The following is a 47,769-nucleotide window of genomic DNA, read 5'->3' as shown; positions in this document are numbered from 1 at the left end:
GCGCGTCCTCGCGTCCCTGCATAAGACCAGTCTTAATCACCAGGCCCACGAGTCCAGCCGACGCGCCCAACCCACGATTAATTCAGCAGCCTCCTAGGGCGTGTCTCCTAATAGGGTGCTCCAGATGATGACGGCGTGCAGAACGGCCGCTGAGCGGTACGTGAGGGCCAGCTTGTCGTAGCGGGTGGCCAGGGATCGCCATTGCTTGAGGGTGTTGAAGCTGCGCTCGACGACGTTGCGCCGCTTGCAGGCGTCCTTGTCGTAGGTGACGGGACGTCCGCCCGCGGAGCCTTTGCGTTTGCGGTTGGCCTTCTGGTCGTCCTTTTCGGGGATGACGCATTCAATGCCACGCCCGCGCAGGTAGCTCCGGATCGCTTTGGATGAGTAGGCTTTGTCGGCCATGGCCCGGTCCGGGCGGGTGCGGGGCCGTCCAGGACCAGCCCGTTCGACCTTCAGGGCGTCCATGACGTTTTCAAACATGGGCGAGTCCCCGCCCTGGCCGGGTCCCAGGAGCAGGACCAGGGGGCGCTGTTGCCGTCAACCAGGGCATGGATCTTGGTGGTCAGCCCGCCGCGCGAGCGGCCGATGGCCTGGTCATCAGGCTTATCGAGCAGATTCATGTAATTCGAGAGGTCCCCCTGTGTGGCGGGGAAGGTTGGTGCCGTGCTGGTGGGCACGGTTCACCGTGGAGTCCACCGACACCTCCCAGTTGATCAGCCCTTGCGCGTCGGCACGGGTCAATAATGCAGCCAGTACCTTGTCCCAGGTCCCGCTGGCGCTGTTGCGGCGGTGGTGCTTCCACACGGTCTTCCACGACCCGAAATGGGAAGGGAGGTCACGCCACGGAATGCCGGCCCGGTAGCGGTAGATGATGCCCTCGGTCATCAACCGGTGGTCATTGAACGGCCGGCCCGGCTTCCCCGACGAATCAGGCATCAACGGGGCAATGAACTTCCACTGGACATCGGACAACAAGGCGTAACGCGAACTCATCCCTAAATCTTGCCTAATGGCCTACCCAGCCATTAGGAGACACGCCCTAACAGAACGATGGCGTCGATAACGTCGAGCCGGGCTCGAGCGTCTGGGTCCCCACACGTCAGGTGTTGGCTGTGTCTACGTCAAAGACCTGGCCAGCATCGATCTCGGCATCCTCGAAGCGATGATCTCCAACTCGTTCTACACCGTAACTGAAGGTACATTCGGTTTACGTGCTCGCGAAGGAAGTGTATGTACCGCTTCGGAGTGCTATGGCATCCTCACGCAAGAAGAGTAGTCTCAACTACAGAAACGGCCGCGAGGGTGGCAGTATGATCTCGCCAGAATGCGCTGGCGCTGGTTCTTGAAGGAGCCGGGATGGCTGGTTGGAATGCCGACACGGCGGCGGGCCCCCTGGGGGCCGGGACGGTCACTTTGGTCGAGGGGTCGTCCTTCTGCATTTCCATGCCGAACGGGGACATCCACCCCGAACACCCACATGGCCTTTTCGTCCAGGACACCCGCATCCTCTCAGGGTGGAGCCTGTTGGTTAACGGCCAGTCCCTTGAACCACTTGCGGTGGAAACAAAGGAGCCCTACCGAGCGCTGATTGTTGGAAGGATTCCGCGCTCGGATGGATATGCGGACAGTCCGCTGATCGTGGAGCGGTTGCGTGAGGTGGGGGCCGGCATCCAGGAGCAGCTCTCGCTTCGCAATTACTCCTTGGAGCGGGCCGAATGCGTGATCTCCTTGGGGGTTCACGCCGATTTCGCCAGCATCTTTGAGGTAAAAGAGGCAAGGATCCAGCGTCGCTGGGAAGAAACCCGGCAGGCGGACGCCGGAGCGCTGACCATCCGGGCTGGCTGGCAGGATGTCCGGAAGGGCGTTGTTATCGAGGCCCCCGGGGCAGAGATCGGGCCCGAGGCCCTGACATACCGGGTATCCATCCCGGCACGAGGTGAGTGGAGCACGGTCCTAACCGTGGTGCCCGGAACTGAGGGAGCCGATACCGCGTCGTTCGTCCATGCTGACGGGGGCGGATTGTCCCCCCGGGACCGGCGCCGGCAGGAGTGGGTGGCCAAGATTCCGGTGCTGCAGATGGGAAACCGGTCCATCGAACGGACTCTGCGGCGCAGCTATGATGACCTGGGTGCCCTCCGCATCGAGGACCCGAACCATCCGGACCGGGTGGTGGTGGCCGCCGGGGCGCCCTGGTTCATGACCCTGTTTGGCCGGGACTCACTGTTGGCGTCCCAGATGGCACTGCCGGTGGATCCTTCCCTGGCCTTGGGCACGCTGCAGACGCTGGCGGACCGCCAGGGGAACGTGGTGGATCCAATGAGCGAGGAGGAGCCGGGCAAGATCCTGCATGAGGTCAGGCTCGATGTCTCCAGCGGGCTGGCGCTTGGCGGCAAGTCCACGTACTACGGCAGCGTCGACGCCACCCCGCTGTTTGTGGTGATGCTCGGGGCTGTGAGCCGCTGGGGATTCGCAGCGGAGACCATCGCCGCCCTGCTGCCTCACGCGGACCGCGCGCTGAACTGGATCCGGGATTACGGGGATAAGGACGGCGACGGGTTCGTCGAGTATGAGCGCCTCAACGACCAGGGGCTGATCAACCAGGGCTGGAAGGACTCCTGGGACGGCATCAACTTTGCCGACGGAACCCTGGCCGAACCGCCGATCGCGCTCTGCGAGGTCCAGGCCTATGTCTACGCCGCATACAATGCGCGCGCCTGGATGGCATACGACGCCGGCGATCCGGCTTTAGCGGTCGAGCTCACCGATCGGGCGGCGCAGCTGAAAAAACGGTTCAACGAGCAGTTCTGGATGCCTGAGCGCGGATACTATGCCATCGCCTTGGACGGCAAGAAGCGGCAGGTCGATGCGTGCGCGTCCAACATGGGTCAGTGCCTGTTGTTTGGCATCGTGGATGAGGACAAGGCGCCGCAGGTCGCGGAATGCTTGATGTCCGCGGAGATGTTCAGCGGCTGGGGCGTTCGGACCCTGGCCTGCGACATGGGTGCCTACAACCCCGCGAGCTACCACAACGGTTCGGTGTGGCCGCACGATAATGCGGTCATCGTGGCCGGCCTGATGCGCTACGGTTTCGTGGCGGAGGCACAACGGATCTCCACGGCCCTGCTGGAGGCGGCCGAGTACTCGGGCGGCCGGCTGCCGGAGCTGTTCTGCGGCTTCAGCCGGGACCAGCTTGCCGAGCCGGTACCCTATCCGACAGCCTGCTCGCCGCAGGCCTGGGCGGCCACCACGCCGATCCTGCTGGTGACGAGCCTGATGCGGTATGACACCCACGTGTCCCGCGGAGGGTTCTGGATGGATCCCGTGCTCCCGGAGTCCTACGGCAACCTGCACATCACCAACGCACCCATGGCCGGCGGCAGGATCACCATCGACATTGCCAATTCCGTCCCGTCCGTCCAGGGACTCCCTCAGGGGATCGTGTTCCACCGCGGGCACAGGCCATGGATGACGGAACTGGTGGAAGAAGCCAGCCGCCACCGAAAGACATAGCGGGACGGAGGACGAGCCAGTCACTCCGCGGGAGGGGGTCTACGGCGTCGGATCGATGCCCCCTGCACAGGGACCCGGATCCTGCTGGACGTCACCGAGTTTGTGATCACGCGCAGTTTTTCCCCGGCTCGCGGAGAGGAAGCGAGGGCGCCTGGTACAGGGCCTGACGCGGCCGGCGCAATGCCAACAAGAAATCCCCCCGCATCCGAATAGAACTCCTGATGCTTTGCGTGCCCACGAAACCTAGGTTCCCCCCGCCCACAACAGGGAAGGCAATGGGAACGGGCGCGTAGCGGCTGTCCCGTCTCATCTGACTTGACCACCGAGGGCCTAAATTACGCGGTTGGGTCAACTGTAGTGAGACAACTCGATTTATCTCACTACAGTTGACCCGAACCGTCGAATCCTGCCGTCGTAGCTGAGTGTGCTCATGTGGGTTAGGAAGCCTTCCGCGCAGTGGCGAGGGCGCCCTCAACGTCTCCGAGCAGTTCCTTCCAGCGTATGTCGACGCCGAGCCAGGCCAGGAGTGAACGCCGGTAAGTAACGTGGCCTATTCGCGTCTCTGAGCGAATCGGCGTACTGGCACTCGGGGGCCCAAGGGACCGACGTGCTGCACATGCGGCTGAGGCTGAAAGCATTTGCCTGTCAGCGCCAGCCACCACGAAGCGTTGGTTCCCGCAACTCTCGCAGTACAGCCGCCGGTTCTTTGGTGGGGACTCCGCTAAGGGGCAGGTCCAGAAAGTATCTGGCTTTAACTGGCTTCACTTTGCTGCCGACGACACGGCACCCAGCCAACTGTAGAACGCCAGGAAACTCATTCTCACCAGGGGACCTGCGCGACGCACGACCAAAGTGGGTCGACGGAGGGTCCGCCCGCCGTTGTCCGTTCTCAATGAAGTTGTCAGTCGCGACGTGGGAACTGACAGTTTGGATGAGACAAACCTGGCGGATTCTTTCTCACTGATGTTGTCAGTTCCGTATAGGCGGCAGGTCGACGAGAGCGCCTTGGGCCGTCCCTCCATCAGTTCGCGCCTCGGCCGCTGGACAGAGCCCGCGGATGACAGTGCTTGTTGCCTAACGCCAAACTATACTGACAGATCAACTGAGAATCGCGCGAAATCCGTAGGCTGACACTTTGAATGCGAAATCTGACATCTGAAATGAGAACGGACAGCCGTGGCGTCTCACCCGCGTTTCCGCGGATCTTGAACGCCGATAACGGACCTTTCGTCAGCTTGCCGATAGCTGGAGTTGTCTGAAGAGGCTTGTTGAGGGGTGCTCTACTCTTCACGCCACTTGAGTTTGAGGATTTCGAATGCTTCCTTGATCGCCGCAGCGTCGTGGTGGATGTCAACCACTTGGGTCCGGCCAAGTTTGGGGCTGGTTGGGGGATCCCCGGGCCTCTCGAAGATTGCCCACAGCCGGAGCTCGTCGCCGTGGCGGGAGTTGAAGGTGACACCATCGACAGTGGTTGTTTCGTATAGCAAGGCGGCGACGCCTTGAGTCAGTTGCCTCGGGCGGGCGTCTTTCAACGCCGCCGCGTCGAAATCGGCCAGTCCGAGACTCAAGGCAATAGCAATGAAGTTCGGATAGAGGGCGGCGATGGTTTGGGAGGCGGTGACGGCGCAGTAGTGCCCGGAGAGTTCGGCGCGCGTCGCTGCGCGTGGCTCCAGCCATTCACGTGGAACTTCTCCTGGCGGGATGGTCGGGTACAGCACTTGGTCTTCATCGTCTTCGACGATTTCGTCCAGTTCCGCGGCGAGCCTGGCGTCGCGGCGGAAGCCGGCCAGGACTTCCAGGAGGCATGCCTTCAGGCTTGAGCCGGCGTAGACGGTGCGGAAGTTGCCGTGCAGGTCATCCCAGCGTCCCGGGAAACGGCCATCCGTTGCCCATTCCCAGCCGCTCCAGGCCCAGGGCTCGGGGCGGAACCCGATGCGCCACACAGTGCCGGCCGATGGGATGATGGCTAGTTCGTTCTGCTCCATCCGTCAGCCGGCGGCCGCGAAGGCCCGGGCAGCGGCAAGGACCGCTTGTGCGGCCTCGTCGACATGGCCTTCGCGTAAGAGCCTGGCCGGGGGGACATCGTCCAGCTGCGGGTTCATGCCCTGGAACCACGCCTGGACCACGGCCCTGGAATCGCGCTCCGCCAGCAAGGCCGCCACATGGTAGGCGTGCCGCAGCCGGGTCATGACCTCTGCGGAGGGTTTCCGTTCACCGTCCGCCCATTGGCGTACCGCGCGGGTTTCCTTGACCGAGCCGATGTAGGCGACAAGTTTTGCGCCCAGGATGTCCCTGAGGTCGCGGACCAGCTCGGCCTCGGGCAGCCGGATGGAATCCTGATGGGCCTTCAGCCCTCCCCGGGCTCCTGCAACTGCTGTCATGTATCTATGCTGTCACGAATGACACTTTGTTTCAACGGTTAGAACACGCCGTTGATCACACCCGAAATCACATGTATGGAAAGCCGATAACCGGCGTTACGTAAAGTAAGTAGGCTGATAGTTGCAGGCAACTCCTATTTCAGCTTAGCTGATACCCCCGGGTCGACCCCCAACCGCTCTGGGTCAAACGAAGCCACGTACCCAACGTCCAGGGCGCCGGCTCGCGCACCCTGCCGCCCCCGCGAGAGTGACCACCAGGACCAAACCTCACTAACGCGGGACTTCTTGAGTCAATCTTGAGCCGAACCCGGGGTGCTATTGAGAAACGTTTGCAAATGTGGAATAACACGGATGTAATACACCATGTTGTGGTCAAACATTGAAGCTGATACTACATGTAGTATCAGCTTCAATGTCGGTCCTACATGACAGGCTCGATAGCATCCAATCGCTCCTACCGAGATCGGAGGGCCTCCTCGTGGCTCACCTCATACAGCAGTTCAAGGATGCCCTGAGTTCAATCGAGCCCGGCGACGATAAGGCAAACGCGCCAGAAGCCCACCAACTCGTACGCCAGGCTCTGGGGGCGGATGCCAAGCTGGCCGAGTATGGAGTCGACCCGGTCCTCATTGGTTCGTACAAGCGCAGCGTGTCCATCAAACGTGTCAAAGACGTCGACGTGTTTGTCCGGCTGCCAGACCTTCCGAGTGACGTGACGTCCAAGGACATCCTCGACCGGTTCTTCAAAGTGCTCCACGCTGAATTTGGCGTGGATTCCAGTGCTCGCCGTCGCACAGTGCGCCAGGACCGGAGCCTGAAAATTGCGTTCCCTGAATACGACCTTGACGTGGACGCTGTGCCGGCACGTCCACACTGGGACGGGACGACATGGGAAATCCCGCAAAAAGGCCACGAAGACAAGTGGGTGCAAACCAACCCTGAGGTTTTGACCAGCCTCTCCAGCGAAATGAACGCTGCCCACGGCGGCTACTACGTCCCTACCGTCAAACTTCTGCGCCAAACCCGCCGCGCTCTGCTTCGCAGGGGTGCGAAGCCCGGAGGCTTCTTCATCGAAGTGGCGACCTACCAGGCCTTCAAATCGGGCCTTGTTTCAGGAAACGACCACGCAGAGTACTACGTGTCAGCACTTGAAGAGGTCGCCAAGATCATCAACAACTTCGTCGTTTACGGTATCGGCGTGACCGACCCAACTCTTTGGGGAAAAACCATCAGCATCCGCGCAACCGAGGACGAGCTTGAGACCGCGAGGGTCCGGTTTGGCGACGCGGCCGCCTCAGCCCGCTCAGCTCTCAAGGAAGAGGACGCGGGTAAGTCTGCCCTGGCATTCCAAAAGCTGCTCGGCAAAAACGGCGACGATGACACCGTGTTCAAAATGCCGCCCGGGTTCAACGAAGACGGCACCAAACGCGCAACCGCGATTTCGGCAGGGGCACGAACCGTCCCCGCCGGAATGAGGACATTTGGGTGAACCTTGACGCATACACCGACGCTATAGCCCACGCCCGCCAGCACTTCGAGGAAGGCCTCATCCGAGCTGGCTTTACGGAGACAGACAACGGGTGGACAGGGGTCACCGGAAACCCTGAGAACCCGACCGAGGTCCTGATTTCCCTCCCGGAACGCTTTCCCTTTAAACCCCCAAGGGTAGCCCCGGTTGCAGAAAATGCTGTGCCCTGGTCGTGGCACCGCGAGTTGGACGGCGCCCTCTGTTTGATCGCCGAGGACGATCACGAGGGGCTCTGGTGGATTGAAGCCCCGGCGTTCCTTGAACATGTCTCGGAATGGTTGGCGCAAGCAGCAGCTGGCTGGCCGGATGATCGCCCTGATCTGGACCTGGACCGGTATTTTCACCGTTCAGAGGAGGACGCCCGGATCTACCTCTACGAGGATCTTGGGTCGTTGGATGAGGGCTTAATTCGATTCCGACCAGCCAGGAACAACACCATGCGGGCAAGCAAAGGCGTAATCCCGAGGAAACTGGTGAAAGCCGGCAACGACCGTTCGGCATATGTGGCCGACGCCGGTGAAATCGACGTACCACCCCGGACTTGGGCAGACATCAACGCCCGAATCCGTCCCGAGAACAAGCTTGATGCCAGAATCCGGCGCCACGAGGTCTCTGTGGTACTGCTGAAGTACCGTCGCGGTAATCACGATGGCGTCATCGCGCTGGAAGTTTGGCCAACAGTCGGCGGCGACATCGCTGTATGGAGGCTGACATCGGCGGCCGATACGACGGCGGCCCGAACTGCCCGCGCCGGTGTCCAAAAGGCAGAACTCGGGAACAGTAGCGTGGCTATCATCGGGCTGGGCGCGCTCGGTTCCTTCGTCGCTGATATGCTGGCGCGCGCAGGAATTGGCCGGATGACGCTAGTGGACGGAGACCTGGTCCTTCCCGGCAACATCGTCCGGCATCTCGTGGGACCCGACACAATCGGGTTGCCAAAGATTGAAGCTGTAAAACGTCACATCGTCGCCAGGAACGAACTCACGCATGAGGACATCCAGCTGAGTTCGCAGCCCCTCACGTCCGCCGCGGAAGCAGCCCTTATCATCAGCAATCATGACCTGGTCGTGAACGCCACCGCCGACTTCACCACGACAGCCCTTCTCCACGTTGTGGCCGAGTCCTTGGGCACGCGGATTCTCTCGGCTTCACTACATGATGACGGAACCGCCTATCGTGTCGACATCCTCCCCCCGGCTAACGGCGCCTCCCCCATGCCGCCCCTGGCGACGTCACCGGATACCGGTGTCCAAGCCCCAGAGTTGTTCGACGCCGGATGCGGAAGCCCAATCTCCCCAACTCCGCCGCACGCCGTGATCGAAGCAGCAGCCGCCGCCGTACGGCACAGTATCGGGCTACTTACCGAGCGTATCCTCCATCCAGCGGGAGAATCACGAGACCTCACTGCTGTTCCTGAAAGGCATCACTCGTGACCCGGCTACCTGCACGCATCGAACTACGACACCAGGCACATGAAGTGATCGCTGCCGAAACAGCGAAAAGCCTGCCGACGGAAACCGGAGGTATCCTGCTCGGCTACCACGAATCCAATACCATCGTGGTCACAAATGCACTGACCATCGGCAGCGACCGGGCAACAACGAACCAGTACGTCCGCGACGACGTCAAAGCCAACAAGCTGCTCAAAGACTTCCTCGCGGATCGGGCCATCGATGATCCGACAGGATACGTCGGGGAATGGCACAGTCACCCGGCCCCAGCAGGACCGAGCCACATAGACGTCAGCGCACTTCGTGCAATTGCGAAGACCAGCGACGGTCCGATCGCCCTGGTCGTCCGGTCAACGTCGCACTCGACACCCTTCCACGGAGTCACCGCACAGCGTCAACGGTTTGGCCGCGTCACCAGCGAAAAAGTCCAAGTCATATCGCCCGAGCCCAAATTCCAGCCCCTAGGCCCACTGCCCCCAACCGCTGTACGAGGCGACGGGCCTGTCTTCATCTCGTACCGCCAAACAGACGGAACCGATCATGCCGCACGGCTGGAACACCTGCTCAGAGCAACCGGGCTCGTGGTCTGGCGTGACTACCGCGATCTGCGCGCCGGCACAACGACAGACCGACTCGAGCAAGCCCTGACCCAAGGACTCTCGGCGGCAGTGCTCGTCGTAACTCCCGACATCGTATACAGCGAAATCGTCCGGGAGCGTGAACTCCCACGCCTACTCCAACTCGACGAAGACCCTGACTTCAGCCTCAGCATCGCGAACACTGTCCCTAGGCGCGGGAGCTCCTCCAAATGTGATTACGAGGCCCCGGACCGGTTCCTCCGCCTTTCGCCTAAGCGCACACTTGCAGATAAGAAGCAGAGCAACATGCTCGACAGCATGGGAGACCTTGACATAGCACGTGACCTACTCATGCACCGCATCGAACAACGCAAGCCCAGGTTCCGGACAGAAAATCGAGCTTTCACCATTCGCGTGCAGAGCCGGCCGACATCATTCGCCATCGACGCGGACGACGAGGACCTGCACATCCGGGTCAACGCCGCAGAGCACAGACGCCTCCCGTCACCCGAAGGACTCCATCTCCTTCAAAAGACACTCCCCCTCATCAGCGACGCCATCTACGCAGCCCGGGCACCGCGCGTACAGATCCTCGGCGGAGCCCACCTTTCAATCGCTATGGCACTGGGCGCAGCGCTACCCGAGACCAAATTCGGAACAGTCGAAGCAATGGACACGCGCAACGTGGCCTGGGCCTCGGAGGCGTGCAAAGATGACCCGGTCGATAACGTCATCAGCGTGGAAGAACTCGCCGTCCCAGCCCAACAAGCGGCCGTTACCCAGAACAGGATCGCAATTTTCGTCAGTCTCACGCCTGGAGCAGATCGAACGGCCTTCGAGACTCTTATCAGCTCGTCCCGACACCAATTCGCCAAAGCGGCAGTGCTTACAGCAACTACAACCCAGATTGATGCTCGTGAGGCCGGACGCCTCAGTTCATCGATCGGACAGACGATCAAACAACTCGCGGCCAAGAGTGGACGCGCCGAGATACATCTTGCCTTCCACGGCCCGTACACAATGGCCGTATTGATTGGACGCCATTTGAATACGCTCCGAACAGTGGCCTATGAATGGGAAGATGACGCCGACAACGGCCCCAAGTACCGTCCGACCCTCGTTCTCGACCCCGGCCGCGCCGGAGGACCCATAGCCGAAGTGCTGCTTGGAATTGACGATTCAAAAGTTGCCTAGAACCTAGGCGGCTCTGTGCCCGGCGAGGAACGAAGGCGAAGATGGGGGCAATCCTCATCGGTCGAACGGGTGGACTACTTCGGCGGCACGACCGGAGTACATCCAGCTTCGACACGGCCCGCCGCATGCCTACGGACAAATAGAGTTATCCCACCTGCCCAGCAGGTCCCATTGGCCCATCCCGATAGAACCCAGGAGATAGCTGCACATGAGCACCTCGTTTGACTTGAGAGAGGCATTTGCGGCCAAGCAAAAACATATGCTGTCCGGGCTCGGTCTCATGCCCAATTTCACCAATCATCCAACAGCCAAGGGCGATGCCACAGAGGAACGCTGGATACGCATGCTCAGTGATTTCCTCCCCCGGCGCTACGGAGTAGGCAGCGTCTTCGCAATCGATTCGTACGGAAAGCAGAGCCAACAGATAGATGTGGCTATCTACGACCGCCAGTACTCACCCCTGTTCTTCGAGCAAGGCGACCTGACGTTTGTCCCCGTCGAGAGCATCTACGCGATATTCGAAGCCAAACCGGAGTTGAGCAAGGACTACGTTGAGTATGCACGGGAGAAGATCGCCAGCGTCCGCAGCCTTCGTAGGACCTCCGTAGGCATTCGGCACGCCGGGGGAACGTATCCACCTCAAGAGCCAACGAACAAACCCATTCTGGGAGGACTCCTTGCCACCGAGACATCCTGGACGGACATCCAGGGAAAAGCCGCTCGCAAGGCCCTACTGACAGGAAGTCAATCCGACCGGCTAGACTTCGCGATAGCCGTCAGAGACGGTGCGGTCGAAAGAGTCGGGGAAGAACTTGTCTTCGCACCATCGGACCAGCAGCTCATTTGGTTTGCAATGCGGCTTTACAAGAGGCTGTCCATGCTGGGCACGGTACTTGCGCTCGATTTGGACGCATATGGGCACTACATCGAGGACGTCCTAGAAAGCTGAAGCTACCAGGCTAGGCGTAGGCGTTGCTGTGACAGGTTTGGGGGGGGCCAGCTGGACGGGTATATCTGGCCCCCATATTCTTGACTTTCTTGTGGGACGGGCCTAGAACTCAACCTGACAGGATGAGGTTTGGAGGCCCCGGTGAATGGACAGCGGATAGGGTACGTGCGCGTCAGCACGCTGGACCAGAACGAGAAACGCCAGCTCGAAAGCCAGGTCCTGGACCGGGTCTTCACGGACAAAGCCTCCGGCAGGGACACGGCCAGGCCACAGCTCACGGAACTGCTGCGGTTCGCCCGCGACGGTGACACCGTCGTCGTGCACAGCATGGACCGGCTCGCCCGAAACCTCGATGGCTTGCGCGCCCTAGTTCAGGGCCTCACTCGCAAAGGAGTCCGGGTGGAGTTCGTCAAAGAGAGCCTGGTCTTCACCGGTGAGGACTCCCCCATGGCCAACCTGATGCTCTCCGTCATGGGGGCCTTCGCCGAATTTGAACGCTCCCTCATCAGGGAACGCCAACGGGAAGGCATCGCTTTGGCTCAGCAGCGCGGTGCCTACAAAGGGCGTAAAAAGACACTGACGCCGGAAAGAGCCGCCGAGCTGGTCACACGCGCCGGCAGTGGAGTCCCGAAAGCCGTCCTCGCCCGTGACTACGGGATCAGCAGGGAGACGGTCTACCAGTACCTGCGGCAAGCCAAGTTGGGGTGAAGCCCCTCCCCTGCCGGCGCCGCCGTTACGCCGTGGCCGAAGCGGCGATAGCTTGACGGGACGTGGGTTATCGGAGTTCGGTACCAGGTGTTGCCGGCTTCTTAGCGCTCTTGACCACAGGCTTGAGGCGTGTCCGATTGCCAGACCGTGTGCATAGCAACATCGAGCAGCTTTCACTCGCCTAAATCCGTGAATACCCAGACAAGCCCGTGTTGCGGAAAAGGCACGTCAACCCACCCGCGCCAGACTTCGCCGGTTTCGTGATCCAGGACGGTGATTCGGTGCCCTGGCGCAAGTAATAGGAAGGCCTCGACTTCACATCTTGTGAGGGAGTCTTTCGACCCGTTTCGTCCCGATGCGAGGTTGGTAGCTGTCGTCCGCAACGAGCACGTAGCTTGGCTAGCCGTGGGGCATGCGCCCAACACCACGCTTGCGGTCGACTCGCCGGAAATACCGCCTTCATCTTGGTTCATCGGAGGACGCGCCCCAGCTTTCCCTTGTCGTGCCCGGTGGAACTTCACCGTTCAACCGAGCCTGGTAGCGGCCAGGGGCGAGCCGCGTTACCGAGATACCGACTCGTTCGGTCATGGCCACGGGCTTCAAGAGATCCACCGCCCTGTCCGAGGCGGCGTCTAATTCCAGCCGTGTTTGAACGGCTACGACGAGACGATCGGGCGCTGCTTGAGTGGTCATAAATCCTTGCTCTCATGGCGGGTCAGTTTCCCCACCATCGTTGTCAACCGTTTGGCGGTTGAATATTTAGCGGTGATAACGATGATTACGTCCACCTGAACCCGGCGAATCGCATCCGGTGCGAATTCGATGGACTTTGATGGCTCTTGGTAGTTCTAGGAATTCTCTTCAGTAGCCAGCTCCTTCCGATCGAACCGAATCGCTTTCGCAACGGATTCGCACCAGTAATCCGATTCTCCATATCAGCAGGTGACCGGGTGGTCTGAAGAGTACGGGATTCCCTCACTTGCGTCAAGATTCGAATTCCGGTGTCCGCTCCCATTTCCAACCGCGTTCTGTCCTCCAAAAAAATCTTTGAAAGCGGATCAAAACCGCTCTTGCCGCAAATTGTGATGCATGGCATAGTTCAGACCACCTGATGATCGGGTGAGCGGTTCTAGTGCAGCGCCGAACGGCTCCCCGTTCATTCGAGCCTTGGTGCAACGTTGTCTGCCCTTGGGCGGCACCTCCTGCAGCACAACCAGCAACGCATCCCGCTGACAGCCGTTGACGGTTCATCGCCGGAACCAACGGTGCACTTCCCTCTCCGGTCGATTCGGTATGCGCACATGCCGCACCGTGGTGCGGCGACAGCTTCGACCGCTACTTGCTCCTGCCCGGATCCAAACGGAAGTTTGAGTCTCAGAACCAACAGAAAGGGATACATAAATGGACATAGCCATCGGCCCTCGTCCGCCACGGAATGCCGAGGCGGACCCTCGGTCAAAGTTCCGCGCCGGTAAGCCACCCATCGGAGGGTGGCTTCCCGGACTGGCGTTTACCCCCACCCAAACCGTCGTCCTGAACACGATAGTTGACCATCTGATTCCGGGCGGCGACGGTTTTCCGGCCCCGAGCGAAGTCAACGTCGTAGCATTTTTCGGAAAATACCTCCCGCCTGACGGCCAAGAGCCAAGGTGGTTCCCGTTCATCGGCGAAGTGGAGTTCAAGGGCCGGCTGGACGCCCTGGGCGAAGACTTCAACGGCGCCGACCCGACGGACCAAATCGAAACCCTTCAGCTCATGGAACAAAGGGATCCTGTCTTTTTCCACCGCCTGCGTGACCTGACCTACTACGCCTATTACTCCCGCCCCCCGGTCATCGCAGCCATCAACAAGAACCTTGAAGCGGGCAAAGACCTGCGCAATTCACCCCAGCCTTATGGCTATTCCGACACGATGGACGACTGGAACGACCAACTCTTCAACAACGTTCAGGGAAGCTACACCCGAACTGAAGACGTCCGGCCCGTTGAGCTCCCGGATGCCCTCCGAGGGACAAGGAACAACCACAAAGTCGAGGGAGGACTTTCAGTATGACGAGAAGCAATGAGACCGATGTATTGGTGATTGGGGCCGGTGCCGGTGGAGCCGCCGTCAGCAAGCGCCTCAGCGACGACGGAATCAAGGTGATTTGCCTCGAGCAGGGCGATTGGCTTCATCCGTTGGACCATCCGCATCTCTATGACGGATGGGAACTGGAGCGCATCCGGTCCTGGGACTGGCATTCCAACGTCCGGCAGTTCCCCGAGGACTACCCCACAACGGGCAACGCGGCTCCGATGATGATGAACGGCGTGGGCGGATCAACGCTGCATTATGCCGGCGCCTGGCCGAGGTTCAAACCCGTCGATTTCCGGAAGGGCACGGAACATGGGGTGGAAGGGACCATCGACTGGCCGATCAGCTACGAAGATCTGGAACCCTTCTATGCCATCAACGACGCCGAAATCGGCGTTGCCCGACGGGTTGGCGACCCCGGCAACCCACCCCGCCCGGAGGGGTGGGGTCCCGCGAGCCGCGGCGGCAAGATCGGCAATAAGATGGGGGCCGGATTCAATAAGCTCGGTTGGCACTGGTGGCCCGCGGACAATGCAATCCTGACCCGGGAAAAAGACACACGTCTGTCCTGCAACGACTGCGGGTTCTGCCTCGGCGGTTGCCCTCGTGGTTCCATCGCGTCCACCGACGTCACGTACTGGCCAAAGGCTATCCGAAACGGCGTTGATCTGAGGACGAATGCGCGCGTTGAGAAAGTCAACGTAAAAAACGGCAAGGCAACTGGGGCAACCTATATTGACCGCCTCACCGGCGAACGGCACGAGATAACCGCGAAGATCGTTGTTATGGCTGCGAATGCCATCGGCACACCCCGGCTATTGCTCATGTCCGCCCAGCCAGGCCATCCGGATGGCCTGGCGAACAGTAACGGACTCGTCGGCCGGCATCTGATGTTCCACAGCTGGTCCTTCGAAGACTTCTGGTTCGATGAGCCTCTTGACGGATTCAAAGGCCCCGAACCGGCCGTTTCCTATTCACAGCAGTTCTACGACACAAACACCGACCGCGGATTTGTCAACGGATTCTCGCTTCAGGTCGGCACGGCATTGGGTCCAGCCAACAGTGCGCTGGGAACCAACACGGGCAACACTGCCCCTTGGGGTCCAGGCCACCGGAAATTCTTCAACGATCACTTTGCCAGGCACGCTCTGGTCTACGTCCAAGGCGAAGACCTTCCGGTGGCGACCAACCGCGTGACGCTGGAGACGGACATCGTGGACTCCTCTGGCCTTCCCGTCCCGCATGTCCACTATGAACTCCATGAGAATGACCGCCGACTGATCGAGTGGGGACGGGCACGGGCGCTTGAAGCCGCCCATGCAGCCGGAACCGTGATCGACACCGCAAGTACGGGCATCGGCGGTGTCGACGGCCCCCCGCCCGGTTGGCACATCATGGGAACCTGCCGCATGGGCAATACCCCGGAGGACTCGGTGACGAACAAGTGGAACCAGACCTGGGACGTGCCCAACCTGTTCATTACCGACGCGAGTTCCCTTCCCACCGGGGCTGCCGTCAACCCGACCAGCACGCTGCAGGCAGTCGCCGTCCGTGCCGCGGAGTACATAAAACGCCGATTCCCGGAAATCGTGGGGCAAAAAGTGACGCCCAGCAATACTGACGCACCGGGCTTCTAGGAAAACCTGACACGGAACGTTCCGTGTTGAAACGCGCGCAGCGCGCGGCAGGGTCCGGACTTGGTGTGCGGACCCTGCCGCACCCAGTTCTTCCTCTAGGGCGGTTCCCTCCCCCTGAAACCGAAAGTTGACAAAGGAGTCACGAGAGACAATGACTATTCCCACAAAACACCGCAGTGCCCGCATCGCCAAGGCAATCGCGCTCCTGGCTGTTCCGGCCCTCCTCGCCACGGGCTGCGGCGCGTCTGCCCCCGCTGCCCAGAATGGGGGTGCCTCCAAAGTCGGTTTTGCGCAGGGAAACTTCGGCAACGGCTGGTACGAGGTTAACGCGAAGGGCGCCACCGATGAGATGACCAAGCTCGGGAGCCAGCTCGAAGTCGTCAGCGGCGGCGGAGACCCAGTGACCCAGAACTCGCAGATCACCAACTTCATCACCAAAGGTGTCAACGGTCTCATCATCAACCCGACAGACCCCCAGGCACTGACATCAAGCTTCGGGCGCCTGAAGGCAGAAAAAATCCCGTTCGTCTTGGTGAACGCGGGGGTAAAACCGGAGCTGTTGGCCGACAGCTACTGCTACGTAACCGAAGACGAGAAAGTCAATGCCGGACTGGTCGGGGCCGAAATGGCACGGAACCTGAAGGCCAAAAAGGGCCCGGACAAGACGGTGAAACTTCTCCTCGTCCTCGGATTCCCGGGAGACACGAACTCAGCAAACCGCGAGGAAGGCTTTAAGGCAGGATACGCATCGGTCGAAGGGGCACCAAAAGTCCAGTACCTCGAAAATGTCTACGGCAAATGGGCCGCGGACACCGCCGTCGCACCCGTCCGGTCAGTAGCGACGGGCAACCCCGATCTGGACGGGCTTTTCGTCGCCACAGATTCGATGCTTCCCGGCGTGCAGCAGGCACTCAAAGCGGTCAACATGTGGAAGACCGTATCCATCGCCGGCTACGACGGCCAGATGAAGGTCGTTAAGCAGATGATGGAAGATCCGCAGTCCCCCATTATTGCAACGGTCGCCAACCTGCCCGCCCAACAGGGACAGATCGCGGCCCAGATGCTGGACAAGGCGCTCCAGGGAGTCGACAAGAACACGGCGTGTCCTGATAACAGGATCTTCGTCAAACCAACCCTCATCACCGCCGAGACCGCCAAGTCCTACTACAGCGATGCCTCCGACTACTGATATCGGCGGACGCACTGGCAATCGGCCGTTTTACGGCTACGAGAAGAGGGATAGGAAAATGCCGCAGCAAATTGCCCAGGAGCCGCCCGCGCTCAGCCTGCGCAAGGTGTCGAAGTCGTACAACGACGTCGCCGTACTCTCCGGGATTGATCTCGACATTTCCAAGGGAGAAGCCATCGGACTTCTGGGCCAAAACGGCGCAGGGAAATCAACGTTGATCAAGATCATTTCCGGGCTCGAAAAATCTTCCGCCGGACAGATGTTTATTGACGGCGCCCTGGTCAATTTGCGCTCCACCCACGACGCACAGAACCTTGGAATCGCTACAATCCACCAGGAAATCAGCCTCATCCCGAAAATGACGGTTGCTGAGAACTTGTGTCTTTCCAGCCCGCCCCGGAAAGGCTGGGCGATTGATCGCGGCGCACTCAACCTCGAGGCCGATCAGGCCATCACCGCCCTCGGATTCGAGATCGACGTCAGGTCTCTTGCCGAAAAGCTCACCGTTGCCGAGAAGCAGGTTGTCCTTATCGCCAAAGCCCTCAGGCAAAAGGCGAAGATATTGCTCTTGGATGAGCCGACGGCCACGTTGCCCGCGCCCGACGTCGTGAAGCTCTTTGAGCTCCTCAAGAGACTGAAGAACGAAGGGACAGCCATCGTGTACATTTCGCACCGGATCGACGAAATGTATGAGATATGCGAAAAGATAATGGTGATGCGCGACGGCAGGCACGTCACCACCAGGACCATCGCTGGCCTTCCCAGGCAAGAAGCCGTCCGGAGCATGCTTGGCGGCACATCCACGACGAACGCCCTAAACCCGGCGGCCAAATGGAATTTTGCACGCGAGACGAAGCCCCATCAGCCTGAGGAGGCTGAGCCCGCCCTGGAAGCGCGGGGAATCAGAGACGGGGAACTGTTGAGGAACATCTCCCTGAAGGTCATGCCAGGGGAATCCGTCGCAGTGACCGGGCTGGTGGGCAGCGGTCAATCGGAGCTTGCGGCCTGCCTCTTCGGTGACCGGAAGTTCACTTCGGGCCAGGTCATGGTCGGAGGAAAGGAAATCGGTTCCGTCAAACCGCGTACCCTGATCGCGGCCGGCGTCGGATGGGTCCCGGACGACCGCAAGAGCCAAGGACTGGTCCTCAATATGAGCCTCAGCGAAAACTTCTCCATGGCCAATCTTCCGCTGGTCGCTCCGCACGGATGGCTGAACCGGAATCTCGAAAAACGTATGGCCGACCAGGCCATTGACACCCTCAAGGTCAAGACGTTAGGGGGCACGCAGCATGTCGGCCGGCTCAGCGGCGGAAATCAACAAAAGGTCGTCGTTGGAAAATGGCTCATCGCCGGGGCGAACGTATTGCTCTTGAGCGAACCGACCCGGGGGATCGACGTAGGGGCCCGGGAGGATATCTACAAGGAGATAAATGCGTTCCTGGCCCAAGGCGGCTCCGTAGTCATTTTTAGCTCCGAAATCGAGGAGGCCATGATGTGCCACAGAATCTACGTCCTCGGCCACGGTTCGGTTGTCGCCGAATTTGACCAGGGCGACACAGACATCGATCACATCATGTCCCTTCTTAGGTAGTGCCTTCCCCTCTCCAACCACATCCATCTGAGTACGGAGTCATCACTCATGAACAACACAGCTAGCAAACCGGCCAATCGAGCGGGCGGGGCGCCGCCGGTCGCCCACTGGATCCTCGAAACTTTGAAAAGCAAGGGCGTCCTCCTCGTCGCCGTCGCCGCCATTCTTCTTGCCGGGTCCGTCATTTCGCCGTACTTCCTGACGAGCCGCAACATGAGCAGCATCATCCTGACGATTGCCGTATTGTCGGTCGTCGCCGTGGGACAGTTCTTTGTCATCGTCACAGCCGGCATTGACCTGTCGGTAGGAGCATCTGTGGCCCTGACAACCGTGATGACGGCTGTCCTGCTGCGGGAAGGCGTGCCATTGCCGATCGTGGTCGTCCTTGCAGTGGCCGTGAGTTCATTTGTCGGCCTGGTTAACGGTCTCTTGGTTGTGTTCGGGAGAATCACTCCATTCATCGCGACGCTCGGCATGCTGAGCGTCGTCCAGGGTGTTGCCTTCCTCATTCAGAACGGAACGCTGGTCGCGATCAATAATGACTCTTTTTCATCCCTTTTCGCTGGTTCAATTGGGCCAGTCCGCGTCGAGGTAGTCATCTTTATCGTGGTGGCAGTCGCAGCCGCCATTGTTATGCGCTGGAGCGTCTTTGGTCGAAGATTGTATGCGCTGGGAGGCAACCCCCATGCTGCACACCTCTCGGGCTTGCCCGTCAAGAGAGACATTGTGAGCGCCTATGTCCTGTCAGGCTTTCTCGCAGGCATTGCCGGACTGATGCTGGCCGCCCAGCTCCGGGAGGGAAACTCGTTACTGGGCAGCGACCTTGCGCTGAGCTCCATTGCCGCTGCGGTGGTCGGGGGCGCGTCGCTATTCGGCGGATCGAGCACCCCTCTTGCTGCGGTCTTCGGAGGGCTTCTGATCGGGACGATCTCCAACATCCTAGACCTCGTCAGCATGCCCGTAGAGGGACAGCTTCTTATCGAGGGCGCACTGATCCTGGTGGCTGTCCTATTCACCTCCGGCGCGGGAGTAGGACTTCGACAGTGGATCTCAAGCGCGTGGAGCCGCAACAGGAACCGGCCGCCGGAGCAACGGCCGGCAGCAGATGCCGGAGATCCCAAAGAGGCGATGCAGGCCCTGCAGAATTGATGGATCGGGACGGTTGGACGTTGCGGCCCCGAGCTCTGTATCCAAGACGTACGGTTTCGGACGAATTGACGACTGCATGATGCTGCTGCGCACGAAGCCAAACCGCATTCAGGACCACCGGAACCAGCACCACGGAAACAAGAGCGGCGACGACGCCCGGGCCGTCGCCGCTGGCCCACGCCCTTTTGGCCGAGCACCATAGGCAGCTGAATGGACAGCATGAACGCCGCCTCGACGCACACAACGCCCAGCAGTCAGCAGCCTTTTGGAGTCAACGGCCGGAACCGGCCGCACTTTCTCGCCGCCGGCGGGCAGGTTTTTCCCCGTGGCCGCTACGCGTTCGCATCAGCGTCCCATCCATGCGCCTGGCCTGGGTTTGGATGCCGGCGATCCGATTCGGCCCGGTTCTTGGTTATCCCGCGATGCGGCTACATAGGGGAGAGCGGCCCCGGTTCTCGGGCCGCGCCTCTCCGCGGTGCTTGGCAGGAAGTTGGGACCGGCCAACGCGCTCTTCCTTGCTCAAGTGTCTCGAGGCGTACGAGTATGTCACACGCCCGCGAGTCGAAGGCGACGAGCGTTCGCTTGCCGTGAGCCTGACGGCTGAGGGGTTGCGCTGCGCAATGGGGCGCTGGCACTTCCCGGAACCGTGCCGGCCGATCAGACGCCCGGCCACGGTGAGGGCAGTGCCTGTTCAGGTCAGCCAAGAAACGGATGCGGCGGCAAACCTGTGCTGCCTGTGTCCAGCACAAACAATGAACCCGCGAGCGGTTCGGATGCCAACTGATCCCTCGTCAGGCCATTGCGGGCGGACGTGACGTAGAGCTTGTCCATGTTCGTTCCCCCGAATGCGACGCTCGTGGGACGTGAGACGGGCAGCTCCACCACCTCGAGAAGGTCTCCCCGCGGGCTGTATCGTCGGATGCAGCCGCCGTCCCACATTGCCACCCAGAGGGTGCCGTCGGTGTCTACCGCCAGTCCGTCCGGAGTCGCGATTGCGTCGGGAAGCTCAGCCAGGGTCCGGCCCCTCGAGAGTCCGCCGGAATAGAAATCGAAGTCATAGGCATCGATTCGCCGTGTGGACGAATCGATATGGTAGAACGTCTTGCCGTCCGGGCTCCAGTCCAAGCCGTTGGAGATCGAGACTCCGTCGAGGATCCTCGTGCTTTCCAGGCCGGTTCCGATCCGGTACAAGGCGCCCTTGCCCGGAGACAGGTCAGTGGCCATGGTGCCTGCCCACAAGCGGCCTGCGGGATCACATGCACCGTCATTCATGCGGTTTCCGGTGCGCTCCAGTTCGATGGGGATCGCCAGAGTGAAGTTTCCGCTGTCCTCGTCCACGAATCCGATCCCGTCGCGGACCGCGCACACCAGGCCGCCGGCTTCCCGGACCGCGGCCATGCCCACGGGCTGGCCGACATTGATGCTTCTATCCCGGCCCGTGCGCGGATTGAAGCGGTGAATGTCGCCGGCGAAAATATCCACCCAGAGAAGTTCATCGCGTTCTTCGTCCCACCAGGGCCCCTCCCCAAGATCGGCCGGAGTGTGGAGGGCCAGTTCAACCTGCCTGGTACGCATCAGCACCCCGGCCCATTCAGGGCTGGTGCCGGCATTGCTTTGAGGGGAATGACAGCCCCGGGCCAACGGATGACTTCGGCCGCCAGAACGTGACCGCATTTCGCCGCCGCTACCGGAGTCGCGCCGGCGAAACGTGCTGCAAGGTATCCGGCATTGAAGGAGTCACCGGCTCCGGTGGTGTCGAGAACCTCGGCCACAGCACGGGCCGGGATGGTCTCGTAGAGGTCCCCGTGTCGGACCAGGCAGCCCTCCGAACCGTTCTTGACGACGATTTCGTCGACGCCCCACGCGGCCAGCCGTTCCACGCAGGCCCCCGTGTCGCTGTCGCCAAAGAGTAAGCGTTCGTCGTCAAATGTCGGGAACGCTATGTCAGTCCGTCGCAGCGTCTGTTCGATGGCCTGCCTCGCTGCTTCGGCGCTGTCCCAGCCAGCTGGCCGGTAATTGGTGTCGAACACCACCGTTCCGCCCCGCCTGCGGGCTACATCCAGAACTTTCCACAGCCTGCGGCGGGCGGCCTCGGTGAGTATCTGCAGTGAAATCGCAGAGACGTAGATGACGTCGTAGTAGCTGAGAGTTTCGTCCACTTCGAGTGACTGGTCAGGACCAAAAAGGCCTCGGGCCGGGGATGTGGAGCGGTGGTAGATGAAACTGCGCTCTCCGGCTTCATCGGTCCTGATGAGATAGAGTCCCGGTGATTCCCCCGGGACTTTTTCAACCAGCGACGTTCCGATGCCTTCGGCTTCCATCCGCGCCAGCATGTCCAGGCTGTACCGGTCATCACCGACCCGGGATATGTAGTCCGTCTGGAGCATGTCCCCGCCTAATCTGGCAAGGTAGCTTGCGGTGTTCATGGTGTCGCCCGCGAAACTGATGGACAGCGTCGATTCGTCTGAGTGGGTGAGTTCAATCATGCACTCACCGATGGCTGCAATGCGGATCATCGTCCGGTCCCGGGAACGGAAGCCAAGAGGGCGGAAATCTTGGCTTCCATGCCATCACCTGAGTAGAGGTCGCTACCCACGCCGACGGCGAAGGCACCCGCCTCGAGCCACTGTGCGGCCTCGGAGGCCGGGATCCCGCCCGTGGGGATAATCCGTGCGCCAGGCAGGACGGCCAGCATTGACCGTAGGTAAGCTATCCCGCCGACGTGTGCAGGAAAAATCTTCGCCACCCCCCTGGATGTGGCCGCCGCCAACTCGCCCGGCGTGAAGCTGCCTTCGATAAGCAGTATGTCGCGCTCAGCCGCCAGCGAGCGGACCTCCGGAACAGGATAGGGGCTGACGAGGAATTCCGCGCCGGCCTCGATGGCTCGTTCAGCGTCGGCGCGGTTGACGACAGTTCCGGCGCCGACGAGGGCGTCCGGGGCTTCGTTGCGCAGCCGGATCATGGCGTCCTGCCAGCCTTCGGTGGTAGTGGTCAGCTCAATGGCTCCGATGCCCAGGGCGAGGAGGCGAAGAGCCATCTGGTAGGACTGTTCAGAGGTCTTTGTTCTCAGCACCGGCAGTATTCTGGCCGCACGAATCCGTTCGGCGGTGCGTTCTGTAGAAGATGAAAGTTCCATCATTGCCTTTCATTAGAAACGAGGGCGCGGAAGATTCGGGGTGCGCATCCGAGACGGCCGGACGCGCACCCCGAAAGGCCGGGGCGGGCGCCGGTTTCGCGGTCTAGACGGTGAGCGCGAAGGCGTCGTAGGCCCCTGCGCTCAGTTCCACGCCCAGACCCGGGCTGTCCTTGGCCTCGACGAATCCGTCCTTGACTTCCAGAGGGCTCGCGAGCATGCCGTCCCAGCCGGGGCCGCCGTAGGCGTCAAACTCGATCATCGGGGCGTTCTCGCAAGCCAGGATCATGTGCAGGCCGGCGGCCAGCGCGATGCCGGTGCCGGAGGAGCACGCGATGTGAGGGACACATGTGATATTCCAGGCGCTTGCCATGTCGGCCACACGTTTTGCCTCGGTGATTCCGCCGACGCTGGTGCAGTCCGGCTGGAGGTAGTCGAAGGTGCGCCTGCTCAGCAGATCGATGTATTCATAGCGGGTGAGCAGTGATTCTCCCCCGGCCAGGGGGATGTTGATCCTGTCCGCCAGCCAGGTGTTGTCGTCCACGTACTGGCTCAGGCTGCGGGAGAGGATGGGCTCTTCGAGCCACGTTAGTCGGAACGGTTCCAGTTCGCGCGCAAGATCGTAGGCTCCTCTGCGGTCATAGGACATATTGGCGTCCACCATGATGTCGGGCCCCGTTCCTATCGCGTCGCGGACGGAACCCAGCAGCTCAACAGCCTGGTTGATGTCTCCGGTGACCCGAAGCTTCATGGCGGTAAACCCGTTGTCGACAGCAGCCTTGACCTCCGGCACGATTTCGGCCGTGGGTTTCAGTGCAGGGGCGAAGTAGGCTCGGACTTTCGACTTGGATGCCCCCAGGAGACGGTAGACGGGCTGGTTGCTAATCTTTCCGAGCAGGTCCCAGAGGGCAATGTCGATACCGCTGAGTGCGTAGGTTTCTATGCCCCGCCGGCCCCACATGTGGGTGGCGTTGAGCATTTCCTGCCAGATCCCCCCAATGTTGCGGGGATCTTTGCCCACGAGCATCGGGCCCAGCTGCTGGTTGATGATGGGGCCGACGGTCGGGAAGTACACGGCCGAGAAGCCGGCCTCTCCGATGCCTTCGAGGCCTTCGTCGGTGGTGATCTTTACGACGATGCCCCCCTTGACTTTGACGGCCATGGCACCCCACCGGAGTTCCTCATCCAGAGGAACGCCCAAAGGTGTTGCCGTGACGCTTGTGATCTTCATAGTGCGGTCCTTCGGTGTCGGGCGCCGGCCGGCGCCGTGGGCTTCGCAGGCGCGGCGCCCCTCCGGCCTCGCCTGTCGTGGCGGCCCTCCGGACGGGGGAACCGTGGAGGGCCGCCGACTGCAATCAGTTAGTTGGTGCGCTCGAGGTAAGAGACCAGGGCTGCACCGAACGCGGGCAAGTCCACCGGTGTGCGAGACGTGATGACGTTGCCGTCTTCCACGACGGCCTCATCCACCCAGACACCGCCGGCGTTTTCGACGTCGTCACGGATGGGGGCGTAGCCTGTCGCGCGCCGTCCGTCCTTCAACGCCCCGGCTGAGGCAAGAATCCAGCCGCCGTGGCAGATGGCGGCCACGAGCTTTCCCGACTCGTGGGCGTCGCGGACCAGCCCCACCATTTCAGGGTGCAGCCGCATGTTGTCGGGGGCAAAACCTCCGGGAACGACGACGGCGTCGAAATCCGCTGCGCTGACCTCGGACGCTGCGGCGTCGGCATCCATCGGGTAATGCTCTTTGGAGTCATAGCTCTTCTTGGTTCCGCTGCCGATCACGGAAACCTGAGCGCCGGCTTCCTCCAGGCGCAGTTTGGGGTACCAGCCTTCGAGGATCTGGTATTCGTCTTCGATAAGAAGCGCGACGCGCTTTCCGGAAAGTGACATTTGTTGCTCCTCCTGTGGGACGGTTGCCCCGCTGTTGGTTCTAGGCGTTGATGAGGTCCAGGAATTCGATGCTGGTTCGCACGTCGCCGTGGTGGGCCTGGATGTTGCGCAGCGTCTCCCAGTGCTGGCCGTAGCCCAGCGGAGTGTCGGTGCCGGTTGCCGGAACGGCGGCGGTGGTGTCGGCCAGGACTACGATCTTGTAGTCCTGGTTGGCGCCGTCGATTGCCGTGGTGATCTGGCAGCAGGCCGTCGACAACCCGGCGATGACCAGGGTGTCGGCGCCGGCCCGACGCATGTATTCGTTCAGCGGAGTGCCATAGAAGGACGAGAAGCGGTGCTTGCGCATGACCGGCTCGTCATCGGCAGGGACCAGTTCGGCCACCAGCTCATCGCCGCCGTTACCCCAGGACCCCGGAAAGTTCTCCAGCTGGCCTTCCAGACCCCACTTCGTGTCCGCGTAGCCGGCGTCCTTGCCATCGCCGCGCAGGCCCCACAGCGACCAGACGACCGGGATGCCCTTGGCCCGGCAGGCTTCCAGCACGTTGACGACCGGTTGAATGGTGTCTTTGCCCTCCGGGGCGCCGCCGATGCTGGGAATATACATGGCACCCCCGGGCTCTGCGCAGGCCTTCTGCATGTCCAGGACCAGCAGCATCGTCTTCTTGGGGTCGATCGTCGGGGCGAGCCAGTGGGCGCGGTCGATGTGCTTGTCGATGTTTTCGTAGGTGTAGTCGAGCGAAGACATTGTTTTCCTCCTAGTTTCTTTGCACGGCTCCGTCGCCGGTGCATCGTGGGGCCGGCCGCAGGACCTGATCCGGCGGCGCGTATCCGGTTCCTCGTTCTGAGGACCGGACCGGTGATTGCCAGACAATTGGCAACCCATTGAAAGCAGGTGATCAGGTGGTCTGAAGACTTCCATGATTCCCAAACGGTGTCAAGGCCTTGCCGGAGATCCCGGCGGGACTGACCCGGATGCCCTGCCGCCCGGCGCAGCGTTTCCGCCGCTGACCGCCGGGGGCTCCCAGGGTGAGGCCAGTAGTTGTAGTGTCAATTAAGTTTCCGATAAACCTTGACCCACCCGACCCCCTGTGGAATAGTTCAGTTGACCGGGTCATCAGACAACCGGCCACCGGCTTACCGTAAGAAAGGGACATCGTTGTCCTCTCTTGATTTCACCTACGCGAACATTGATTCACTCATCGACCGTACGCACTTCGTCGCTCCGGCCATCGACCCGGAAAAGACTGTGCTGCTCGTCCTGGACATGCAGAAAGCCTGCGTGACCCCAGGGGGTGCCATGTATATTCCCAGTGTGGGCGGAGCCCCCGAAGGTAAGGACACGGTGCAGCCCACTCTGAATCTCATCGAGGCGGCACGGTCTAAAGGCATACCAGTCGTGTGGTCGCTTTGGGGACTGCACGCCGACGGCTGGGACGCCGGCGTCGCACGCACCAAATGGGGATTGCAGGAGAGCCTGGCGGAGTTTCCGGGTTGCTGGGGCAACGGCGGCGACGAGCTGGACGATGCACTCAAGCCGCTTCCGGGCGAACCCGTCATCCGGAAGCACCGCTTTTCGTCGTTCTACGGCACCCCGCTGAACGAATTCATACGGGGCCACGGTGCGGATACCTTGATCATCGCGGGGGTTTCGACAGGCAATTGCCAGATGGCCACGGCCATTGACGGAGCGAACCAGAACTACAAGATCATCACCGTGGCGGACACCACCGCCGCTATCCCCGCCCCGAACGAAGACCAGCCGCTGGGCTATGGCCAGCACTGGGAGGCGTTGCGCAACATCCAGGCAAACCATGGTGACGTGCGCCTCAGCACCGAAGTCCTCGACCTCATCGGCGCCTGACACCAGACCAGACACTCTCCAGGAAAGGACAGCCCATGAGCCTGTCAGGAACCCACATCGCTTTGCTGATCGAAGATGAATACCAGATTCTCGAAGGCTGGTACCCCAAACTCCGCCTTGAGGAAGCCGGCGCCCGAGTCTCGGTTATCGGCAGCGGCACCAAGAAGAGCTACAGCAGCAAGGAAGGCTACCCGATGGATGCCGACGCTGCCGCCGGCGAGGTCTCGGCGGCAGACTTCGACGCCGTTGTGGTCCCGGGCGGATTCGCCCCGGACAACATGCGCCTTCACCCGGAGATGATCGGCCTCGTCCGCGACATCTACGAAAGCGGCAAGCTGGTCACGGCGATCTGCCACGGCGGCTGGGTCCTGGTCTCTGCCGGCGCCCTGAAGGGACGCCGGGCCACCGGATACTCCCCCATCCGCGACGACGTCACGAATGCGGGCGGCATCTGGGTCGACGAAGCTGTGGTGCAGGACGGCAACGTCATCACCTCCCGGACACCCGCAGACCTGCCCGACTTCACCCGGGCGATCATCGCCTACCTGGAAAAACCCTAACCGCACACAAACTTGCGGGTTGCTGGACCGGCAACCCGCACCGGATACTCGTAAGAGGTCTGGTCACATGATAACTAATCGACTGCGGCCGGATGCTTCGGCCACCATGGAGAGGAACAACCATGTCAATCACAAGGAAGCCCGAGCCGGTTGACGCCATTGTCGTTGGCCTGGGCGCCAACGGCGGCACCGCGGCCAAGGTGCTCAGCGAGGCCGGACTCAAAACCGTCGGTTTCGACCGCGGCCCGTGGCTCAGGGCACACGAGCACTATTCCGGCGACGAGCTCAAATTCGTGAACCGCGACTACATGTGGCCGGACCCCAAGATGTTCCCCCGGACGATCCGCTACGACGAGAACGCCGAGGCCGAGCGGTTCCCGTTTTCGCCGACCCCGCAGATGGTCGGCGGCGGCACCAACCACTGGGCCGGATGGGTGCCGCGTCCGCGCGAATCGGACTTCATGATGCGCTCCCTGCACGGGGACGTCGACGGTGCCAGCCTCGCCGACTGGCCGTTCCGCTACGAACACCTAGAGCCGTATCTCACCAAAGTCGAATGGGCCTTCGGAATATCCGGCATCGCCGGCGCCGACAAATACGAGCCCTACCGCAGCAAGGGCTACCCTAGCCCGCCACTGCGCCCCACCCGCTACGGGAAGCGCTTCTACGACGCGTGCAACAAGATGGGCATCAATGCCTTCCCGATTCCGCACGCCATGGTGACCAACAACCACAACGGCCGTGAGCCGTTCAACCAGACCAGCTTCTGGAATCAGTATGGCGACCCCAGCGGTGCCCGCTCCAACATCCTGACCACCTTCATCCCGGATGCATTGGCCACCGGCAACTTCGAGGTCCGCGCCGAGAGCTTCGTCCGCGAGGTGAAGCTCGGCAAGGATGGCAAGGCCACCGGTGTGATCTACATCGATGCCGAGGGCAACGAAGTCGAGCAGGATGCCAAGGTGGTGGTCCTTGCCCTGGGCGCGATCGAATCTTCCCGCCTGATGATGCTCTCCAAGTCCTCACAGTTTCCTGACGGGTTGGCCAACGGCAGCGGACTTCTGGGGAAGAATGCGACGTTCCACGAGTACCTTTTCGCCGTCGGTCTCTTCGACAAAGACATCGACGAACCACTGAACGGCTGGACAGGCAACTACATCAGCGGCGGATCTCTGGAGTTCTACGAAACGGACGAGAACCGCGGCCACATCGGCGGCTGCATCATTTCCGCCTCCCAGACCTGTCACCCGGTCAACTGGGTCTTCCCCGGCCGGCCCAGCTGGGGAGACGCGCTGAAGGATGCGGACAGGAACTACTTCAACTACGCCATGAAGATCGGACTGATCCTCCACGATCTTCCGGTGGAATCGAACCGTGTGGATCTGGACCCCACCGTCAAGGACGCCTTCGGGCTGCCGGTTGCCCGGATCACGCACCGGCCGCACAGCAACGACGTGGCGATGGGCAAATGGCAGGTGGACAAGAACATGGAGATCCTCGAAGCGGCCGGCGCGCGCAAGACGGTCCCCGTCTATCTCGACAAGATGACAGGCAACACCTGCCACCAGCACGGAACGGCCCGCATGGGGACAGACCCCGCCAAGAGCGTCCTGAACGAATGGGGCCAGGCACATGAAGTGGAAAACCTGTTCGTCGTGGACGGTTCCGGTTTCCCCACCGCCACGGGTGTGAACCCGACCCTGACCATGATGGCCAACGCGTGGCGGTGCAGCGACTACATCGCTGACGTCTACTCAAAAGGCCGCAAAGAACGCCTCGTCATCGCCAACTGACAACGGCAGGAATAGCAGAAGGAGCACATCATGACACTAAAAGCTGACTGGCCGGTCATCAACGGCCCCGTCGATCCGGACTCGGAGGAGCGGCTGTTCTTTACCGAGCATGAATGGGAGACCGTTGAGGCGGCCACAGCCCGCATCATCCCCACCGACCAGGATCCGGGCGCCCGCGAGGCCAGGGTCGTTGTTTTCATCGATCGCTACCTCTCAGGCATTGACTACGTCTATGCCGCAGCCGATGGCAGCGGCTTCCTGAAAATGAGCGGCCGCTACGCCGACGCATGGCGCGCGCGGATGGCCGACATGCAGAGGACCTACCGCGAAGGCCTGCGCAATCTTGACGACGTGTCCGTCCTGGAACAGGGCGGAATCTTCAAGGAATTGTCCGAGGAGGGCCAGGACCGGGTCCTGGAAGTCATCTCCGGCGCCCCCAAACCGGACAAAGTCACATTGGGAACCAAGGAGGCGGTGACCACCTTCCTCCAAGGGTCGTTCGACGAAGGGCTGGAGTTCTTCCCGGCACTGTGCCTGCACACCAAACAGGGGTTCTACGGGGATCCCGTCTACGGCGGGAACAAGGAGCAGATGGGCTGGAAATTCATCGGTTTCCCCGGACCGAAGTCCCTGAAAGACACCATGGACGGAACCTACAGCACCCATGAGTACTTCATGGAAGGCGAGTTCGACTGGGAAGACCTTGTACCCCAGTTGAAAGTTTCAACGTTCCGCGATGCTGAAGCCTGACCTGCGCTCCCAGGACCCGCACTCGGAAGACCGCACCCGTGGCGGAACTTCCGGGCGCGGTACACCGCGTCATCCAGGGTGGCGTACCTGATCCATTATGGCTAGTGTTCATACCACCGGACCACGCAGTCAGAATAGAGGAAATCCATGAGTTCCATACGAACCATCGAGCGTGTACAGCGACTCAAGCTGGCGGACTCGGTGGCCGAACAGCTCGAGCGCCTGATCCTGGAAGGCCAGTACAGCATCGGGGACAAGCTGCCGGCCGAACGGGCCCTCGCCGAAGAGTTCGGCGTGGGCCGCAGCTCCATGCGCGAGGCTCTCCGGACGGTTGAATCCAGCGGCCTGCTCCGGACGGATCATGGTGTGGGTGTGTTCGTGGTCAGCAACACCAAGAAGGTGTTCGGTCCCGCCGACATGTACCTCGATGAGGACTACACCGTGCCGGATCTGTTCGAAGTCCGGCTGGCCCTGGAGCGTGAGGCTGCAGGACTGGCTGCCAAACGCATCACCGGGAAGGAATCCAGCCGTCTGCAGGACATTCTGCAACGGGCGGGGAGCCCGGCCATTTCAGACGATGAGTTCATCCGCCTCGACGGAGAACTCCACCGCGGCATTTCCGGTGCCAGCCGGAACCCGCTGTTGCTGCACCTTTCGGAGAGCATTGCACCGCTGTTCGATACATATTCCCACCGCGTCATCCGCCTGCCGGGCCGCCGCGCCGCTGCCCACGCCGGCCACACGCTGATCGTCGAGGCGGTAACCGCCGGCCGTGTACGCGACGCGCGCACCGCCGTAGTCAACCATCTACGGGAAGTCGAGCGCGACATCATCGAATTCCTCAATGAGAAGGAACCCGCGAAACACTAGGCAGGACCCGCCCTTACTCGCCATGGCAGCACCCTGGCCCGTTGCGGGCCAGGGCGCTGCCGACTGCCTTCCGCCGGTCTGAAGACAGCACCAGAAAAACACCATTGACAGAACTTTTCCGGCATGACAGAGTTCAGACCACCTGATCATCTCTTCACCGGATCTCTTGTGTTCAGCAGGAAGTGATACCTGGTCCGGAACCCACAAACATGACCAATCCAAAGGAGCCCTAATGTCTCACGATGTTGTGCAGGCAGAGGTCACGAGGCCGCCGGTCGGACTTCCGGTGCTGATCGAAGCACGCGGGGTCGGCATGCGTTACCCGGGAGTCATCGCCCTTGACGGCGTTGACATCAAACTCAGAGCCGGCGAGATCCACGCCCTTCTCGGCGAAAACGGGGCAGGAAAATCGACCCTCATCGGTCTTCTGTCCGGCATCAGCACCCCCGATAGCGGAGAGCTGTTCGTTGACGGAGTGAAGCAGCACTTCAACTCGGCCAAGCAAGCCCAAGCACTGGGAATCAGCACCATTTACCAGGAACAAACACTCGCCCCGGACCTGACCGTCGTCCAGAACGTATACTTCGGCCGTGAACTGCGGCGGGGACTGCTGCTCGATGAGGGCGCAATGCGTCGGCGGGTTGAAAGCCTGTGCGGGGAATTCGGTCTGACCGCGGCTGATCTTGACAGCCCGGTTGGCGCACTCGGTGCGCTCAAGCAGCACGTCGTGCAGATCCTGAAGGCGTTGGCGTTCGACGCCCGCGTGGTGATCCTTGACGAACCCACCTCGGGGCTGGAAGAAAGCGAACGCCAGCTGCTTTTCGAGCACATGGGACGCCTGCGCGACCGCGGTGTGGCGCTTCTGTGGGTCACCCACCGGTTGGACGAACTGTTCGGCCTCGCTGATGTCATCACGGTTCTGAGGGACAGCCGCCTGGTCGCCTCGGTCAACCCTGCGGAACACTCACCGGATTCACTTGTCCGGCTGATGGTCGGCCGCAAACGCTCTGAAGGCGAACACTTGAGAGTGCACGACCGGAGCGAACGTATCCAATCGAACAGCCGAGAGGAGTTCATCCGGCTGGAGCACGTCAGCAGGTACCCGTTGCTGCGCGACATTTCGCTGAGCATAAGACGCGGAGAAATACTGGGTCTGGCGGGCATCGCGGGCGCTGGCCGCACCGAACTTGGCCGAATCATTCTGGGTGCCGACCGGCCGGACTCCGGGTCGCTTTTCCTCGACGGCAAGGAAGTCACGATCCGCAGTCCCCGGCACGCCACACGGTTGGGGATCTCAATGGTTCCGGAAGAACGCAAGACGCAATCGATCCTCGGCACGATGTCCATCGCCAATAATATTTCTATAACGGATCTCGGCAAGGTCAGCCGCAACAACATCGTGCTGGACCGTCGCCGGGAGAACCGTCTGGCCAAGGAAGCCATCCGGGACCTGGGCATCAAGTCCAGCAGCGAACAGCAGAAAATCGTCAATCTAAGCGGCGGAAATCAGCAGAAGGCAATCGTGGCCCGGTGCCTGTTCTCGGGACCGTCGCTGATGATATTTGATGAGCCGACACAAGGCGTTGACGTCGCCGCGAAGACCGATATTTACCGCCTCATTTACGACTTCGTGGACAAAGGCGGGGCCGCGGTCGTCATTTCTTCGGAACTGCCTGAACTCCTCCACCTCAGCGACAGGATCGCGGTAATGCGCGAAGGGCGCCTGGTGGACGAGCTGGCAGGCGTGGACAGGCCTGGTTGCCTCGGGTCAGAAAGCGAAATTGCGGAAACCATCATGGCCATGGCGGCCCGCGAAGCCGGCCACTCTGCAGCCGCAGACACCAAGGAGGAAATGGCATGAGCGCCCGTGAGCGGCTGGTCCGTATTGCCTCGATTGACGGGTTGCCGATCGCAGCCGCGCTGGTTGCCGCCGCGGTCTTCTTCACCGCAGCTTCCCCGTTCTTTCTTACCGGAGAAAATATCCGGAACCTGTTGATTCAATCAGTGTTTGTCATTCTCCTGGCGGCCGGCATGACCTACGTGCTGATCGTGGGGGGCATTGACCTTTCGGTGGGTTCCACGACCGGTCTCAGCGCCGCGATGACGCTCATGACAATCATGAACGGTGCACCCTGGCCCGTCGGCATCCTGGCCGGAATCGGCACGGGGGTTGTGGTTGGGGTCATCAACGGCTTCTTCATCGCAATCCTGCAGATCAACGCCTTCATCGTGACACTGGCGACTCTGAGTATCGGTGCCGGGGCACTACAGGTCATCACCTCCGGGACGCAGTTGACCGGTGTGGATTCCGAAACCTTTCTGGCCCTGACCAAAGGCAACATCCTCGGAATTCCTACCGGGCTGGTGATCACCCTGGTGATCATCGCACTCCTCGAATGGGTCCTGCTGGCCACACCATACGGCCGAAGCCTGTTCGCAGTCGGCACGAACCCGCAGGCAGCATTCCTCGCCGGCACAAGCATCCGCCGAGCCAACTTCAGCGTGTATCTGCTCTCGGGCGTGATCGCCGGTGCCGCGGGAGTCCTGCTGGCTTCGCATTTGAACTCGGTCCAGCCAGGCCTGGGTCAGGGATACGAACTCAGTGCCATAGCCGCTGCAGTCCTGGGCGGGATCGCGCTCTCAGGCGGCCGCGGGAGTGTCTGGCGCAGCCTGATCGGCGCCCTCTTCCTCGCCACACTAAGCCAGGGACTTCAACTTGTGGGCGTGGATCCCTTGTGGTTCAACATCGTCACTGGCGCCAGCATCGTTATCGCCGTCGCCTTCGACCGTGCAACACAACACTTCATCGCCGGACAGCTGAGATCCCTCGCACGGAAACAGAGTCACGATATCAGCGGAGGCGGCCTTGAGGCCGAAGCCCTGCGGTCCCCAGCCGCGGCAGCGCCGATCGAAGTCCAGCCTGCCGGGGCTGGCAACCACGAAATCACTTCCGGAGCAAGGAACATCTGATGAGTACCAGTTCAGTCATTGGCATTTCCAGCACGCGGTGGGGCAAAGTCCTGCAAAACCCCAGCGCAGGCGCACTGCTGCTGGTCGGTGTCCTGGTGATCAGCATGTCGATCGCCTTCCCCACATTCCCCAGCGCAATCAACGCCGGGAACGTCGCAAACCAGATGGTCTTCGTCCTACTGCTGGCTCTGGGCATGACGGTCGTACTGATCACCGGCGGCATCGACCTTTCCGTCGGCTCGATCATGGGTCTCAGCGCAGGAGTCGGGGCGTACTCCATCAACTCCGGCGCCCCTCTGATCCTCGGGCTGCTGGCCGCGGTAGGTGCCGGGGCGGTCCTCGGCCTGGCCAACGGCCTGATGATCACGCGCCTGGGACTGCCGGACTTCATCGCAACTCTCGCCATGCTCGGCATAGCCCGCGGGCTCCTATTCCTGTGGACCAACGGCGTGCCCTTCATCGGCTACATGCTGCCGGAGTACTACGTCATCAGCGGCCTGGAGCGGCCCTTCGGATTCATCACCGTACCGATCATCATCGCTGCCGTAGCAGTGCTTGCCATCATCTTCGTGCTACGAAAAACAAGCTTCGGGCGGCACGCCTACGGAGTCGGCAGCAACCCGCACGCCGCGCTCCTCTCAGGGGTCCCTGTCGACCGCGTCAAAATCACGGCCTACGTCATCAGCGGTCTCATGGCAGGGCTGACCGGCATGCTGATGGCTGGACGCACAACCACCGTGGCGCCCACCATGGGACTCGGATACGAGATCGCCGCCATTGCTGCAGCGATCATCGGCGGCGCGGCACTGACAGGGGGCCGCGGGCACGCCCTCGGCGCCGTGCTGGGCGCACTGGTTCTGAGCATCACAGCCAACGCCATAAACATCGCAGGAGTCAGTTCCACATGGCAGCAAGTCGTTACGGGCTCCGTGCTGTTGCTGGCGGTCGTCTTCGACCGGGCCAGCGCTCTGCTCCGGGAACGCTCCACCCGGTCGGCAGGCCGGCTCGCCGTCACCTGACCGGCCCCAGCAGCCATCGGATAAGCAACCACGTAAACACCCGCCGGGGCAATCCCGCCCCGGAATCCACCGCATCGCAAGTATCCACCGTTCGCAAGAACCATCACATTGAGGTGAAACAGATGATCCGTTCCAAAGCATCCGACCAGCAGCCCTCCCGCCGCAATCTGCTCAGCAGCGCCGGCCTTGGCCTCGGTGCCCTCGCCGGCGCAAGCCTGCTCTCCGCCTGCTCCACGGTCACCCCGACCGGAGGGGCAGCAGCACCGGCAGGGGGAGCCGGTTCCGCAGGCACCAACAACCCGGCCTACGACTCCGCCATCAAGAGCCTCGTCAACGGCCGCACGGTGCAACTCGGCTGGACTCCCCCGATCCTGTCCGAAATGTTCAACCAGATGGAGAAGGCAGCCTTCGGGCGTATGGCCGAACTCGAACAGACCTATGGCATCAATTGGAAGTGGGAACGATCCGCACCCACCGGCAACTTTGACGCCGTCGAACAGCAGGTCAGCATTGTCCGCGGCTGGACGGCCCGAAAGTTTGACGCCGTTCTCGTATGCACAGGGGCGAATTTCGCCACGATGCAGGACGTATACCGCCAGGCCAGCAGCAGCGGCACCCGCGTATTCCAGTTCAACCAGCCTGTGGAACTCTACGACGAGGAAAAGATCAACACCGTTTCCAACATCGGCTACGACAACCGCTGGCAGTCCGGCTACCTTGCGGGGACGTTCATCGCCAAGACCCTGGGCGGCAAAGGCAAAATCATCCAGATCATGGGCCCGTCCGGCTCCGACTGGTCCAAAGCCCGGCAGATCGGATTCGAAAAAGCCTTGCGCGAGAACCCCGGCCTCGAAGTCGTCGGCAGCGCCGACGGCGGATATCTCCGCGACAAAGGCCTCAACGCCGCACAGGACCTGCTGACCCGCAACCGGGACATCAATGCCATCTACGGCGAAAACGAAGACATGGCGCTTGGCGCCTCCCAGGCCGTGGATGCAGCCGGCCTCAAGCAGTGGGACGGCCAGCAGGGCGTTGTCATCATCGGTGCCGACGGGCTCCTCTCAGGCATGGAATCCATCGCCGCGGGAAAGCTGACGGCAACCGTCGACGTCGGATCCGTTGACCAGGGCCGGTCCTTCATCGACGCCGTCTTCCGCAGCGTCGTCCTGGGAGAAACCGTCGCAAAAACCATTGAAGTGCCCACCCGCGTTGTCACTAAGGACAATGTGGCCGCCGCCAAGGCCTACATCGAGGGTGCGATGCGTCCGGCGAAATCCTACTGACCCGCCAGGGATGCCGGCCGTAACGCCACGGCCGGCACCGCGCCACTTCTTCTGATGGAGTTTCGCGGCCCATCCGCGAAACGAATACCTGGAGCTAGCAAAAGGTTGAAACAATGCAGAAAATCATCAACGATCCCGCAGACGTAGTGACCGATTATCTCCACGGCCTGGCAGCCGCCCACCCGGACATCCTCCGCTTTGATGCCGAACAACGGATCGTGGTCCGGACCCATCCGGCCAAGCCCGGGAAAGTGGGCATAGTTGCCGGCGGAGGCTCCGGATGCGAGCCGCTACACAACGGATTCGTCGGCCGCGGAATGCTGGATGCGGCCTGCCCCGGCGAGATCTTCACGTCGCCGAACCCGGACCAGATTGTGGCAGCCACCAAGGCCGCGGATTCCGGCGCGGGAGTGCTCCACATCATCAAGAACTTCAGTGGCGAGGTAATGAATTTCGGAATGGCCGCCGAGCTGCTCGCCTTTGAGGACCTCACCATCGAAACCGTACTGATTAATGATGACGTCGCGGTAAAGGACGTACCGGGCACCGCCGGACGGCGCGGTCTGGGGGCCACCATTCTGGTGGAGAAGATCGTCGGCGCCGCCGCCGAACGGGGCGACCGGCTCGACGCCCTCACCAGCCTGGGCCGCCGGGTGAACGCCCGGGCACGGAGTTTCGGAGTCGGGCTCTCGTCCTGCACCCCGCCACTGCGTGGCAGGCCCATCTTCGAACTTCCGGACGGCACCATTGAGCTCGGCATAGGCATCAGCGGCGAACCAGGCCGGGAACGGGTTCCGATGCTGACCGCACGTGAAATCGCCGCAGTCATGGTCGAGGAAGTGATTTCAGACCTGCAGCCGGCCGGCGGCGCTAACATACTCGTCCTCATCAACGGCATGGGCGCCACGCCCCTCAGCGAGCTCTACGTGCTGTACGGCGAAGTGGAGGCACTGCTTCGTGAACGGAGCTTCAGGCCGGCGCGCCGGCTGATCGGAAACTACCTGACATCTCTGGATCAAGCGGGCGCCGCCCTTACTGTCCTTGAACTCGATGAAGAAATGACCAAACTCTGGGATGCCCCCGTGAGCACACCCTCAATCCGCTGGGGAGAATGAAATGGCTGAAGCGACCATCAATGAAAGCCCGACTGTCAGCGCCAGGAAAGTGGCGGACTGGGTGCTGGAATGCGCAAGAGTCATCGACGAAAACCTTGAGCACCTCAACGAGTTGGACTCGACCTGCGGCGATGCCGACCACGGCTCGAATCTCCGCCGGGGATTCGCGGGCGTCCGCACCCTGCTCGGCTCCGAACCTGGCGACAAGCCGGCCACCGTCCTCAAGAAAGTCGGCACGACCCTGGTTAGCCAGGTCGGCGGTTCCAGCGGAGCGCTATACGGGACGTTCTTCCTCCGCATGGCGCTGGCCAGCGGACAGGACAAAGAGCTGGACCGCGCAGCCCTCGGAGAGGCCTTGCAGGCTGCGGCCCGTGGAATCACGGAACGCGGCCAGGTCCAGGTAGGCGACAAGACGCTCTACGACTCGTTGGCCCCGGCAGTCGAGGCCTACTCAAACGCACAGAGCGAGGGACGCTCCCTCACGGATTCACTGCAGTCAGCAGCCAAGGCGGCCGAGGAAGGCCGTGACTCAACCGTAAACATGACGGCAAGAAAGGGGAGGGCCAGTTACTTGGGAGGACGCACGGTCGGCCACGCGGACGCAGGGGCAACGTCCATGGCCCTAATCCTCAGGGCAGCGGCCGAGACCCTCGGACCGTGATCCCCGCCGGAAACCGCCCGCACGTCAGGGTAGGGACCGACGTATGTGTGGACGTATCCGCTCCCGTCCCGAGTCAGCAACTCTTGGCATGGCCAATGTGTTTACACTGATGGCCTGGAGGACCGCCTGCTCCATCGTCTGCGCCGCGCTGGTGAGGCCGTGTCCGCGCAGCAGCACCACCGGCCGATCGCCCATGGCCTCGAGCATTTCCGCTGCGAGCTCGCGGTTCCGCACGAGCACTCCTCGGGAGAGGGGCCCTGCCCCGGGCTTCGGGACCGCTTGATGTGGCGAGAGCGGCAGAGGCCCAGCTCCTGCAGGCTCCGCCAGCCTGTCCCCCTTCTTGGAAAAAGCGGATAGGCCCACCGAACCTACGAGCCTCGCGGTGGAAAGGTTGTTTACCTGCCCGGCAGCGGCAATCACCACGGACCCATCCATTGGGGCGTTGTTTCCTGCTAGAGGGCAGCCGAACAGGACCATATGCACGGGCCGACTCTATTGTTTAGGGGCAGCTCGTGTGTCTTTTGGTGAATGGATGTGGTGGGATGTTGCGTGGATGGAGCTGTTGCGTACCACAAGGGTCGGTGCTGTCGGAGTGCGGTCCACCTCCAGCCCCTCCATGGCGCCGAGGAGCACTTCCATGCTCATCAGTGCCAAGGCGGTGAAGTCCTGGCGCACAGTGGTAAGGGGAGGCATGAAGTAGTCTGAACCTTCGATATCGTCAAAGCCGACGACACTTACGTCGTCCGGGACGCGGATGCCGTTTTCGGCGAAAGCGCGAATGAGCCCGAGGGCTGTGTGGTCGCTGGCGGCGAAGATCGCTTGGGGGATCGTGTCCTCCCGGACGAGTTGAAGGGCTGTTTCGTAGGCCCATCGAGGGCTCCAGTCGCCCTCAAGGCACAGCCCTGGTGCAAGTCCGGCGTCACGAAGCGCGGCCTCCCAGCCGCGCTTGCGGACCCGTCCGTCGAACCAATCCATAGAGCCGGCGAAGTGGGCGATGTCGGTGTGGCCCAGGTCCACAAGGTGCTGGGTGGCCAGCCTCGCTCCGAGTTCCTGGTTTTCGGAGTATGTGAAGACGTTTGGGGTCGATGATGCTCCGGCCGCGATCATCTCCACCGGTACACGGCAGGAGGCATTCCAGACTGCTGCTGCCATGTCGACCAGAGGGGCGATGACGATGATTCCTCCCACGCCGGTATCGTCCAGGGTGTCGAGGGCGGCTTGTACCGACTCTGCATAGGGCTGTTCGACACTGATGACGGTTGTGGCGTAGCCCTTCTTCCGGGCCACATTTTCGAGCGCCATCAATGTCCCGACAGGGCCGAAACGCGGGGAACCGTCAGAGACTATGCCGATGGAGGTCGACCGACTGGTAACCAGTGCGGTCGCCGCCCGATTCCGGCGGTACCCGATGTCCTTGATGACCTGCAGAACTCGTTCCCTGGTCGAAGCGCTGACGTCGGGGGCATTATTAAGGACTCGCGAGACAGTTCCAAACGAGACACCGGCGAGCTTGGCGACATCGTTGATGGTCGGCTTCCGGCGCAACGGGGCGTCCTGAAGCCGCTTATTCGCCTCGCGGGGGACCTCTATGCCTGTCACGCTGTCTCCTGTCGCACTACCGGGCGCCAATTCCGCACCTGTCTTATCTTACGTTGCGGCCATCTTCCGGAGCCTGAAATGACCGCAGGTGTGAGGTTTGACACACAGGTCCGTGAACGTTTACGCTATTGATCGTAATCGTTCACGGAACTTCCGTAAACGATTACGAAAGCAAGATCAACGAGGAAGGAGCGAGGATGCTGGACAACATCACCCGAGCACTCGCGCTCGATCCCACCGTTGCGCTTCGAAATATTGACCAAGCCCAGTGGGCAAATTTGGAAGTGCTCCTGACGGACGCAGCACGTGATGATCTCGCAGTCGCTGTCCGCACCTTCGTCTCCGCTGGCTCCTCGGCTGTCGTCGGCATCTTCGCTGACAATCTCCTTTGGGCCAGCCTGGTCATCTCTGTGGACCACTCGGGCGCACCCGCGTCGGTGTCCACCATTGACGGCTCGGTTGCCGAGATGGACGGTGAAATGACTAAGGCTGCAGGCGAGGCGGTGAAGTGGGTTCAAGCCCACCATGGGCCGTGTTCCCTGGGCCTCTTCGTCGACAAAATGCACGCAGAGGCGTTCCTGAGGGCTTCAGACAGGGCAGCTGCTATCCGCACAGCCTCGGCCGCCGGCGGACTCGTCCTGTCGCCGGTTCCCCCTGCCCTGGCCATAGCCCTCGCCTGATCCATCCCAGCCATCCAACCCTATCCATCCACTCAAAAGCACTGGAGAACAATGATGATCCGCAGGCTTCCCATTGTGGCCTTGGCCGCAGTCCTGTCACTTTCCGTCGCTTCCTGCAGCAGTTCGACAACTGGCGCGTCAAGCGCTCCTGATGCCGGGGTGTCCGAGAAGGCTCAGCTGGCCCTTGACAAGATCAAGGGACAGGTCCTGAGCAAGGGCCCCAACGGCGAGACGCCCTCCCCGGCATCCGTTGCAGATCTGACACCCGACGAGATCGAGAAGGTCAAGGCACTCAACGCCAAGGCTGCAATCGTGATGCACTACGGCGGCAACGACTGGGCGACCGCCCAGACCAACGGACTTAAGAGCGAATTCGAAAAGCTCGGTATCAAGGTCATCGCCACGACCGATGCGAACTTCAAGCCGGACAAGCAGGTTTCGGACATCGAGACTGTTATGACGCAGGACCCGGACATCATCGTCTCCATCCCCACGGACCCAGTGGCAACGGCCTCCGCATACAAGAAAGTCGCGGCCGCCGGAACGAAGCTCGTCTTCATGGACAACATCCCTCAGGGACTGACTGCCGGCAAGGACTACGTCTCTGTTGTCTCCGCCGACAATTACGGCAACGGTGTCGTCTCCGCCCACCAAATGGCCAAAGCGCTCGGCGGCAAGGGGAAGATCGGAGTCATCTTCCACCAAGCCGACTTCTTCGTGACCAAGCAGCGCTACCAGGGATTCAAGGAAACGATTACGAAGGAATACCCGGAGATCCAGATCGTCGAGGAAAAGGGCATCGCCGGCCCTGACTTCGCCGGAGACGCCCAGGCCGCTGCAAACGCCATGCTGAGCAAGTACGCCGACCTGTCCGGCATCTGGGCGGTGTGGGACGTTCCCGCAGAAGGTGTCATGGCAGCAGCCCGTGCTGCCGGCCGCCAGGATCTGAAAATCGCCACAGAGGACCTCGGCAAGAATGTTGCCATCGCTTTGGCCAAAAACGAACTCGTCGTCGGCCTCGGAGCGCAGGTTCCGTTCGACCAGGGCGTCACAGAAGCCCGGCTGGCGGCAGGCGCCCTCATCGGCAAGAAGGCACCGGCATATGTGGCACTGAGCGCCCTCCCGGTTGACCATTCCAATGTCCTGGAAGCCTGGAAGCAGGTCTACCACGAAGACGCTCCGAAGGACATTCAAGAGTCCTACAAGCAGTAGCCAGACCCGACGGTGCGGGGGAGATTCTACCCCCGCACCGCGCCGAAAGGGCAACAATGAACAACCCAGACAATGTCGTCGAGATGCGCTCGATTTCCAAGAGCTTCAACGGCGTTTCCGTGCTGAAGGATGTCGGCTTCGACGTCCGAAAGGGCGAGGTCCACGCACTCGCAGGCGGCAACGGCGCCGGGAAATCAACCCTCATGAAGATCCTCCAGGGCGTTTATCAGGCAGACGCCGGCGAGATCCTCATTGGAGGCAGACCGGCCGCCATCAACTCGATCCACGACGCGAAGGCCGCCGGGATCGGGATGGTCTTCCAAGAATTCAGCCTCGTACCGAGCCTGACGGTTGCGCAGAACATCTTCCTTGGTAGTGAACCGCTCGGCGCGGGCGGGCTCATCGACGACCACGCCGCGGTGAGGCGGGCCAAGGAAGTCTTCTCCGAGATGGAGGTCGACGTCGACCCTCGCGCAGAGGTCTCCCGGCTCGGCACCGCCTACTGGCAGCTGACCGAGATCGCCAAGGCCCTCGCGCAGAACGCCACAGTGCTGATCATGGACGAGCCGACCGCCAGTTTGGCCCGACACGAATCCGAAGCGCTCTTCGAACTGATTGACCGCCTTAAGCAGCGTGGCATCTCAATCATTTACATCTCTCACCGCATGGACGAGGTGTACAGGCTCGCAGATCGAATCACCATCCTTCGCGACGGCCGCCACCTCCTCACCGAGCCGCTTACTGACGTCACTCCCGAGCAGATCGTAGAAGGGATCGTTGGAAAAAAGATCGAGGGCCAGCTTTCCTATCGTGCCCGTCATGTGGCCCATGACGTGGCACCCCTTCTGGAGGTACGCGGGCTCAACGCCGGCCACCGGGTCCGGGACGTTTCCTTCGCGCTCCGGCCCGGCGAGATCCTCGGCCTGGCAGGACTCATGGGCAGCGGACGAACCGAGCTTGCCCGTGCGCTCTTCGGCATTGACAAAGTGGACAGCGGTGAAGTCCTGCTTCGCGGCAAAAAGGTCACTCTCGCCTCTCCACAGCAGGCCATCAATGCCGGCATCGCCCTCATCCCGGAGGACCGCAGGGCCCAAGGCCTCGTCTTGGAACACTCCGTCCAGGACAACCTGCTGCTGCCGCTGCTTGGGCAGATTCAGCGCGGACCCCTCCTGGATGGCGCCAAGGGCAAGGAGTTGTCCTCTTCGCTGATCAAGAGGTTCGCAGTAAAAGTCGCCCACCCCCACCGGCCGGTGCGGCTGCTCTCGGGGGGCAACCAGCAGAAGGTGGTCATCGCCAAGTGGCTGGGCACCGATCCGGACATCCTGATTCTGGACGAGCCAACGGCCGGCGTTGACATCGGCACCAAAAGCGAAATTTTGGACATGATCCGTGAGTTGGCCAATGCCGGCAAAGCCGTCATCGTCATCTCCTCCGAGTACCCCGAACTCCTCGCGGTCAGCGACCGCATCCTCGTCCTCAGGGACGGCTCCATCATCCGCGACATCCCCCGCAGCGAGATCGCTGACGAGGAATATCTCCAACTTGCAGTCCAGGGAGTCTGAACAGTGAGCAACGCAAACACCATCGCGCCCCGGGACACCGTGGCACCCCGTAATTTCGGCACCATCCTGAAAGAACTCGACTGGCGACGCTACGTCATTTATATCGGCTTCGTCGTCGTCTTCCTTTTCTTCGCCATTCTGCTGCGCGACCAGGGCTTCTTGTCGCCGAACAACCTGCTGAACATCTTCCGGCAGACTGCCACAATCACCGTCATGGCAGTAGGCATGACTTACGTGATCGCGTGCGCAGAGATCGACCTGAGCGTCGGATCCGTGGCTGGCCTCTCCAGTGTCTGCACCGCGATGGTCCTCTCCCAATGGGGCCTGATCCCGGGAATCCTTGCCGGCCTTGCCGTCGGGCTCGTGGTCGGATCGATCAACGGTGCCTTAGTCAGCCTCCTTGGCATCCCTTCCTTCCTGGTGACCCTCGGCATGCTGGGGATAGCTGTCGGCGTGGCCCAGTGGATCACCGCCTCGGCGCCGCAACCGATTCTGAACGATACGTTCAACATGCTGTTCGGATCCGGCAACTTCGGCCCCGTTCCTGGCCTTGTCGTCTGGAGCGCCATCTTCGTTGCCATCGGCGCCGTCGTGCTGAACCGCACCAAGTTCGGCCGGCAGGTCCTGGCGACAGGAGGCAACCGCAACGCCGCGGAGTTCACAGGGATTAACACCAAGCGCATCAAATTCCAGGTGCTCCTCATCTCTGGCATGGCCGCCAGCGTCGCCGGAATGCTCTACGCCGGCCGCCTTCAGTCGGGCCGATTCCAGTGGGGAGCGGGCGACGAACTCTCCGCCATCGCCGCGGTCATCCTGGGTGGAACCAGCCTCTTCGGCGGATTCGGCTCCATCATCGGCACTCTTTTCGGGGCCCTGCTGATTGGCCTAATCAACAACGGACTGATCCTGGCAGGTCTCGACAGCAGCCAGCAGCAGGTGGTCCGCGGCGCCATCATCATCCTCGCCGTCGCTCTCGCCCGGAAGAAGTAGAACTTATGGCCTTCAAGTTGCGTGCCGGAATCATCGGCACAGGATTCATGGGCTCCGTCCACGCGCACGCCGTCCGCGCAGCAGGGGGCGAAGTCAGTGCAGTCGCCGGAAGCAGCCGGGCTTCCGGGGAGGCGGCAGCCGCCGGCCTCGGTGCCCGGACCGCGGCCGAGTCCCCAGAGGCGCTGCTCGCAAGAGACGACGTGGACGTCGTCCACATATGCACCCCCAACGCCACCCACGCCGACCTCGCCCGCAAGGCCATCGCAGCCGGGAAAGCCGTGGTCTGCGAGAAGCCCCTCGCCACCAGTGTTGAGGACGCCCATGAACTGACAGACCTTGCCGACCGCGCGGGCGTGGTTACAGCCGTGCCCTTCGTCTACAGGTTCTATCCGGCAGTTCGCGAAGCGCGTGATCGTATCGCCCGCGGCGAGGCCGGACGTCTCTGGCTGTTGCACGGCTCGTACCTGCAGGATTGGCTGGTCGGCGCAGAAGCCACGAACTGGCGGGTCGATTCGACGCTCGGAGGAGCCTCCAGGGCATTCGGTGACATCGGCGTGCACTGGTGTGACCTGATGGAATTCACCACAGGGCACCAAATCACCAGACTTGTGGCCAGAACCAGCCGGGCATACGACCAACGTGAAATCGGAGGACAGTTGTCCTCCGTCGCTACCGAAGATGGGGCGACACTCCTGTTCGAGACCGACCAGGGAGCCACCGGCTCCCTGGTAGTCAGCCAGGTCAGCCCGGGCCGAAAGAACCGCCTGTGGTTCTCTTTCGATGGAACCGAAGCATCATTCAGCTTCAACCAGGAGCAGCCGGACACCCTTCACATCGGCCGCCCAGACTCCAGTTCCGAAATCGCCGTCGGCCCGCAGACCCTTACCACTTCTGGCGGCCGACGCTACTCCAGGCTCCCCCCGGGTCATCCGCAGGGGTACCAGGACAGCTTCAATGCCTTTGTCGCAGACGTATATGCGGCTGTCCAGGGACAAGAACCCGAAGGGCTGCCTACCTTTCGGGACGGACTCCGGGCAGCCCGCCTCACTGACGCACTCGTTACCTCCGCCGCCCAGCAGGTGTGGGTCGACGTCACCGGACTCACAACCCCCTCGAATCTTTCCAACCTTCCTTCGGCAGTTGAAAGGCAGAAGCAATGAAACTTGGTTACTGTTCCATCACCTGGGGCGGCGTCGTCGGCCACCCCCAAGGCGTGACAAGCGTCAAAGACCTCTTCTACCTAACCCACGGATCCATGCGTGACGCTGTCCACGACATCGCATCTGTCGGCTACGAAGGCGTTGAGATGTTCGACGGCAACCTTGCGGAATACGCAGAAAAGCCCGAGGAGCTCAAAGAGCTCCTGAACAGCTCCGGGGTCTCCCTGACAAGCGTTTATACCGGCGCCAACTTCATTTATGTCGACATCCTTCCCGACGAACTGCACAGAATTCATCGCGCTGCCGAATTGGCCGCGAACTTCGGAGCTGAACGACTCGTAGTCGGAGGTGGAGCACGGCGTGCGGCCGGAACCACCGACGGGGACTACCACCGCCTAGGCGACGCGCTTGACAGGGTCACGGACATCGCAGAAGGCTTCGGGCTGTCAGCAAGCTATCATCCGCACCTGAGCACCATCGTGGAGAGCCCCGACGAGCTGGACAGGCTAATGCCGCTCACCCGGATCGGCTTCTGCCCGGACACCGCCCACCTTGCGGCCGGCGGAGCAGACCCGGCCGCGGTCATCCGGAAATACCCCGACAGAATCCGCCATGTCCACCTCAAGGACTTCCAGCAGGACCCGTTTACTTTCCTCCCGCTGGGCCAGGGCGAACTCGACTTCCCGGACATAATCGCCGCTATCCGAGAGAGCGGATACGACAGCTGGCTCATGGTTGAACTCGACGGCTACGACGGCGATCCCCGGGAAGCAGCCGAAATCAGCAAGAAGTACCTCGAGAAACTCCTCTAACCAATTTTTGACCACAAGGGAAAGCCTCAATTGGCGACTCCCGCCTTTTCCGAAAGGAACCTAATTCACATGCAGAACCTCAACGTCGGCCTCATTGGCGGCGGCTTCATGGGCAAAGCCCACTCCCTCGCTTACGCCGCTATGCCCATGTTCTTTTGGCCGGCACCGGCTCTCCCGGTCCGCAAGGTCATCGCGGAGGCCACTACGGAACTGGCTGCGGAAGCGGCCCGCCGCTTCGGCTTCGAAAACTCCACCTCAGACTGGCGCAGCATCATCGACGATCCAGACATCCACGTCGTAGATATTGCTACGCCGAATCACCTCCACGCCGAGATTGCCATAGCCGCGGCCGAAGCAGGCAAGCACATCATCTGCGAAAAGCCCCTTGCGCGTACCGGTGAAGAATCCAAGGCTATGTACGACGCAGTCAAAGACAAGAACCTCGTCCACATGGTTGCCTTCAACTACCGGCGCACTCCGGCAGTAGCGCTGGCCAAAAAGTATATTGAGGAAGGCGCCATCGGCCGGATCCTCAGCTTCCGCGGAACCTACCTGCAGGACTGGAGCGCCGACCCCAACGCACCATTGTCCTGGCGTTTCCAGAAGTCGATCGCAGGTTCCGGCGCCCTGGGCGACATCGCCACGCACGTCATTGACATGGCCCGATACCTTGTCGGAGAGTTCAGCGCCGTCAATGCCGTCCTGTCCACCTGGATCCCCGAGAGACCCCTCCAGGCGGGCGGGGCTGACGCACTCGGCACCGTACGGGGTGGAGAGGGCCCGCGGGGCCAAGTTGATGTCGACGATGAAGTTATGACGATGATCCGCTTCGCAAACGGAGCCGTGGGATCCGTTGAGGCGACACGCAACGCGCACGGAAGGAACAACCACATCACCTTCGAAATCCACGGAACCGAAGGCAGCATCGTCTTCAACTACGAACGACGTGATGAGTTACAGGTCTGCTTCGCTTCAGACCAGGCGGACCGTCGCGGATTCCGCACCGTTTACACCGGCCCGGCCCATCCCTACGGAGAAGGGCTCTGGCCTATTCCAGCTCTGGGCATCGGCTATGGGGAAACGAAGATCATCGAAGCGTACGACTTCTTCAAAGCCATCGCAGAAGGCGGAAGCGTGAGCCCCAATTTCGCAGATGGCTACCAGGTCGCCCTCATCGACGACGCGATCGTCGAATCCGCCGCGAAAGAGTCATGGGTCGAAGTTCCGCAGATCACCGCTTGACCTAGTCCGGGAGGGACTGCAAAAAACCGTCCCTCCCGGAACTCAGGACCACCACCAAGGAAGATGAGATGCCCAATCCCCTCCCAACCCGCCAGGAGGCGGCAGAAGTCTGGCTAATGCCTGTTTTCATCGCCAAAGCAGGGCACGAAGACGACCTTCAAGAAGCCCTCCACTCTCTGCAGAAGCTAAGCCGGAACGACCCAGGATGCCTGGAATACACCGTCTTCTTCGACGGACAGCGACCTGGCACCTTCGTCCTCTTCGAAGGCTGGGCTCGTAAAGAGGACCTCGAAGCCCATAACGAAGAAGACCATGTAAAGAAGTTCGTGAAGGGAGTGGACCCGCTATTGGCAGTACCGTTCGCCGTAACCCCCCTCACGCCGCTCACCTGATGCCTGCCGATCTGAAGGAGCCTGACATGTCCCGCCCGTACACCCTGTTCACCGGCCAATGGGCCGACCTCCCCTTCGAGGAAGTCGCCAAGCTCGCCTCCGGCTGGGGCTACGACGGCCTGGAAATCGCCGTGTCCGGGGACCACCTGGACGCGTGGCGCTGGGACGAACCCGGCTATGTCGAGTCCAAACTCGCCGTGCTGGCAAAGTACAACCTGAAGGTCTGGGCCATCTCCAACCACCTCAAGGGCCAGGCCGTCTGCGATGACCCCATCGA

General features: G+C 61.6%; 40 protein-coding genes and 2 pseudogenes. 31 read left to right on the top strand and 11 right to left on the bottom strand.

All coding sequences use genetic code 11. The annotated features are described in order from the left end of the window. Positions 1-93: 93 nt before the first annotated feature. Positions 94-993: pseudogene (locus ASG77_RS23005) on the bottom strand (IS5 family transposase). A gap of 363 nt (positions 994-1,356) precedes the next feature. Here ASG77_RS23005 and ASG77_RS07770 point away from each other — a divergent pair. Next, on the top strand, positions 1,357-3,510 hold the full coding sequence (locus ASG77_RS07770; RefSeq protein WP_056343468.1) for an amylo-alpha-1,6-glucosidase: 2,154 nt from the start codon (positions 1,357-1,359) through the stop codon (positions 3,508-3,510). A gap of 1,280 nt (positions 3,511-4,790) precedes the next feature. Here ASG77_RS07770 and ASG77_RS07765 read toward each other — a convergent pair. Next, complete coding sequence (locus tag ASG77_RS07765; RefSeq protein WP_056343465.1) at positions 4,791-5,495, bottom strand: RES domain-containing protein; 705 nt, start codon at positions 5,493-5,495, stop codon at positions 4,791-4,793. A gap of 3 nt (positions 5,496-5,498) precedes the next feature. After that, on the bottom strand, positions 5,499-5,891 hold the full coding sequence (locus ASG77_RS07760; protein ID WP_056343462.1) for a hypothetical protein: 393 nt from the start codon (positions 5,889-5,891) through the stop codon (positions 5,499-5,501). Between the two features lie 412 nt (positions 5,892-6,303). Here ASG77_RS07760 and ASG77_RS07755 point away from each other — a divergent pair, with 412 nt between their 5' ends. From ASG77_RS07755 to ASG77_RS07710, 10 genes are all read left to right on the top strand, one after another. After that, positions 6,304-7,380: a nucleotidyltransferase domain-containing protein gene (locus ASG77_RS07755; protein WP_235564384.1), complete on the top strand. Its 1,077-nt coding sequence runs from the start codon at positions 6,304-6,306 to the stop codon at positions 7,378-7,380. Beyond that, positions 7,377-8,852, top strand: coding sequence for a ThiF family adenylyltransferase (locus ASG77_RS07750; RefSeq protein ID WP_056343456.1), 1,476 nt, complete (start codon positions 7,377-7,379; stop codon positions 8,850-8,852). Before ASG77_RS07755 ends, ASG77_RS07750 begins: the two co-directional genes overlap by 4 nt. A 44-nt stretch (positions 8,853-8,896) precedes the next feature. Then, positions 8,897-10,642: an SAVED domain-containing protein gene (locus ASG77_RS07745; RefSeq protein ID WP_200950698.1), complete on the top strand. Its 1,746-nt coding sequence runs from the start codon at positions 8,897-8,899 to the stop codon at positions 10,640-10,642. A gap of 208 nt (positions 10,643-10,850) precedes the next feature. Then, positions 10,851-11,591 carry a DUF6602 domain-containing protein gene (locus ASG77_RS07740; RefSeq protein WP_056343452.1) on the top strand — a complete coding sequence of 247 codons (741 nt, stop codon included), beginning with the start codon at positions 10,851-10,853 and terminating at the stop codon, positions 11,589-11,591. Between the two features lie 141 nt (positions 11,592-11,732). After that, a complete protein-coding gene (locus ASG77_RS07735; RefSeq protein ID WP_056343480.1) occupies positions 11,733-12,299 on the top strand; it encodes a recombinase family protein in 567 nt (188 codons plus the stop codon). 1,401 nt (positions 12,300-13,700) lie between these two features. Beyond that, positions 13,701-14,351, top strand: a complete 651-nt coding sequence (locus tag ASG77_RS07730; protein ID WP_056343449.1) for a gluconate 2-dehydrogenase subunit 3 family protein — start codon at positions 13,701-13,703, stop codon at positions 14,349-14,351. After that, positions 14,348-16,009, top strand: a complete 1,662-nt coding sequence (locus ASG77_RS07725; RefSeq protein WP_056343446.1) for a GMC family oxidoreductase — start codon at positions 14,348-14,350, stop codon at positions 16,007-16,009. The genes ASG77_RS07730 and ASG77_RS07725 overlap by 4 nt, the downstream gene beginning before the upstream one ends. 151 nt (positions 16,010-16,160) lie before the next feature. Continuing rightward, the gene (locus ASG77_RS07720) at positions 16,161-17,198 is read left to right on the top strand and encodes a sugar ABC transporter substrate-binding protein (RefSeq protein ID WP_056343443.1); all 1,038 of its coding nucleotides are present in this window, start codon (positions 16,161-16,163) and stop codon (positions 17,196-17,198) included. Between the two features lie 58 nt (positions 17,199-17,256). Then, a complete protein-coding gene (locus ASG77_RS07715; RefSeq protein WP_056343440.1) occupies positions 17,257-18,789 on the top strand; it encodes a sugar ABC transporter ATP-binding protein in 1,533 nt (510 codons plus the stop codon). A 48-nt stretch (positions 18,790-18,837) separates the two neighbouring features. Next, on the top strand, positions 18,838-19,938 hold the full coding sequence (locus ASG77_RS07710; RefSeq protein WP_056343438.1) for an ABC transporter permease: 1,101 nt from the start codon (positions 18,838-18,840) through the stop codon (positions 19,936-19,938). A 696-nt stretch (positions 19,939-20,634) separates the two neighbouring features. Here the strand turns inward: ASG77_RS07710 and ASG77_RS07705 are convergent. The 6 genes from ASG77_RS07705 to ASG77_RS07680 all read right to left on the bottom strand — a co-directional run bounded on the left by ASG77_RS07705 (position 20,635) and on the right by ASG77_RS07680 (position 25,706). After that, positions 20,635-21,513, bottom strand: coding sequence for an SMP-30/gluconolactonase/LRE family protein (locus ASG77_RS07705; RefSeq protein WP_082575895.1), 879 nt, complete (start codon positions 21,511-21,513; stop codon positions 20,635-20,637). After that, entirely contained in the window at positions 21,513-22,454 is a 942-nt protein-coding gene (locus tag ASG77_RS07700) for a sugar kinase (RefSeq protein ID WP_056343432.1), read from the bottom strand. The genes ASG77_RS07705 and ASG77_RS07700 overlap by 1 nt, the downstream gene beginning before the upstream one ends. After that, positions 22,451-23,074: a bifunctional 4-hydroxy-2-oxoglutarate aldolase/2-dehydro-3-deoxy-phosphogluconate aldolase gene (locus ASG77_RS07695; protein WP_056343476.1), complete on the bottom strand. Its 624-nt coding sequence runs from the start codon at positions 23,072-23,074 to the stop codon at positions 22,451-22,453. The genes ASG77_RS07700 and ASG77_RS07695 overlap by 4 nt, the downstream gene beginning before the upstream one ends. 103 nt (positions 23,075-23,177) lie before the next feature. Beyond that, on the bottom strand, positions 23,178-24,302 hold the full coding sequence (locus tag ASG77_RS07690; RefSeq protein WP_056343427.1) for a mandelate racemase/muconate lactonizing enzyme family protein: 1,125 nt from the start codon (positions 24,300-24,302) through the stop codon (positions 23,178-23,180). 128 nt (positions 24,303-24,430) lie between these two features. Continuing rightward, on the bottom strand, positions 24,431-24,961 hold the full coding sequence (locus ASG77_RS07685; protein WP_056343424.1) for a type 1 glutamine amidotransferase domain-containing protein: 531 nt from the start codon (positions 24,959-24,961) through the stop codon (positions 24,431-24,433). 40 nt (positions 24,962-25,001) lie between these two features. Beyond that, positions 25,002-25,706 (bottom strand): cysteine hydrolase family protein, encoded by a 705-nt coding sequence (locus ASG77_RS07680; protein ID WP_056343421.1) that lies wholly within the window; start codon positions 25,704-25,706, stop codon positions 25,002-25,004. Positions 25,707-26,117: 411 nt separating this feature from the next. On the opposite strand from ASG77_RS07680, the gene ASG77_RS07675 reads away from it, so the two are divergent. The 11 genes from ASG77_RS07675 (at position 26,118) to dhaL (ending at position 37,843) form a co-directional block, all read left to right on the top strand. Continuing rightward, the gene (locus ASG77_RS07675; RefSeq protein WP_056343418.1) at positions 26,118-26,822 is read left to right on the top strand and encodes a cysteine hydrolase family protein; all 705 of its coding nucleotides are present in this window, start codon (positions 26,118-26,120) and stop codon (positions 26,820-26,822) included. 35 nt (positions 26,823-26,857) lie between these two features. Continuing rightward, a complete protein-coding gene (locus ASG77_RS07670) occupies positions 26,858-27,382 on the top strand; it encodes a type 1 glutamine amidotransferase domain-containing protein (RefSeq protein WP_056343416.1) in 525 nt (174 codons plus the stop codon). A 122-nt stretch (positions 27,383-27,504) separates the two neighbouring features. Continuing rightward, the gene (locus ASG77_RS07665; RefSeq protein WP_056343413.1) at positions 27,505-29,175 is read left to right on the top strand and encodes a GMC family oxidoreductase; all 1,671 of its coding nucleotides are present in this window, start codon (positions 27,505-27,507) and stop codon (positions 29,173-29,175) included. 30 nt (positions 29,176-29,205) lie between these two features. After that, positions 29,206-29,925 (top strand): gluconate 2-dehydrogenase subunit 3 family protein, encoded by a 720-nt coding sequence (locus tag ASG77_RS07660; protein WP_056343410.1) that lies wholly within the window; start codon positions 29,206-29,208, stop codon positions 29,923-29,925. Positions 29,926-30,072: 147 nt separating this feature from the next. Further along, entirely contained in the window at positions 30,073-30,795 is a 723-nt protein-coding gene (locus tag ASG77_RS07655; protein WP_056343407.1) for a FadR/GntR family transcriptional regulator, read from the top strand. Between the two features lie 232 nt (positions 30,796-31,027). Beyond that, positions 31,028-32,656 (top strand): sugar ABC transporter ATP-binding protein, encoded by a 1,629-nt coding sequence (locus ASG77_RS07650; protein ID WP_056343404.1) that lies wholly within the window; start codon positions 31,028-31,030, stop codon positions 32,654-32,656. After that, complete coding sequence (locus ASG77_RS07645; RefSeq protein ID WP_056343401.1) at positions 32,653-33,765, top strand: ABC transporter permease; 1,113 nt, start codon at positions 32,653-32,655, stop codon at positions 33,763-33,765. The genes ASG77_RS07650 and ASG77_RS07645 overlap by 4 nt, the downstream gene beginning before the upstream one ends. After that, the gene (locus ASG77_RS07640; RefSeq protein ID WP_056343399.1) at positions 33,765-34,784 is read left to right on the top strand and encodes an ABC transporter permease; all 1,020 of its coding nucleotides are present in this window, start codon (positions 33,765-33,767) and stop codon (positions 34,782-34,784) included. Before ASG77_RS07645 ends, ASG77_RS07640 begins: the two co-directional genes overlap by 1 nt. Before the next feature lie 122 nt (positions 34,785-34,906). Beyond that, the gene (locus ASG77_RS07635; RefSeq protein ID WP_056343396.1) at positions 34,907-36,067 is read left to right on the top strand and encodes a sugar ABC transporter substrate-binding protein; all 1,161 of its coding nucleotides are present in this window, start codon (positions 34,907-34,909) and stop codon (positions 36,065-36,067) included. Positions 36,068-36,180: 113 nt separating this feature from the next. Further along, positions 36,181-37,182: a dihydroxyacetone kinase subunit DhaK gene (dhaK, locus tag ASG77_RS07630; protein WP_056343393.1), complete on the top strand. Its 1,002-nt coding sequence runs from the start codon at positions 36,181-36,183 to the stop codon at positions 37,180-37,182. Position 37,183: 1 nt separating this feature from the next. Further along, positions 37,184-37,843, top strand: coding sequence for a dihydroxyacetone kinase subunit DhaL (gene dhaL / locus ASG77_RS07625; RefSeq protein WP_056343390.1), 660 nt, complete (start codon positions 37,184-37,186; stop codon positions 37,841-37,843). A 24-nt stretch (positions 37,844-37,867) separates the two neighbouring features. On the opposite strand, the gene ASG77_RS22825 is transcribed toward dhaL, so the two are convergent. Both ASG77_RS22825 and ASG77_RS07615 read right to left on the bottom strand, forming a co-directional pair. Then, a complete protein-coding gene (locus ASG77_RS22825; protein ID WP_056343387.1) occupies positions 37,868-38,278 on the bottom strand; it encodes a class II aldolase/adducin family protein in 411 nt (136 codons plus the stop codon). A gap of 57 nt (positions 38,279-38,335) precedes the next feature. Next, positions 38,336-39,442, bottom strand: coding sequence for a LacI family DNA-binding transcriptional regulator (locus ASG77_RS07615; RefSeq protein ID WP_056343384.1), 1,107 nt, complete (start codon positions 39,440-39,442; stop codon positions 38,336-38,338). 197 nt (positions 39,443-39,639) lie between these two features. Here ASG77_RS07615 and ASG77_RS07610 point away from each other — a divergent pair, with 197 nt between their 5' ends. From ASG77_RS07610 to ASG77_RS07570, 9 genes and pseudogenes are all read left to right on the top strand, one after another. Next, positions 39,640-40,122 carry a hypothetical protein gene (locus tag ASG77_RS07610; RefSeq protein WP_056343380.1) on the top strand — a complete coding sequence of 161 codons (483 nt, stop codon included), beginning with the start codon at positions 39,640-39,642 and terminating at the stop codon, positions 40,120-40,122. Between the two features lie 159 nt (positions 40,123-40,281). Further along, entirely contained in the window at positions 40,282-41,334 is a 1,053-nt protein-coding gene (locus ASG77_RS07605) for a substrate-binding domain-containing protein (protein ID WP_235564383.1), read from the top strand. Positions 41,335-41,390: 56 nt separating this feature from the next. Further along, positions 41,391-42,896 carry a sugar ABC transporter ATP-binding protein gene (locus tag ASG77_RS07600; protein ID WP_056343375.1) on the top strand — a complete coding sequence of 502 codons (1,506 nt, stop codon included), beginning with the start codon at positions 41,391-41,393 and terminating at the stop codon, positions 42,894-42,896. A 3-nt stretch (positions 42,897-42,899) separates the two neighbouring features. Further along, the gene (locus tag ASG77_RS07595; protein WP_056343371.1) at positions 42,900-43,886 is read left to right on the top strand and encodes an ABC transporter permease; all 987 of its coding nucleotides are present in this window, start codon (positions 42,900-42,902) and stop codon (positions 43,884-43,886) included. 5 nt (positions 43,887-43,891) lie between these two features. Further along, positions 43,892-45,046 carry a Gfo/Idh/MocA family protein gene (locus ASG77_RS07590; protein ID WP_056343368.1) on the top strand — a complete coding sequence of 385 codons (1,155 nt, stop codon included), beginning with the start codon at positions 43,892-43,894 and terminating at the stop codon, positions 45,044-45,046. Then, positions 45,043-45,858 (top strand): sugar phosphate isomerase/epimerase family protein, encoded by an 816-nt coding sequence (locus ASG77_RS07585; RefSeq protein WP_056343366.1) that lies wholly within the window; start codon positions 45,043-45,045, stop codon positions 45,856-45,858. The genes ASG77_RS07590 and ASG77_RS07585 overlap by 4 nt, the downstream gene beginning before the upstream one ends. Before the next feature lie 69 nt (positions 45,859-45,927). Then, complete coding sequence (locus ASG77_RS07580; RefSeq protein ID WP_056343363.1) at positions 45,928-47,100, top strand: Gfo/Idh/MocA family protein; 1,173 nt, start codon at positions 45,928-45,930, stop codon at positions 47,098-47,100. Positions 47,101-47,168: 68 nt separating this feature from the next. Next, on the top strand, positions 47,169-47,492 hold the full coding sequence (locus ASG77_RS07575) for a putative quinol monooxygenase (protein WP_056343360.1): 324 nt from the start codon (positions 47,169-47,171) through the stop codon (positions 47,490-47,492). 26 nt (positions 47,493-47,518) lie between these two features. Beyond that, positions 47,519-47,769: pseudogene (locus ASG77_RS07570) on the top strand (sugar phosphate isomerase/epimerase); the annotation flags it as partial.

The organism is Arthrobacter sp. Soil762 (genome assembly GCF_001428335.1).
Lineage (GTDB): Bacteria > Actinomycetota > Actinomycetes > Actinomycetales > Micrococcaceae > Arthrobacter.
The sequence above is the reverse complement of the archived record's forward strand: the minus strand, read 5'-3'. Positions and strand labels throughout refer to the sequence as shown.

Excerpts from the sequence above, each read along its gene's own strand:
- ASG77_RS07770 (WP_056343468.1), top strand. The coding sequence starts at position 1,357 with ATGGCTGGTTGGAATGCCGACACGGCGGCGGGCCCCCTGGGGGCCGGG.
- ASG77_RS07765 (WP_056343465.1), bottom strand. The coding sequence starts at position 5,495 with ATGGAGCAGAACGAACTAGCCATCATCCCATCGGCCGGCACTGTGTGG.
- ASG77_RS07760 (WP_056343462.1), bottom strand. The coding sequence starts at position 5,891 with ATGACAGCAGTTGCAGGAGCCCGGGGAGGGCTGAAGGCCCATCAGGAT.
- ASG77_RS07755 (WP_235564384.1), top strand. The coding sequence starts at position 6,304 with ATGTCGGTCCTACATGACAGGCTCGATAGCATCCAATCGCTCCTACCG.
- ASG77_RS07740 (WP_056343452.1), top strand. The coding sequence starts at position 10,851 with ATGAGCACCTCGTTTGACTTGAGAGAGGCATTTGCGGCCAAGCAAAAA.
- ASG77_RS07730 (WP_056343449.1), top strand. The coding sequence starts at position 13,701 with ATGGACATAGCCATCGGCCCTCGTCCGCCACGGAATGCCGAGGCGGAC.
- ASG77_RS07725 (WP_056343446.1), top strand. The coding sequence starts at position 14,348 with ATGACGAGAAGCAATGAGACCGATGTATTGGTGATTGGGGCCGGTGCC.
- ASG77_RS07720 (WP_056343443.1), top strand. The coding sequence starts at position 16,161 with ATGACTATTCCCACAAAACACCGCAGTGCCCGCATCGCCAAGGCAATC.
- ASG77_RS07715 (WP_056343440.1), top strand. The coding sequence starts at position 17,257 with ATGCCGCAGCAAATTGCCCAGGAGCCGCCCGCGCTCAGCCTGCGCAAG.
- ASG77_RS07710 (WP_056343438.1), top strand. The coding sequence starts at position 18,838 with ATGAACAACACAGCTAGCAAACCGGCCAATCGAGCGGGCGGGGCGCCG.
- ASG77_RS07705 (WP_082575895.1), bottom strand. The coding sequence starts at position 21,513 with ATGCGTACCAGGCAGGTTGAACTGGCCCTCCACACTCCGGCCGATCTT.
- ASG77_RS07700 (WP_056343432.1), bottom strand. The coding sequence starts at position 22,454 with ATGATCCGCATTGCAGCCATCGGTGAGTGCATGATTGAACTCACCCAC.
- ASG77_RS07695 (WP_056343476.1), bottom strand. The coding sequence starts at position 23,074 with ATGGAACTTTCATCTTCTACAGAACGCACCGCCGAACGGATTCGTGCG.
- ASG77_RS07690 (WP_056343427.1), bottom strand. The coding sequence starts at position 24,302 with ATGAAGATCACAAGCGTCACGGCAACACCTTTGGGCGTTCCTCTGGAT.
- ASG77_RS07685 (WP_056343424.1), bottom strand. The coding sequence starts at position 24,961 with ATGTCACTTTCCGGAAAGCGCGTCGCGCTTCTTATCGAAGACGAATAC.
- ASG77_RS07680 (WP_056343421.1), bottom strand. The coding sequence starts at position 25,706 with ATGTCTTCGCTCGACTACACCTACGAAAACATCGACAAGCACATCGAC.
- ASG77_RS07670 (WP_056343416.1), top strand. The coding sequence starts at position 26,858 with ATGAGCCTGTCAGGAACCCACATCGCTTTGCTGATCGAAGATGAATAC.
- ASG77_RS07665 (WP_056343413.1), top strand. The coding sequence starts at position 27,505 with ATGTCAATCACAAGGAAGCCCGAGCCGGTTGACGCCATTGTCGTTGGC.
- ASG77_RS07660 (WP_056343410.1), top strand. The coding sequence starts at position 29,206 with ATGACACTAAAAGCTGACTGGCCGGTCATCAACGGCCCCGTCGATCCG.
- ASG77_RS07655 (WP_056343407.1), top strand. The coding sequence starts at position 30,073 with ATGAGTTCCATACGAACCATCGAGCGTGTACAGCGACTCAAGCTGGCG.
- ASG77_RS07650 (WP_056343404.1), top strand. The coding sequence starts at position 31,028 with ATGTCTCACGATGTTGTGCAGGCAGAGGTCACGAGGCCGCCGGTCGGA.
- ASG77_RS07645 (WP_056343401.1), top strand. The coding sequence starts at position 32,653 with ATGAGCGCCCGTGAGCGGCTGGTCCGTATTGCCTCGATTGACGGGTTG.
- ASG77_RS07640 (WP_056343399.1), top strand. The coding sequence starts at position 33,765 with ATGAGTACCAGTTCAGTCATTGGCATTTCCAGCACGCGGTGGGGCAAA.
- ASG77_RS07635 (WP_056343396.1), top strand. The coding sequence starts at position 34,907 with ATGATCCGTTCCAAAGCATCCGACCAGCAGCCCTCCCGCCGCAATCTG.
- dhaK (WP_056343393.1), top strand. The coding sequence starts at position 36,181 with ATGCAGAAAATCATCAACGATCCCGCAGACGTAGTGACCGATTATCTC.
- dhaL (WP_056343390.1), top strand. The coding sequence starts at position 37,184 with ATGGCTGAAGCGACCATCAATGAAAGCCCGACTGTCAGCGCCAGGAAA.
- ASG77_RS22825 (WP_056343387.1), bottom strand. The coding sequence starts at position 38,278 with ATGGATGGGTCCGTGGTGATTGCCGCTGCCGGGCAGGTAAACAACCTT.
- ASG77_RS07610 (WP_056343380.1), top strand. The coding sequence starts at position 39,640 with ATGCTGGACAACATCACCCGAGCACTCGCGCTCGATCCCACCGTTGCG.
- ASG77_RS07600 (WP_056343375.1), top strand. The coding sequence starts at position 41,391 with ATGAACAACCCAGACAATGTCGTCGAGATGCGCTCGATTTCCAAGAGC.
- ASG77_RS07590 (WP_056343368.1), top strand. The coding sequence starts at position 43,892 with ATGGCCTTCAAGTTGCGTGCCGGAATCATCGGCACAGGATTCATGGGC.
- ASG77_RS07585 (WP_056343366.1), top strand. The coding sequence starts at position 45,043 with ATGAAACTTGGTTACTGTTCCATCACCTGGGGCGGCGTCGTCGGCCAC.
- ASG77_RS07580 (WP_056343363.1), top strand. The coding sequence starts at position 45,928 with ATGCAGAACCTCAACGTCGGCCTCATTGGCGGCGGCTTCATGGGCAAA.
- ASG77_RS07575 (WP_056343360.1), top strand. The coding sequence starts at position 47,169 with ATGCCCAATCCCCTCCCAACCCGCCAGGAGGCGGCAGAAGTCTGGCTA.